The organism is Maridesulfovibrio sp., assembly GCF_963676065.1.
In the GTDB taxonomy this organism is placed as follows: Bacteria; Desulfobacterota; Desulfovibrionia; order Desulfovibrionales; family Desulfovibrionaceae; genus Maridesulfovibrio.
On the sequence record NZ_OY780933.1, the window covers coordinates 3,349,069 to 3,406,739 of the forward strand.

The following is a 57,671-nucleotide window of genomic DNA, read 5'->3' on the forward strand; positions in this document are numbered from 1 at the left end:
GCCCGCGAAGCGTATGATGCGAGTATCAACCTCATGAGTCTCTATCTTAGTGAATTTGATCTCGGCATCCGCACTCTGCTGGACCTCATTACAGCAAGAGAAGGCCAGACCAGTGCCGCGGTGCGCGAAGTAAACGCACGCTTTGCAAGAATCAGAGCTGCGCTGAATATTTTTCTAGAACAGGGACGCCTCCCCGAAGTCTTGGGGCTACCCCTTGAAGAAACCCCATTTGAACCCAGCAGTGCCTTTAACTCTGCTACAGGTGAATAGTTATGGCTAAAGCACAGGAACTCACTCCATCAGCTAGATCTGAAGCGCAGAAAGTATCTCCATCTACAGTCTATAGCGTTCAGGGCTCCCCTAACGATTATGATTACGTTCTCAAAGGCGCAGACTTAGTTCTTGTAAATAAAGAGACCCACGAAGAACAGGTTTTTCTCTTTGTCGGTAACATCATGAGCTTGGACGGCCAGGTAGACATGAAGTTCAGCGATGGAGAAAACTTGGAATCCAAGGATATCTTCAACCGCTCGGAAATGCTGGACATGGACAAGCTGGATGAAGAAGCTCCAGAGTGGAAAGCCAATTCAGAGGACTCCACCCCTTCAGACGAGGAAGAAGGCAACTCCGATGAAAGCAATCTGGCCGGGGAACAGCAGGACCCTATCCAGACGGCGCAGGCTGCGCTTATGACCGACCCAACTGATGATATTCTCAAAAGCCAGCAGCGCATGTTCGACGACATTCAAAAATTTTCCAAGCAGGAGAGCCTCTCCAGTGACGTAAGCGGACAAGCCGGTGAAAAGCTTCAATCTGAGGATATTGATCAACCAGATGAGAAGGATGACCCAAATAAGGATGATCCAAATAAGGAAGACCCAAATAAGGATGATCCAACAGATCCAACCAACCACGCTTCTGACGCAAACAACAACAGCGGCAATATAACTATCGAGCTTTCGCAGGACTCCGAGTCCGGTATTCGGAAAGATCCAAGCGATAACACTTCTGATTTCGTTAAAGACGGAATTACCAACCACACAAATTTTAAACTCGTAGGAACCGCCGACCCGGACACCAAGCTGGACATTTACATGAACGGCGAAAAAATCGGCGAAGCGACAGCGAATGAAGATGGCGATTATTCTATAGATATAAGCAATGCAGATTCGGGAGAATCGAAAGGCCTTGGATCAGTCGTGCACGAATTTTACGCCCAATTGGCGGACAGCACCTCTGAAAATCCCGCAAAATCCAGCACTGTAAAAGTGGAAGTTGATACCACTGATCCGACTTTGGGAGAATCCGGTGTAACTTATAATTCCGAAGAAAACGGTAAATATTACACCAACGATGATCGTCCTCTGCTTGAAGGAACCGGTGAAAAAGATACCATCCTTCACATAAGCTACTCAAACAAAGACGGCTCGGTTAGCGGGACACTGGAACAAGTCACGGTAAACAGCAGCGGCAACTGGAGTATCCGCATCCCTGAAAATGCGGACGGGAAAGGCCTTGCTGACGGCGAGTATACCTTCACTATTACCGGGGAAGATGATGCCGGTAACGCACTCACCGCAAACGCTGAAATTCAGAACGTTGTAATCAAAACCAGTTTTGAAACCAGTGCTGAAATTACTCTTGATGACACCACGAACAGCAGAGGCATCGGTGTTGACCCTAATAATGAAGACACCATCACCAATTCCGATACGCTCGATTTGACCATTAAACATATCAGCACTGAAGCCAGAGAAGTGACAGTCATGCTGGTGCTGGATGGCGGAAAGACACAAGAATTGGGCGATGCTGTATTTGATGAAGACAGCGGAACATGGAAATATACAGTAGACAGCGATATAATACCGGACAACGCTGACTACAAGTTCATGGTCAAAGCCACGGATATGGCCGGCAACACGAACACCCCCGGTTCCGACCTTGTTGTCACAATTGACCGCGAAGCGCCGGACAACGGCCTGACGATTGACCTTGATTCTGCCAGTGACTCTGAAGACAGCAACCACGCCCTCAGCAGAGTCGGCGATGATCCTAAAGCGGACAACTACACCCACGGCACAGAGGAAGGACATTCCGAAGGTAAAGGGATGTTAATCTTAAATGGAGAGCATGCCGGTAATCAGGGGCTCGTAAATCTTTATCGAGTTGACGCGGACGGCGATTACATAGACGAAAACGGCAGCAAAACCGATACCCCTGTCCCCGTCAACGCTACCCCTATTGAAGCAGACCCTGACGGCGACTGGACATATTCTTATGATGCCAACAGCATCGGCACCAACGGCGCAGAGACAATCTACTTCCGCGCTGAGATAACTGATGCTGCCGGAAACATCGAACACGCCGAGCTGACCGTCACCGTGGATAACGAGGCACCCGTTGAATCCACTATTTATGTGGAGAATGCCCTTGAAACTAAAGAAACAGCAGAAGGTTTTTCTACTTCCGTAACTGGTAAAGATGTTACAGTCAGCGGAATTATCACCGAGGGCAAGAATGATGTCATTGTCACTATTTATGACAAGGACGGGAACGAAATCGCCAACAGCGCGGAAAATCCCGACCTTATCAAGGTGGATGCCTCCGGCGACAATTTTAAATGGTCGTATGTAAAACATGACGTGGAGCACGAGCACAACTATTCCTACTATGCGACTGTAGAAGACGCAGCCGGGAATGTCACCAAATCTGATCTCATGACCTTTACCTCGGATCAGGGTACCGGCAAGCCGGATATAACGCTGGATGCATCTACCGATACCTCTACCAAAGGTGATAATATTACCGATTTTATCACAGAGGACGACAACGGTACTAAGGTAGAAAACCACAAAATCAATCTGAAAGTCAGCGCGGATGACGATGCGAAACTTGAGATTTATCAGGTTGTCGAGCAGGACTCCGGCTATAGCAATATAGTACTGATTGATGCAGAACATCACATCTACGGCATAAAGATTGAAACCGGCGGTGATGTGGTAAACGGTGATGTTGTTACCTTTAACGCCGAGAATTACGACGACACTGCCACCGAACTGAAATTCGTTACCGTTGCTACGGACGAAGCCGGAAACACCGCTACTTCTGACGTCTATACCATGGTCCTCGATGATTCGGACCCGGTCGATACTAACGGAATAACCGTCACAGCTGTGATGTCTGAAGACGGGGGAACCACTGTAGACTGTGCGGATGACGCATATTCCAGCGCTAAGGCTCTCGAACTGAGCGGTTCATTCACCGACCTCATCGATACCGATATTGATATCGCGTCACCGGTTGTGCGGGTATACGACGGAGGATCTGAAATCGGCACCGCAACTGTAGAAATCAGTGCCGACGGTGAATACACTTGGTCTTTTAAGCTGGGTGATGAGGGCAGCGAAGATACCTACATTGAAGCAAAAGATTATTCCTTTAAAATTGAAATCGAAGATGCCGCCGGAAATATCACAACGGTTCCTGCTGATGCAACCGAAACAATGGACGTTCACATTGACCGTAGCCCCCCTGAGATAATTGCCGACCTCGGCGAAAATCAGGATACCGGACGCAGCGAAGAATATACCGGAGACTGGATTACCAGTGTAACCAATGACCTGAGTGTTGAAGTCACCTCGAACGAAGGCGCGACCATCACCGTAAAAATCAACGATAATACGGAAATTGAACACGTAGTTACTGATGCGGAAGCCAAAGCGGGTAAAATTACTTTCAACATCCCGGACGCCCAGATTAATCACGGCAGCAATAACGTTGTAATCACTGCCACTGATCTGGCCGGCAACAGCACAACAGTTGAAAAAGAACTGGTCATCGACACGGAAGTTGATACCAGCAGCATCAGATTGGCATCAGGATCAAATTCAGGTTTTTCCACTGATAACGCGACTGACGACCATACTCCGACTTTTGAAGGGCTGACCGAAAAATCAGCCTTGGTAAAGCTTACCGTCCACAGTACGGACGGTGACGGTAACGAAATTACCTACTACAGCACCAGCAAACAGGCTCTTGCTGACGGCAGTTGGAACATAGACGTACCGCAGGATCACAACCTCCCGGACGGAACTTACACGGTAACAGCTGAATTTACCGATATTACCGGCAACAGCACATCAGTCGATCTTGAGCCAAGCCTGATTATTTCCTCCGCTCCGGATGCTCCGGAAGTGTCCATGACTTCAGACACTACCGCTTATTTTTATGATGGTATAGACACTGCTAACGACTGGGTCACCAGAGATGCAGCCCCAGACTTTACTGTAAAAAAATCAGTAGGAACAACACTTGATGTAACAGTCACAAAAGCAGGTGATCCGGACTTTACGTATAATCCTGCATACACGGGCAATACCTCCGACACAGCCGAAGCGATCGTCACACAACTTGGTGATCTGGCTGACGGTGAATATACATTCACCTTCATCACCGCGGACCAGTACGGAAATGCAACTGAAGTTGTCAAAACAGTAGTCATTGATAATCACTACGACCACAATGAATTTACCATGGAAATGGCCCCCGAGTCCGACACGGGTACGTCAGACATCGATATTAATGACATAATTCTCACTAACGACGAAACTCCTGAACTCTCCGGAATTGCTGAAAAGAACAGTAAGGCCCGTATGATGGTTATGAGTTTCGACTCAAAAGCTGCACTTGAATCATATTCTGATAATTTTAATTTCGCGAATATGACAGATGAGTCGCTGCGGACTTTCATAGCTGCCAATGAAGCCCAGTTAGGCAAAGAGGTAATTGTTAACCCCGACGGAACATGGATAGCCAATCCCGAGCTTACCGCAGACGGTTATTATAAGGTAATAGTTATTTCCGAAGATCAGGCCGGTAACGTTGAAGCGGAATCCATGGATATCCAGTTGGATACAACCCTGCCTGATCCGCCTAAAATTGATATTACCGATGACGATCATAACCCTTATGCCGAAGATGCGAACGGAAATGTAACTACTCCGATTACGGACCTTTCACCGCGTATTGCAGGTAGTTATACACTAGAAGAAAACGTAAAGACGACAATAACGATATCCAATGAAAAAGGCGACTATACACGCACACTGGATGCCAGAGCCATAGACACGGATAACGACGGAACGTGGGAATATCATTACGATAGAGACGGTAATGACACCTACCTTCATGGTGGCAATTATACCGCAACCATAACCAGTGTCGACGAAGCCGGAAACGAAAGCTCCGACACGATCAAATTTACTATAGACCAGAGCACATACAAGACTCCCACGATAGGACTGGCCGAGGAAGATGATACCGGCGTAAAAGGTGACGGCAGAACAAGCCTGCAAGTCCTTGCGGAAATTCAGGACGATGCTCCCGACAACCCGACCCCGGAGGATGCCCCCAAACTGACTCTTACAGGACACGCTATCGCTTATCATGAAGTAGCAATATACAGGGATGGCGATAGCGAAGCGTTCGCTACCGTAAAAGCGGAAGAAGACGGAGCGTGGAGCTATACTTTAGAAAGCAACCCCACTGACAGTGACACTCATGAATACTACGTTGTCGTTGACGGAACTAAATCAGATGTTTTTAAACTGACCGTAGACAACTCAACTCCGCCACCGGAAGTCACACTGACCAATGATACAGGAATCAATGGCGACTGGATCACATCAGATTCAACAATCGAAGGTAAAGTCGAACCAGGTAGTACCGTTGAATTAACAGCTACAAAAGTATACGAACTGACAGACGGGCATTACATAGACGATGCCGGAAATCAGGTTGATTACACTGGAGAAGTAACCACCATTGGCGGCAAGGACTACTATGTAGGAGTCAGCCAAAGCTATTTTGTAAAGGCTGAAAACATAAAAAGCGACGGTTCCTACAAAACAGCAGAATTAAAAACTCTGCTGAGCGACGGCCAGTACCAGATAAGCGTAACCGGAAAGGATATCGCAGGAAACATCACGACCAACGTAATTGATGATAAAGTTCTTCATCTGGACACTACAACAGTCAAACCGGATGTAGACTTATCCTCAATCAGCGATACTTCTTTTGCCAAAGGCGAAATTATTATTCCTGGCGCTGACGATAAAAATATAGATGTTTATGATGATCTGCCGGGTGATGATGCGTCTAAAGAACTCTTCAAAAGTGATAAATTAACCAACGACAGCACCCCCACACTGCAGGGTAACGCTGAAGCCAACGCATTAATCAGTATTGCTATCGACGGAACATCTGATGTTTATACGACACATGCCGACAGTACAGGAGCATGGTCTTACACTTTGGACACCCCACTTTCAGATGGAAGTCATTCAATAACCGTTACTGCAACAGATACTGCCGGCAACTTCAAGAGCAGTGATGAGCGATCTATCGATGTAGACAGCGGACTCTCTAAAAATGCAGAAATATCGGTTGTTCAGGAAAGTTCACCGGGGCACGGAGGAGAAGGCAACATATTCTACACGCGGGATGATACCCCGGAACTCAAACTCAGTGGTGAGGCAGGAGCAGCATATGTGCTGTACTACAACGAGTCCGGCGATCCGGATAATCCCACATACGTAAGGATCGATGCCAACTATCTGGGATCAGACGGAACAACTACCATAGTACCATCTACGCAATCATTGAATGACGGCGAACATTATTACAAGCTGGTCACCGTTGATGAAGCGGGGAACTCTAATACTACCGATTACACAGTGGTAGTAGACAGCGTCCCCCCTGACCCGGCAGAGGGAATATCTTTTACCTATCACAATGAAACAGAGACAGGTCATCCGCTTGAAACAAAGTCTGCAGAAATTGTTGATGAAAAAGATTCTGAAGGCAATTTAAGCAAAAGAATTTTCACCGTTCATACCAATAATGACACAACGGATCTGGTTGTGGATACTGGGGATGGAACAACACATGTCAGACTTGTTGATGCAAGCGGTAAGACAATTGCCGAAAATGATGTTAGTGCGAACGGTGAATGCCGTCTTGACCTGACGAACAGTGAGATCACTAACATCACCGATGGTGAATATAATTATTCGCTGGAATTTTATGACCATGTAGGCAACAAAAGCACAACTGAAGTTGATCTTCGGTTTATTGTTGATACTGAGGCCCCCACAACGACAATAAAGATTGATTCTGCTTCTGACCGGGGAACCAATACCGAAGCCTATATACTGACCAGCGGTGATTCATTCACGTTCAAGGGAACCCTGACCGAAGACAGAATTGCTGACCATAGTGACGCCAACATAGACTATACAGATCTCGCCTATTTAATCACCGTTGAACACGGCGGTGACACATGGACGTATGATTCCACTGCTGACAACTCGGAGAATCATCACTTTGCCAATGTCTATGTCGGTGAAACCGGTGAATACCACTTTGACGTTGTGGATAACGGGCATCCGCTTGAAAACGGTGACTATTCCGTGACCATACAGGCAGTTGATCTGGCCGGAAATATAACAGATACAAACGATCCCACCGCACAGCACGTTGATTTCACAGTTGATAACACTACATTGCACACAACCGACCTGCAAATGACGGAGCGCATTTTTGAAAACCCTGACGGTACAACGGAAAACTATGTAACTCTTAACCAGTCAGATTATATAGGTGTAGGGGATTCTGAAACTGCTAACACCACCTTCGGCTACGAAGTTATTAAACATGATATCGATACAGGACATTCTGTACTTTCCTCCACGGGTGACATTGCCGATGGCGATGACATTCAAATCTCATTGAGGAACGATAATCATGAATTTGAATATGCTGAGGTAAAAGTCACCGGTGCGGCAGGCAATGAATCGCATTCCCAATACATTGACCTCGACCACACCGACCTGAATTACAGTGAAAATCTCGGTTCAGACGATCATGTTGATAAAGTGTCACTGTCATTATCAGATAATGACGGGCATCATCTTATTGATGCAACTTTTACGGAAGGAGAAAATGGGGAAGCGACTCTACATTATGACTCTAATCATGATGGTTCTCTTGATGCTACATTGACAACCGACACGACCAAATCACAGTCATACGACGGTGGAAGTGTCCAACTAAGTCATAGTGAAGACGGCTGGGCAATTAGCTTCAGTCAGAATCTCACGGCAAACAACTACGACCTGAATATCTCGAGTACTGACACTGACACCCCTGCTAATAATCATAGCAATGATATAAACTTCAGCCTCCAAGATCTTACGCAAGATGTAGCCGGAGACGAAATATTTACCAATACGGATACCGATACCCAGCAAGATTTTAACGGCGCCCATGACGGAAACGGCGGTGATACGCCTGATACAACCTCCGACACGAGCGTTGTAGTGAATACCGAAATCCATCAGGATCACATTGTATTTAACATTGCATAACAGTTTAAATAAAATAGCTTTACAAGGAATTAATATAGATGTCTGCTGATAGCGGCCCACCGTGGCCGGGTTTTGTTGATGCGCTCTCTACCGTGCTTATGATGATGGTGTTCTTCACTCTGCTCATGGTACTGGTTACCGGAACGCTCTCATACATTGTTGCGCTTAAGGAAGTAAACCCCGGAGCCGCCACATCCACCGAACAGGTGGAGACCAGGGTCGCAGCGGCGCAGGATCTTTCTTTTATGGAAAAACCTTCTTCCATGGACAAACTGGCCCAAACAATGACCCAGAGCGCAGTACTGGGCAAAGAAGACCTTGTCACCACTCCCCCGCCGAAGCGTTTTGACATCAAAGAATTTGAACGTGAAAAAGAGATGCTCCAGAAACGGGTAGCCCTTGCGGAAAGCGCTGCATGGAATGCTCATGTGGAACTTCAAAAATTAAAAGAAGAAAAACAAAAAGAAATAACCAAAAACGATTCAAATCTGGAAGCGAAACTTCAGGCCGCCCTTGAAAAAATTAAAAGGCTTGAAGCCGCCGGAGCAGAGGAAAAAACAGTACAAACCGAAGAAGAATACACTCCTCCTCCGTTTGTGACCAAGCTTGTTAAAGGAATGAGTAACAAGCACCGGGTAATAATACTTTACAATAAACTGACCAGCACTCTCGAAGAAAAAACTGAATCTGAACTGCTGGCATGGATTAGGAATAATGAATCTCTGATCATGCAGAAAGGCTTAACCCTGACCGCGACCCTGAACCATGAAGGAGTTTCTTCCAGCATGGCAAACTCGGTTTCATTCAAGCGACTTTATGGGCTGATCAAGTATATAAACACCACTGCGCGCATTCCCAAAAGCAAAATCAAATTTCGTGCATTAAATGACGGTGTGCCCGGAACTAATCAGGTTGTTGTCAGCATTGCAGACAACTTCAAAAAAACGACTAATAATTCGGATTTAAATATTTCCGTTACAAATTAAGGGGGCAGACTTGAATACAGCAAAAAAAACGCCTGTCACCCCGAAGGAACCTGAAAATAAGGTAAAAACAGACACCATCGAGACTCAAACAACTCGCGAGCAGGATAATAACGATTCCAAGAACAATAACTTTGATCCTGATGAAAACATAGGACTTTTCAATCCCGGAGAAGATGAAAAGGGAGCCTCGATAACCTCCTGTTTAAAAAAAATTGCAGACAAATACGGGATAGTTGTGACCGGCAGCTCCCTGCAACTTGGCAGTTCATCTCCCATAAGTGAATACTTGCGCCTTCAGGCGGATAACATGGGAATGGAATCGACCATCAAACCTCTTCCCTATAAGATAGATGAAGATATGCTGCCGCTCATCGTGCAATACACAGACGGCAGTTTTGCACTGCTGGAAGAAAAAGTGGGAAGAAGGCTGACCCTTTGGAACGGAAAGCAGGAAATCATCCGCAATAGAAAATCTGAATTTTCCGAATTCAAAGATTGGTCCTGCTGTCTTAAGCCTATCTTTGAGACAGATAGGATTCCTTTTTTAAGTTTACACTGGTTCTTGGGACAAATAGGCAAAATGTGGCCCATGTATTCACAAGTGATTATGGCCACCGTACTCATCCATTGCTTCACGCTTGTCATACCGCTGTTGATGGGTATTTTTTATGACCGAATTCTGCCCAACCTTGCAGAAAATTCACTGCGGGTTCTTGTTACCGGAGCAATTCTCGTGTTGGCCTTTGACTATATTCTCAAAAACGTGCGGACCTCCCTTGTGGAAAAAGCGGCCCTGCGCGTAGAACAGGATGCAGAGCCACAATTATTATCACTTTTTCTGGATACAACATATTCGAGATTACCTGTTTCAGCCGGGCACATGACTCACGCTGTACAGGAATTTTCACGCATTAAATCTCTCTTCACTACCCAGCTTGTGGTCGGATCAATTGATTTTTTCTTTTTATTTTTCTTCCTGTTCATCATCTACCTGAACAGCGGAATGCTTTTTATTGTTCCGGCTGTCACCTCATTTCTTGTGCTTATTGTGGCTATAGTCTACGGATTTTATATTGATGCCAACGTATCCGCCCAGAGTAAATTGCAATCGCGCAAGACATCGTTTTTAAATGAAATTTTTAATGGTGTTGAGTCTATTAAAATTACCAATGCAGCAAGACTCTTTGTTTCACGCTGGGCTTCGGAGATCGAAAAATCAGGAGAAATGGCCTCTCAGTACCGTCTGGCCCAATCCCGCTGCTCCATGACAACCGGATTTCTGGGACAGCTTAATTCTGCAGGTCTGTTAATTGTTGCGTTTTTCCTGATCAAAAGCGGGCACATGAGCAGCGGCGGACTACTCGCAACCATGGTTCTTTCCGGTCGCTGTATCGCTGTCTCCGCCAGCGTATCTAATTTGATAACATCCTATCTTTTCGCGCGTCGCTCGTATAAGGACCTGCGTCAAATTCTGACACTGGACAAAGAAAGCACCGAAACGCGCCAATTCAAAATACAGCAACTTGGTGGCGGGGTCCGTTTCGACAGTGTCTCCTTCCGTTATCAGCCAGCATCCCCCTACGCTCTAGAAAATGTATCCTTTGAAACCAAACCGGGGGAAAAAGTCGGTATAATCGGCCCCATGGGCAGCGGTAAAAGCACCCTGCTCAAACTGCTATCCGGTTTAGCCGACCCAAATGAAGGGCTGATTATGCTTGACGGGCATAATATGGCCCACCTGAATATTGAAAAAGTGCGTGAATTTGTGGGCGTTGTTCCACAATCTCCGGTACTCTTTCATGGCACACTTGAACTGAACCTGCTTATGGGCTCACGTACCGCCACCCAAAAATCACTGAAACAGGCTCTTACCATTTCCGGCATTGATAAATTCATTTCCATGCATCCACTGGGGCTGAAAATGCCAATCCTAGAGGGAGGTAAAAACCTTTCCAGAGGCCAGCGGCAGGCCATCGCAGTCGCACGTGCCTTGATAAGCTCTCCGCCGCTGCTGCTCCTTGACGAGCCAACCAGCTCCATGGACTCCACGCAGGAAAGAAAGCTTATCAACCAGATTAAGGAAACCATGGCCGATAAATCCATTTTTGTAGTTACCCACAGGCCACAGATTCTTGAAGTTGTAGACCGGATAATGGTTGTGGATCAGGGACGCATTATTGCTGACGGCCCACGTGATCAGATAATCCAAAAACTTTCCAGTCCGGCACCGACTAAGTAGGGGTAACAATGGGTAAAAACTGGAAACATAATCTACTCTGGTCTTTAGAGAAAAGCCTCGGAAACTGCATAGTTCTCTTGCTCATTATTGCTTTCATGACCATATTCATTGTATGGGCTCACAACAGCATGATCGAAAAAACTGTTCGCGCTCAAGGTGTTGTCGAGACCAACCTGACTGATAAAATTGTTGGTCATTTTGAAGGTGGTGTTGTTGAAAAGATTTTCGTTAAAGAAGGCGATACTGTCCGTAAGGATCAGGAATTAATGGCTATCGCCAATACCAATATAACCGAAAAGAGAAACAAATCACTCATCAAGATGAAACGGTTGCAGGCCAAACTGGACCGCCTGATTGCTGAGAGTAAAGATGATACAGATCAATTTTCAGTCAAAGCATCCAACCCGGAACAAAAAAGCGAAATCCAATTCGCCCGCTTCCGGCGCGATGCTCTGAATGAAAAGATCAACATCCTCAAAACCCAGATCCAGCAATCTAGAGCTGCTCTCTCCGCCAGTGAAAAGCATGTAAAAAACCTGCTGGACGAGCAGAAGGTTCTCAAAGAACAATTTGATATGCTGGAACCAATGGTAAAAAAAGGCATCGGTTCCCGGCAATTGCTTCTGCAACGCAAAACCGAATTGGCAAAAATAACTACCAGTATTGCTGAAATATACAACAAAAGAGACGAATATTCCCTCGAAATACGAGAACTTGAACAACGCATCAATCAGGAGCATCTAGATTTTTATCGCGACATCCGTGAAGAAATTAATCAGGTAACCTCGGAACTGAAGTCGGTTCGTGAAGAACTGAATGCCGCTAATGAACAGATTGTCCGCAGCGTCATTCGTTCCCCGATCGACGGAACCATATATAAACTGACCGCAAATACTGTAGGCGGTATTGTCCGTTCCGGACAGGCACTGGCCGAGATTGTACCCTTGGATGCGACAATCCGTATTGAAGGAAAGGTTCAACCTCGTGACCGTACCAAAATATGGAACGGGATGATGGCTAAAATTCGTCCGTCATCCTACGAATTTTCCGAAAAAACCATGCTCAAAGCCAAGATTGTCAACATCTCGGCCAAAACCTATTTTGATGACCTCACCCGCACATGGTACTACAGGGTTATTTTCAATACGGTAAGGGAAGACGCAGGCAAAGTGAAAGAATTCCTGCCGGGCATGATAGTTGAAGTTAATATTCTATCCGGTGAAGAAAGCATTCTTGAATACCTGCTTTCACCTATCACAAGAGGCATGCGCGGAGCCCTCTCTGAACACAGTACCCGTTAGGAAACAATAATGCCGAGTAAAACCATTAAAATATTTAAACGCATCTTCAGTATAAAAAATCTGTTAATTGTACTGCTTATCTTAACGGTGGCAGGTGGCACTTATAAGACAGTGAACTATCTCTGGAAAGAAAAAGGGAATGCTGTCCATGACGATCTGAAACAATATCAGCAGGCAGTTGTTGAGAATGAATCCGAAATGCTGTCTTCGCAATTGGTGAATTTTGTTGTGCGCGGAAAAGAACTTGCCCGCTCACGAATTTTCAGAATTGCAATGGACAGCTTGAACTCACCGGATAAGGAAGAAGTCTCCAAGGCTCTTGAGGACCTGAAAAACTTTGTAAAGGTCTGCGGTTTTTCAGCTGGATTTCTTTTTGAACCGGATGGAAACATCTATGCTTCAACTGTGGGACCGGACGAAAGTATCCGCAATGAATACAAGGAAGCAGTGCAGAACACCCTGCATAGCCGCACCCCTATATTTTCCCCTTTGCAAGGCATAAATAACGGCCTTGTGACCTACTTATTCGTTCCGGTATACGACGCATACGCCACCAGCACTTCAGAACCTCCGTCGCATATACTTATGCTTGAAGTCCCCATGACCCACATTCTGCGAGCTTTTCTGGGATCAGAAAGAACTTTTAAATACAAAAGCTCAATTCACCTTATACAACAGAAGGGAAAAACCAGCGAAGAGATCGTTTTCAGCTACCCGGAAAGCCTGAAGCTGCAATCCATGAAAGTTTCTTTAGACGGGGTCAGTGAGGTCGATTTCGGAGTAAGAACCGCACTTTCAATGACCAATCAGGTCTACTCTTCCGCAGAATTCATACCCGTTGTAAACTGGTGGGTAATGATCGAAACTGACGTGGCTGTGCCCAATAGGATTTTCACTGTTTACCGACACGAGACTATCCTTTTCGGAATTATTTCCCTTGCCGCGATAATTTTCTTTATCCTGACAATAAGATTCATTGCATCTACACGAAAATACCATCGTAAAAGTTCCAGACTGGAAGAAAAAATACCTGCTCTGCAAAAGGAACTGCAACTTCTGCGAATAGTAAATAACGCCCTGCCGGAACCAATAAGCCTGAAAAAAAGTGATAGCGGAACCTTCCTGCATGTAAATAAATCATTTGCGGATTTTACCGGACTGGGAAAAAGCGAAACCCTGAATCTGACCGACAATCAGGTTTTCGACCATAAGGAAGCGGAAGCACTTTCCCACGGCGATCAGATGGTCAATATGTCCAACAGCTCCTATAGCGAAGAAATGACTCTGACCCGAGGCATCTATACCTCGACCATGCAGGTAACCTTCCTCCCCTGCTCAATTGAGAAAGACGGAGACTCAATACTCACGGTATTCCGCGATGTCACTACGGAAAAAAACGCAGCCCAGAAGAGTATTGAAGTCCGCCAGCAGGTTATCAATGCGCTTATCAGGGCAGTTGAAAGTGTTCCATTTCTTGATGGTCATACATCGCTGATGCGTAAGCTGGCCCTTGAAATTGCAGAAACTCTTTTATTAAGTGATGCCGACTGCGCCACGGTAGAAGCGGCTGCCATTCTTTCACAGGTGGGCAAGACCTTTGTTCCTAAAGAAATAATGGAAAAAGAAGGTAAACTTACTCCCGAAGAAATCAAAGAAACCCAAAGATATATCGAACATACATGTAAAATTTTGGAAGGAGTTGAATTCGACCTTCCCATCATCCCAACCATATGGCAAATGCAGGAAACACTCGACGGTACCGGCTACCCCAACGGCCTCGAAGGCAAAAAGATATCCACTCTGGCCAGAATCCTCGGTGTAACCAACACCTTCAGCGCACTGGTTCAGAAACGTTCATACAGAAAAGCAAAAACTGCTCGACAAGCCGTTGAAATACTGCAAAGCATGGCCGACAAAAAATACGACAGTACGGTAATTGAAGCTCTCGGTGCGGTAATTGAAACTCAGGCCGGAAAAATAATTCTGCAGGAAAGTCATGTTGAAATTTAACAACAAATCCTGAATCTGAATTGAAAACCAATCTTTATCTTTGTTTTTAATTAACACCGACAATCCTATTTCATAATTAACACTTGCTTATAGCATTCTGTTTTCATTAAATTATAAAATGGAAACATACCAAAAAGCAATTCTCACCCCATGAGGACCAAATGAACTCTAATTTATTTCGAGATCTTACACTCATAATTATCCTATTCTCCTATCTCATATTCACTCCGCTGAATGCTCATGCTGTACCGGAGTCCATCGCCCTGCCTGCAGATAGTGCACAACAATTAACGAATCTGGGCAGCTCTCAAACTGAAACACTTAGTAACCTGCTGCAATATAAAACCGAGCTGAAAGAACAAATTCGGAGCGTTAAGAAGCAACTCAACAAATCAACCCAGCCCATAGACAAGGAAACACTTTCCGCTACTCTAGCCGACCTAAATCTACAGCTCCAGAACGTCCGCCAGAATTTCATTAAGGTAGCCACCGGACTCGATCTTTCTATTTTCAATGAAACCGGAAAACAGAACTTCGCCTGGCAGGAAGAAGTGGAAACTCTTGTACGGCCCCTGCTTCAAGAACTTAAAGAAATGACCAAGCGCCCCCGGCAGATTGAAAGGCTGAAAAGCAGGGTCGCATATTTTGAAAGTAGACTTCCCAGAGCTGAAGAAGCAGTTCAAAGCATCACGAATCTAATAAATGCAACTAAATCTGCTGACCTTAAAGAGGAACTGCAAAACCTGAAAGGAGAATTTGAAAAACACCAGACTAACATTGATAATCAGCTTGATGTTGCCCGCTTTGAGCTGAATGAACTTACCAAGGATAAACAATCCTTCTATGAATCAACCAAAAAAGTCATGGCTGTATTCTTCAAAAGCAGGGGGAAAAACATCCTCGTAGCCATGCTGGCCTTCGCCGGGGTATTCATTTTTTTCCGTTTTGTGGACCGAATATTCAAAAAAAGCTATCCGGTTTTCAAAGCAAAAGAACGGCCCTTCTACATTCGTCTGCTGGAAGTTCTTTTACTGATATTCACCGTTATTTCAGCAACATCAGCTTCACTTTTCACCCTTTATATCTCCGGTGACTGGTTCCTGCTCAGCATTGCAATCATATTTATTTTCGGAGCGCTGTGGACAGCCCGCGAAGGATTCACCCGTTATTATGAACAGGTAAAACTGATCCTCAACCTCGGCTCCGTACGTGAAAATGAACTGATGATATATAAAGGAATTCCGTGGCAGGTGGAAAGGCTTGCCCTCTTCGCAAAACTTAAAAATACAGCTTTAAGTCCCAGCCGGATCAGGGTGCCCATAGGCGAACTGGAAAATGTTATTTCACGTCCGGTAGGAAAAAATGAACCATGGTTCCCCTGTATGATTGATGACTGGGTAATCCTTTCAGACGGAGTTCGGGGAAAGGTGGTAAGCCAGTCCCCGGATATGGTCGAAGTGATCCAGCGTGGTGGAGCTTACATCACCTATCAAACCTCCGACTTTCTGGGACTAAATCCCAAGAACCTGTCCCGCAACTTCCGCCTGAAATCCGTATTCGGTATTGACTATGCGCATCAGGCCGACTGCACATCCACCATTCTTAAACAGGCAAAAGATTTTGTTTCGGCCAAATTGGAAGAAGACGACTATTCCAAATACGTTCTCAACCTGAACGTTGAATTTGAATCTGCTGGAGCATCATCACTCAACATTGTCATAATCGCCGATTTTCATAGGGATATCGCCGCACTATACGGACGATTACAAAGGGCTCTGCAACGATACAGTGTAGAAGCCTGCACTCACTTCGGATGGAATATTCCCTTTGACCAATTGGTTGTTCACAAGGCTGAATAACAACAACGGGGTGCCGTTTGCAGATGGCACCCCGTTTCTTATTTGCTTTTCTGAAAATTAATCTTTAAAGACCAACTTATGCCCAGCATCCAAAATATACGCTGTATACTTGTCGATGATGAAACTCCGGCTCTTGATGAGCTTAGTTTTTTACTCTCCGATTATAACGATATCGATATCGTAGGCACTGCCACATCCGCGACCAAAGGAATCGAGCTGATTACTGAAAAACAACCTGACCTTGTTTTTCTGGATATACAGATGCCCGGCAAAAACGGGTTCCATGTGCTACATGAGATTATGCAACTCCCCGAACCACCGCTTGTTATCTTTGCCACCGCATATGACGAATACGCATTGCAGGCCTTTGAAGAAAATGCCGTGGACTACATCCTCAAGCCTCTTTCCCGTGAGAGACTGAGAAAAAGCATCCAACGGATTCGCTGCTTGGCTTATGAGAATTGCACGGAAAAAGTAGAGTTACCGGATATGACTGCTCTACTTCACACCATGGGCATAGGCACAAAAGTGTTGCGCATCTCAGTGGAAGCAAGCGGACGTATAATGCTTATTGATCCCTCCGATGTAATCCTCTGCCGGGTGGAAGACCGCAAGATCATGATCTACACGAGGGAGGCTATTTTTCCCTGCTATGGTGATAAAACTCTGGACAAGCTTGAAGAACGCTTGCAGGGACAACCTTTTTTCCGCACCAATCGAAAAGAAATGGTCAACCTGAACCATGTGAGGGATTTCGCACCATGGTTTAACGGTAAATATGTGGTAACAATGAAGCATATTGAAGATCAGGAAATCATTATCAGCAAAGGTCGGGTTAAAGATTTCCGTCAACATTTAGGATTAGTTTGATGCCTGCAGAAAGACCGGGCCTTAAACCTTTTAGATAAAATATTTACAAAATTATTATGAATCCCGAAACATTAGTTATTACTTTAGCCGAACGTTTCGGCCTTATTGTTGCCGGAGCTTTTCTACTGCTGACCATTACTCCGGTCCATAAAATCGGTCTCCGCCAAAGCTCTCCCAAAGTCGATACAGCCATGCAGATTCTTATCTTCGGAGTGTGCGGCATATTAGGAACTTACGGCGGCAACTTCGTTTTTCAATCCGTTGCGAACCTGCGCGCCATGGCTGTTATCACCGGAGGACTTTTCGGTGGACCTCTTGTCGGACTCGGAGCAGGACTTATCGCCGGAGGACACCGCATCCTAATTGATCTCGGCGGATTCAGCGCCATCCCCTGCGGAACGGCAACCATGCTTGAAGGATTTGCCGCCGGAATCATATCCCTGCACCTGACAAACAAAATGGACTGGCGAGCCGCGGCAGGTCTGGCTTTCATCGGCGAGATAATCCATATGATCATGGTTCTCTATTTTTCCCACCCATATGAAGAAGCACTGCAGCTGGTAAAGCTGATTGCCATGCCTATGATCGTGCTAAATACCTTCGGAGCGGCACTTTTTGCACAGGTCATCAACATTGTCTTCCGCCACGGGACCAAGCAGGATTCTGTAAAAGCGCAGCACATTCTGGATATTGCAAATCTTACAGTCAGTCACTTACGATCAGGCCTGAACCTTGATTCGGCGCAGGCAACCGCTAAAATCATACAGGCCTACTTAAATGCCGCAGCTGTTGCTATTACTGATAACGTCAATGTGCTGGCCCACATCGGTGCCGGAGCCGACCATCACCTGCCCGGCAAGGAAATCCGCACGGAATCGACACTGAAAGTCTTGATCGAAGGCGAACCGCTATTCCTTGAAAATAACAAAAGAATCGGCTGTACCCATAAAGGATGCCCTTTCACTTCAGCGGCTGTAGTCCCCCTGCATAAAAACGGACAGGTTGTCGGAACACTTAAATTGTACGGCACCCGCAAAAACCAGCTTAACCAGCTTTCCTTTGAAATGGCTAAAGGACTGGCAAATCTCTGCTCCACCCAATTGGAATTAGAAGAAATCCAGATAAAGGAACAGATGCTGACCCATGCGGAAATACGCCGTCTACAGGCCCAGATTAATCCCCATTTCCTGTTCAATTCACTGAACACGGTGACATCATTCTGCCGCACCAATCCGGATCGTGCGCGGGAGCTGCTTCTGGAACTTTCTAAATACATGCGCAAAAATCTGGACAGTAGCCGGGGCTATGTACCTTTGCACGAAGAACTGGCTCAGTTGAACAGCTATCTCGCTATCGAGCAGGCCCGCTTCGGGGACCGGATCAAGGTCAACATCAATGTGGAAGAAGTGTGCATGGATTGGCCCATCCCGCCGCTGATTATTCAGCCACTGGTGGAAAACAGCGTAAAACACGGTCTCATGGGACGTGAAGAAGGCGGCACCGTGACCATTAATATTCATTGCGACAATGATGAAATGGATGTCTCCATCGAAGACGACGGCATCGGCATGACTCCGGAACAAATTGAAGCTATATACACCAGAAAAAAAATCGACTCCCGAGAAAAAGGAATCGGTGTTCGCAATTGCATCCAGCGGCTGGAGCAGATTTACGGTCCGCAATACAAGATGCTGATTACCAGCAGGCACGAGAAAGGAACCGAGATTTCTTTCCGGGTTCCCAAACTACGCACTGGAGTCCAGATGCGCGAGTTTGCGGGAAGCTCTATGTAGACGATAAATTTATACATATCCGACAAAAATCAAAGGGCCTGAAGTATAACTTCAGGCCCTTTTTAGTGAGCAAAATTTTGAAAAAACCTTTTATAATTAATCTTTTTTTAAACATATAAAAAAGAGATAAGCCAACCCGACAACCGGTACCAAACCGATCAACACCAGCTTGGGATTCCGCCCCAAGGCATTCAGTCTACGCACAAAAAGTGCGATGCAGGGCAGCAAAGTTCCTACTATAAACAGCCCGCTCAGAGTATTAATCACTTTTATCGCCAACGGATGAACAACAGCGTACCCCAAGAAAAGCAACACACAAATAATTACGCAATGATAAGCCGCAAAACAAGCAAACTCAGAGTAGTTTGCCTCTCCCTTAAAATCATTAAATCTCTTCAATATTTCTATGTAATGCTTCATTTATAAACTACCTCCTCCCACGACAATAACGACGTGTAACTGGGCAACTTGTCGGATCAATTGCTTTTCGTGTCAAGGATTTTCAAACTAACCGATTAAATTTATAGACCGAATACCTCCTCTCAAGAGCAATGAAAAATATGAAAAATTCAACATTCGCGAGCCCCTTTTTTTAACCGCAATTTTTTGAAAACACCCCTTGACGGAATACTGACGAATAACATACCTATCGGGCAGGTATAAAAACCTATCGAGTGGGGAGGTATTAATACCAACCCAGTTGATGGGGAATGAGGCGCGCCGGAACGGTCCATACGTATTTCCATTACACGGCTTTCCATGGGGGAAGTAACAGCCGGGAATAACTACGGAAAACCGACCGGAGCAACAAAGGTCGGAGTATCAAGCTCCAAGGCCAATTGCATTGAGAGGGGATCCATATCATGGCAAACGGAAAGAAACTATTGCGATTGTCCGGTATCCTGATTGTCCTGGCCGGGGTGCTCGGCTTCCATATGGAAGCGATGAGCATGGTCGGAACCCCACAGGAGAATGGCAACAAGCGTCCTGATCTGATTATGATCGACACTATTGCCGCTCAGGAAAAACTGGAACTGCCTGCTGTTGTGTTTCTCCACGATACACACACCAAGGCGATGGCTGAGCAGAACAAGGATTGTACTGCATGCCACGAAAAAACCGACGGGAAAGTAACCTACAAGTTCAAAAGACTTGAAAACGGTACCCCCGAACAACTCAAACAAATTTACCACAATGGTTGTATCAGCTGTCATGCTGCCGACGCCAAGGCCGGTCGTAAAACCGGACCTCAGGTCGGAGAATGCCGCAGCTGTCACATTGCCGATCCTGAAATCAAGGCTGAGCGCGCTCCCGCCGGCATGGAGAACGTTCTCCACTACCGCCACTGGGATTCCAAACTCATCGCCAAAGATGAAGGTCAGGACACTAATTGTGGAAGCTGTCACCACGTATACAACGATTTCGAAAAGAAACTTGAATACGTAAAAGGACAGGAAGAAAACTGTAGCGTATGTCACACAGCAAAGCCTGAGGGTAATGTCAAACTGACTACCTCCGAAGCCTACCACGGTCAGTGTGTAAGCTGTCACCTTGAGATGAAAGCTGCTAAAGCCGAGAAGACCGGTCCTGTCGACTGTGCTGGTTGCCACGGCAAAATGCATGAAGCGGACATCAAAGAAGACAACGCTGCGGTACTCAAAAAGCTGGGTGGAAAACTGCCCCGCCTCCCCAGAAAACAGCCCGACGCTGTTCTGCTGACCGCCCCTGTACAGGAAAATGCTGCTGCAAAAGCAAGCATGGCTGCCGTAGCTTTCAACCACAAGGCCCACGAAGGTTACACTGATTCCTGCAGCTCCTGCCACCATGCTACCATGAATAAGGCATGCTCCTCATGTCACACCGTTCGTGGTTCTAAAGAGGGTGGATTTGTCACTCTTGATCAGGCAATGCATAAAGCTGACAGCACCAGATCATGTGTTGGTTGTCATGCTGTTAAGCAGAAAGATCCGAAATGCGCAGGCTGTCACGAGCTTATGCCCCAGAACGCAATCAAATCCGAAGAAACCTGTAAGGTCTGTCACAACGGACCTGCTTCAACCTCCGGCGAGCCTGTCAAAATGGATGCCTCCGCCAAGGCTGCCATTGCGTCAAAGCTGATTATGGAACGCCCCGAGTCTCCGGCCCTGATTGCGGAAAAGGACATTCCCGAATTCGTGACCATCAACGTCCTTGAAAACGAATACAAAGCCAGCAAACTCCCCCACCGCAAGATCATCATGACCTTGGTTAACGGCATGAAGGGTGATGCAATGGCTAATGCTTTCCACAGCACACCTCTTACCGTGTGCGGAAGCTGTCATCACAACAGCCCAGCAAGCGCTACTCCTCCGAGCTGCGCCAGCTGTCACGGTGGTAAAGTTCAAGACGGACGTCCGGCCCTCAAGGGTGCTTATCACGTTCAGTGCATGACCTGTCATGACGCTATGAACCTCGAGAAGCCTGCTTCAACTGACTGCACCGCATGTCACGCGAAGAAATAGTAACGGATAGCCTGAAGGAGAACAGATAAATGTTACGCAGAACATTCCTCGGAATGCTGGGCGCAGCCTGTGTGGGAGCAAGTCTCCCCGCAGGGGCTGAGGCCGCAGGCCATGAGTTCAAAGGTTATCCCGGAAGCAAGGGTGTACTCTTTGACGCTACCCGCTGCATCGGCTGCCGCAAATGTGAAGCAGCCTGCAACAAGGTCAATAAACTTCCCGTACCGGAGAAGAAATTCGACGACCTGTCCGTGCTGGACACCAAACGCAGAACTGACGCCAAGACCTTTACCGTGGTCAATAAGTACGGCGGACCGAAACACCCCGTGTTCCGTAAGTCCCAGTGCAACCACTGTCTTGAGCCTGCCTGCGCGTCCGCATGCTTTGTAAAAGCATTCAAAAAACTGCCCAACGGCGCAGTTGTTTATGATGAATCGGTATGTGTCGGCTGCCGCTACTGCATGGTAGCCTGCCCCTTTGAAATACCGACCTACGAATATGACGAACCCCTGACCCCAAGAGTCATGAAGTGTACTATGTGCGCCCCCCGCTTAGCCGAAGGCAAACTGCCCGGCTGTGTTGAAGGCTGCCCCAAAGAAGCACTTGTCTTCGGTGAAAGGGATAAGCTGATAAAAATCGCCCGCGAGCGCATCCGCCGCAACCCCGACCGTTACGTTGACCATCTTTACGGTGAACACGAAATGGGCGGAACAAGCTGGATGTATCTTTCCGGCGTTCCTTTCAAGGAAATCGGCATGCGCGAAGACCTCGGCACCAAATCCGCACCTGAACTCACTGCCGGTGCATTGGCAGCAGTTCCCATGGTCGCAGGACTCTGGCCCGTACTTCTCGGAGGCATATACGCTGTAAGCAAACGCAACAGCAAAATTGCCGATGAAGAGCGCAAAGACGCAGTGGACAACGCAATTGCAAAAGCAAGCGCGGAAGCTGAAAAAACCCTTTCCGACGCTCTTGAAAAGGCTGATGTTGCCAACAAACGCAAGATCGAAGTCGAGGTCAAGAAAGCTGTGGAAGAAGCACTTGCTCCTAAAGAAGAGCAGGACGAAAACAGCGAGAAGGAGGAATCCTAATGTCCACTCCCGAAAACAACGGACCTAAATCGGTCTTCAATACCTTCAATCTGGTTGCCGGAACCATCCTTATAGTTGGACTGATTCTGACTGTAATCAGATTCACTCAGGGTATCGGTCCCGTGACCAACCTTGATGACAACAACCCGTGGGGAATCTGGATCGGATTCGACCTGCTCTGCGGTGTTGCCCTTGCAGCCGGCGGATACACAACTTCCGCTGCCTGCTATATCTTCGGACTTAAGCGTTTTCACTCTGCTGTACGTCCGGCAATCCTGACCGCTTTCCTCGGATACGCGCTGGTTGTATTTGCATTGCTGTACGACCTTGGTCGTCCGTGGAGGCTCCCGTTCCCCATCTTCGTTTCTCAGGGAACAACCTCCCTGCTCTTCGAAGTTGGTCTGTGCGTTATGCTTTACCTGACAGTGCTCTTCATTGAGTTCACTCCGGCCATGTTTGAATGGCTGGGCTGGAAGAAAATCAGAAACGTAGTTATGAAAGTAACCCTCGTTCTGACTATCTTAGGCGTAGTGCTCTCCACTCTCCACCAGTCATCTCTCGGCGCGCTGTACACCATTGCACCGTCGAAGCTGCATCCGCTGTGGTACTCACCGTATATGCCGCTGTACTTCTTCGTTTCAAGTATCGCCGCCGGTATGTCCATGGTTATTTTTGAGGGCACCCTGTCCCACAAAAAACTGCATCGCATGATGGATGAAGAATACTTGAAGCATCACGATGGTGTTATTCTAGGCTTCGGTAAAGCAGCATCTCTGGTTCTCTTCGGCTACTTTTTCATCAAAATGATGGGCGTGGCCTATGACAACAACTGGCACTACCTGACAACAGGATACGGCCTGCTGTTCATAACTGAAATGCTCGGCTTTGTGGCACTTCCCTGCTTCCTTTACGCAGTAGGTGTACGTGACAAAAACATCGGCCTGATCAAGAAAGCGGCGATAATCACCGTTCTCGGAATTGTATTCAACAGGTTCAACGTTTCAATGATCGCGTTCAACTATCAGCTGCCCGCAGCCGAAAGGTACTTCCCGAGCATGAGTGAAATCGGAGTTTCCGTATTCATCGTCACTCTCGGCGTTGTGATTTTCCGTTTCATCACCACCCGGATGCCCATCTTTTTCGAGCATCCCGACTATAAGGGCGACCACTAGGCCGCCCCGAAAGGAGACAAAAAAATGGAAGCACATAACCTCCAGGAATACTACACATTCACTAAAGGTATTATGTACCTTTTCATGGGTGGAGCATTGGTCGGTGCGACCCTGTTCTGGCAGTTCCTCATGGGCGGAAAAGCCTACCGTGACGAAAACAAAAAAGACTACGGCGACCACCATTAAGCGCTAGACGAGGAGAAACAAAATGTATGAACTTCTGACCGGGCCTATGTGCTGGCTGGTTTTCGCAATCAGCTTCGGCGGCCTGCTGGTGCGCGTAGTGCTCTACTTCAAGGGCCTCAGCCAGCAGCTCGACCGTGTAGCATATAAAGCCCATATGTCTTACGGACTTAAAGGTGCATTCAATTCAATAATCAGCTGGCTTAACCCCGTTGGCGCCCGCGGCTGGCGGACTAAACCCGGCTTTACCTTTATATTCTTTGCATTCCACATCGGACTGCTTGCAACCCCCATTTTCCTCGCTGCTCATAACGTGATGCTGCAGGAAAATCTGGGATTCAGCCTGCCGCAGATGCCCGCTTTTATGGCGGACCTGCTCTCCTGGACCGTGATAGTGGCCTGTCTTGCCATCATCCTGCGCCGCATCGCGCTCCCGGAAGTCAGAATCCTCACCACAGCTTATGATTACCTGCTGCTGGTGATCACTGTAGCTCCCTTCGTAACCGGCCTTATCGCCCGTTACCACATGGGTGACTACCAGTTCTGGCTGCTGGCCCATATCATTACCGGCCAAATCTGGCTGCTGTGCCTGCCTTTCACCAAACTCAGCCACTGCGTGCTCTTCTTCTGTTCCCGTGCACAGCTCGGAATGGACTACGGCATCAAACGCGGCGGCATGAAGGGCTCCACATTCTCCTGGTAACAGGAAGAAATATAGCCAACAGGAGAAAGAAAATGCCTCAAGGTAAGCTTTGTAACAGACAGCCGATCACAACTGATGAGCAGCTCAAGCTGACTCTCTCAGATAAGAGCGGCAAGCAATATTATGCTGAAATGGAACAACTGGATGTGGATACCAACGCTTTGTGGGCCACCATCCAGAAAACCCTGAAATCAAGAACCAAAACATGGCTCGAAATATGTGCCCACTGCGGCATGTGCGCAGACAGCTGCTTCCTTTATCAGGTTAACGACTGTGTGCCCGAGCAGGTTCCTTCTTATAAAATTCAGTCCACTCTCGGCGAAATGGTCAAGAGAAAAGGAAATGTGGATAACGAGTTCATGCGTCACTGCATGAAGGTGGCGTGGTCCCAGTGCACCTGCTGCAACCGCTGCGGTATGTACTGTCCCCACGGTATCGACATGGGTGTTATGTTCTCTTATCTGCGCGGTCTGCTCTACTCTCAGGGTTTCGTTCCCTGGGAACTGAAAATCGGTTCCGGTATGCACCGTGTCTACCGGGCACAGATGGACGTGACCACCGAAGACTGGGTTGAAACATGTGAATGGATGGCCGAAGAGACCGAGGAAGAATGGCCGGGTCTGACCATCCCCGTGGACAAACAGGATGCTGACATCATGTATACCTGTAATGCTCGCGAACCCAAGCACTACCCTGAAGATGTCGCTGAAGCGGCTATCCTCTTCCATGTGGCAGGCGAAAACTGGACCGTACCTTCCGAAGGTTGGGAACAGACATCACTGTCCATGTTCGCAGGCGACTGGGAATGCTGCAAAGATAACGTAAACAACGTTTACGACGCCATCGAGCGCCTTAATCCTAAACGTGTTATCGGCACAGAGTGCGGACACGCACACCGCGCAACCGTTATCGAAGGGCCCTACTGGGCCGGACGTGAAGACGGGCTGCCTCCCAAACCATACATCCATTACGTGGAATGGCTGGCTGAGGCATTGCGTGAGGGCAAGCTCAAAATCGACCCTGCCAAGAAAATCAAGGAACCCGTAACTCTGCAGGATTCCTGCAACTACGTGCGAAACCAAGGCCTCAAGAATGTAACAAGGGAAATTCTCAGCTATATCGTTGAGCCCGGTTACTTTGTTGAAATGGCACCCAATAAGGAACACAACTACTGCTGTGGCGGTGGTGGCGGATTCAACGGAATCGGTCGCTATCGTAACGAACGTAACGTGGCCCTGCGCAAGAAAATGGACCAGATTCTAGCTACTGGCTGTAAGCTGGTTATCGCACCTTGCCATAACTGCTGGGACGCCATCCGTGACCTTGAAGAGGAATATGAAATCGGCATCCGCTGGTCTTTCCTCAAGCCTCTGATCATTGGTATGCTCGATGTACCTGAAGGCATGCGAGTCGAATGGTAGTAACACCCGTCTCTCCGACAGGTGATCTGATATTGTCCGCAACGAACGAGGTGTCACATGTTTAAGAAAATCCTTTTGGCGACTACCGGCTCCCCCGCGAGCTTTGGTGCCGCCCGCGTAGCTTTCGACATGGCGAAACGCTACGGTTCCGAAGTAACCATCTTCCATGTTGTGGGAGTGCCTACCAAGGCATTCTCGCATGTTGTCAACGATGTGCGTACCGGTGAAGAAGTAGAGATTGATGAAGAATATCTCGCCTGGGTCGAAGAAGAACTCAAGACCACCTTCGCAAAACAGTTTGAAGGTGCCGACAACGCAAAAATCGTACTGACAACAGGTGTACCCGCTCGCGAAGTTCTTCGCGAAGCCCGCAAGGCAGACAGTGATCTCATCGTTATGGCCGCAAGCTCCGGTGAGAACACTTCCTTCCACAAAGGCTACCCCGGAAGTACCTTGCAAAAAGTGGCGAAAGCCGCTCGCTGCCCGGTCCTTTCCGTACACCGCGAATCCGCATCATACTGGGGCGGGTTCTCCAATATCCTTTTTGGTACCGACTTCTCCAAGCAGGCTGAGAGCGCATTTAAATTCGCTCTCTCCACAGCCCGCGAACTCGACTGCGACCTGACTATCTTCCATGCCCTGGACATCAGCGGCAAGGTTCTGGACCAGAATGAAATCGAGGAAAAACTGATTACCGCCCGCAAGCGCATCAGAGATACCTATGTCCCGCTTATGGGCGATTTCAAGAACTATGACATCGAAGTATGGGAAGGAACTCCCTACGTAGAAATCGTTAAGCTCGCCCGTGAAAAAAGCATGGACCTTATTTGCCTTGCTCACCACACAAATGAGCTTGATCCGGAAAGAGCACGTATCGGTTCCACTGTCGAACAGGTCATCTTAAGGGCAAACTGCCCGGTGGTCAGCGTCAGCAAGCCCGATAAAGTTTAGGCCGTAAGCACAACTGAATCGAATATATCGTATTCCCGGCAGCCGAACCATTCACACTGCCGGGAATCACGAAGGGGAAGATTCAACAGGAGGAGTTATTATGTCTAAGAAGATCTTAATTATAGATGATGATCAGGATATCCGTTCATACTTGGGAGATCTTTTCGGTGACAACGGTTATGAAACCGTTATGGCCGATGACGGGGCTGTTGCAATGGAGGTTGTAACAGCAGAAAAACCCGATCTGATCACCCTTGACCTTGAGATGCCGGGCGAGTGGGGCCCGCGCTTTTACCGTAAGCTCTCCCAGAGCGATGAATTCAAAAGAATTCCGGTAATCGTAATCAGCGGACTTCAGGCAAACAAGTACGCAATTCCCAAGGCTGTAGCCACCCTGACAAAGCCCTTCGACGCAGAAGAGCTGGTCAGAATTGTTAAAGAAACAATAGGCTAACGGGAATCCATTTTGAGGCCGGTCAGCAGCGTGTGCTGGCCGGCCGTTTTTTTTAACTTGAAAGAGTGCGGAACTACGGTGTAGGCTTCTCCCCCAACAGAAGGTTTATAACCTGCTGCAATACCTAAAAAGGTGACAAGCATGCCCAAAAAAATAATGGTCGTGGATGACGATCCGTATATTGTAGACTACCTTGTAAATGTTTTCGAGGATCACGGATACCTCACCTGCCGCGCTTTTGACGGAACGTCAGCCTATGATGTTGCAATGGCTGAGAAACCCGACCTGATCACTCTTGATCTTGAAATGCCCAATGAATGGGGGCCCCGGTTTTACCGCAGACTGACTCTGGAAGAGCAATTTACCGAAATACCGGTAATTGTTATCAGTGGACTGCCGGGAATACATATGGCCATCAAACGCGCGGTCGCAACTATCAAAAAGCCTTTTGACCCTACTGAGGTCATTGAGATTGTGCGAAAAGCATTGGGAGAAAATAGCGGCGAGGACTGATTCAGGTCCTGACCTTATTTTCAAGAAAGTCCGTTTTTCAATCTTTCGCGAGGTGCTTCGATGAGTAATAAAAAGCTGCTGCTGGTTGATGATGAAGAAGGTATCCGCCGTTTTCTGGGACTAACCCTGATGGACCTCGGCTATGAAGTGGAAACCGCTGAAAATGGAAAAGCTGCACTTGAGGTCATCGATCAATTAAATCCGGCGATTATTCTCACAGATATAAAAATGCCCCGCATGGACGGCATCGAATTGCTGAAAGCAGTAAAAGCCGACCATCCACACATCGAGGTAATTATGCTCACCGGGCATGGCGACCTCGATCTCGCTATCGAATCACTTAAATCCGAAGCCGCGGATTTCATCACAAAACCCATCGACAATCAGGTTCTGGAAATATCTCTGGGCAGAGTCATGGAAAAAATCCAGCTTAAAGCTCAGCTTCGCGAATACACTGAAAATCTTGAACGTCTCGTTGAAGAAAAAACCCAGCGCATAATTGAACTGGAACGTCAAAATGCAGCCTGTCAGGTTGTGGAAGGACTTAGCGAAGCACTTTCCAGCGCGGCCAACGAAGTTGAAACCGGCAGCGGCCTTTTCAACGAACTGCCCTGCCTTGTCTCCATACATAACCGCTATCTGGAAATAGTAGCCGCCAACGAACTCCTCAAGGAACGCTTGGGTGATGTCGTAGGCTACAACAGCTTTGATATATATTCTGATCGTGAATCAGCGGGGAATGCCTGTCCGGTGCAACGGACCTTCAAGACAGGAAAGGGCCAACGCAGCAAGGAAACTTTCGTAAGTAAAGACGGCACCGAAATTCCGGTTACCGTGTACACGGCTCCCATCCCGAACAAAGACGGAGACATTGAACTTGTACTCGATATTTCCGTTGATATGACCGAGCTCAAACGCCTCAATGACGAGCTGCTTGAAACACAATACAAATTTCAGCGTCTTTTTGACGAAGCGCCCTGCTATATTTCAGTCCAGAATCGGGATTACACAATAGCAGAAGTCAACAAACGTTTTCAGGAAGACTTTGACACCATACTCGGCGCACCCTGCTTCAATTCATACAAGCATCGCGAGCATCCATGTGAAGAATGCCCGGTGCAACGCTCCTTCAAAGACGGCCAGACCCATCAGATGGAAACCGTGGTTACGACCAAAAACGGTGAGCAGAAGAATATGCTGGTCTGGTCTGCCCCTATCCGCAACGCTTACGGCGAAATCAAACAGGTCATGGAACTGTCTACCGACATCACCGAAATCAGACGCCTTCAGGATCATCTTACCTCTCTCGGTTTCATGCTCGGTTCCATGTCCCACGGAGTTAAGGGCATGCTTACTGCTCTGGACGGCGGTATTTACCGGCTTGAATCAGGCCTGCGCAAGAACGATCAGGAACGCGTCGGCGAAGCAGCGGTGGTTCTTAAAAATATTGTGGGTAAAGTTAAGAAAATGGTGCTGGACATCCTTTATTACGCAAAATCACGCGAGATCGAGGTTGAACAAATTCCCGCAGGCCCGTTCCTGCGTGATACAGCATCGCTGGTTGCTTCCAAAGCCGCTGCCGCAAATGTCAAATTCAACCTCGATATTCCTGAAGAAATGGGCAGCATTGAAGTGGACAGCAGTTCAATGTCCGCCGCAATTGTCAATTTCCTTGAAAACGGGGTAGATGCTTGCGAACGGAAAATTCCCGGTCATGAATACTTCATCAACGTTTCAGCCCGGGATCTCGGCGACAGCATTGAACTGACTATCACTGACAATGGTGCAGGAATGGACCGCGAAACCCGGGAAAAAATATTCACCCTCTTCTTTTCGTCTAAGGGTAAACGCGGAACCGGAATCGGCCTGTTCATATCCAATCAGACCATCGAACAACATGGTGGACGCATCAGCGTTGACTCAGAACAGGGACAGGGAACCACCTTTACAATTACCCTGCCTCGTAAAGCTGAATTGAAAAAATAAGCTCCAATTTTACAGCGTGTGCGAGCATAGTATTATTGCGCTTTCAATCCGGACTGTATCCTGTTATAAAAATCATTAAACATCTAATAATCCAATAATATTAAGCCAATATATTTAAAATGAAACTTACCACACGCTCAAGATACGGCGCGAGACTACTACTCGATATCGCCCTGCACTCAGAAAACGGACCGGTGCCCAGCAAAGATTCCGCCCGCCGTGAAAACATCTCCCTAAAATATTTGGAAAAAATACTAAAAATATTAAAACATTCCGGATACATAATTGGAAAACGCGGCCCCAATGGCGGTAATGTGCTGACCATGGCCCCGGAAAAAATTACTCTCGGCAAACTCACTGAAGCTCTTGAAGGGGAAGATAAGATTCTGGACTGTGATGGCGATGTGACTACCTGCCCGAGAGCTGCTGTCTGTCTGCGCCGATCCATCTGGGATGACGCCAATCAGGCCATGTACAAAATGCTCGACTCATACACCCTTGCCGACCTGATCAAAGACGCTAATTTATGTCCCATGGACAGGCCTGAATAATTTTCAAAATTCAGGGAGCGTAATTTGTTCAATAAATACCGTCATACCCTGATCATGAAAATGATCTTCTCAGGTGGCATCACCCTGCTCCTGAGCATTATCCTCTGGACCAGCTTCAATGTAGTCTTTTTCAAGAAAAATGTTACGGGTAATATCCAGTCCGATATTGCCATGCTTTCCGATACCGTACTGCTCAGTCTGCATCATGCAATGATGCTCGATTCCAAAGAATTCATACAAAATGACATCAATAATATCACCAGACAGGGCGATATCAAATCCATCAGGATTATCAATAAAAAAGGGCAGATAATCTACTCCAACGACCCTGACGAAATCGGCAATCTTATCGATGTCAAGAGCCCGCCCTGCTGGAATTGCCATAAGCAGGATAATCCACCCGACACAATGAGCCTGGAACAGCGAACCCGCTTTAAAACAGTAAACGGGAAAAAGTTCATGGGCATCATGACTCCTATTCCTAATTCAAAAGGGTGCGCTCCCGGACCCTGCCACGTTCACTCTGTTAATGAAAAGCTGCTCGGGCTGCTGGATCTTGAAATTTCAACAGAGAAAAAAAATTCCATACTGGCGACATTTGAAAAAGCTAATTTCGGCATAGCGATGATAGTTTTTATCGCCACATTCGGGGCGCTTTTCATCTTTGCTTATAACTTCATTTTCAAACCCATCAGCAGGCTGATAACCGCCACCCGGGAATTCGGTTCGGAGCAGGATTTTGTTGAGATTCAGCTTGACCAGACTGATGAAATCGGAACGCTCGCCGAAGCCTTTAATATGATGGGCAAGCAGGTGCAGGAAAAGCATCGCGATCTGCTGGAACAGAAAGAAGAATACCGCGACCTTTTCGACAATGTCCCTTGCCTTGTTTGTGTTGTTGATCTTAATTTTCGCGTCATCCGGCACAACAAAGCGTATGAAAAGCATTTCGGACTTCCCCGCGGCAGGCAGTGCTATCAGGTAAACAAGAATCGTGACTGCAAATGCGAGCAATGTCCGGTGGAAAGAACCTTTGATGATCTCACCCCGCACATGAGTGAAGAATCCGGCCTTTCCAAGACCGGCAAACCCATACACTGGATCGTCTATACATCTCCCATCAAAGACCGGGAAGGCAACATTGTAGCCGCAATGGAAATGATGCTTGATATTACCCGGCGTAAGGAACTGGAAGAAAGTCTCGCCGCTTCCGAACAACGCTATCATGCTATTTTTGATTCAATTCCGGAAGCCGTGTTCGTGCTCGATGCGGAGAATTTAAACATACTTAATTGTAATGATCCGGTGGAAGAAATATATGGCTACACCCGTAAAATGATTCTTGGAAATTCCTTCCTGACACTTTTCCGGGAAGAGGAACAAGCAGATTATGAACATCTGCTTAAGGTTAAGACGGAAATAGGTCCCTGTTCACAATTCACGAAAAGCGGAAAATCCATTTACGTAATCCTGCGAATCTCTCCAGCTGATTTTGACGGCAACCGGACCCTGATCATAACCTGCAGCGATGTGACCAAAAAACTTGAAGCTGAACAGCAACTGATTCAAGCCAGCAAGATGAGCACTCTAGGAGAAATGGCTTCCGGGGTGGCTCACGAATTGAACCAACCGCTTGCTATTCTCAAGACAATCAGCAACCTGCTTTTACGCAAAGCTTCCCGAGGCCAGCAGGTGGAGCCTAAAATATTGCACGAGATGGCCGAAGGCGTTGACACACACGTAAACCGGGCCAGCAAAATCATCGATCACATGCGTGAATTCGGCCGTAAGTCGGACATGAAAACCATGCCGGTACAAGTAAATGATGTACTGCGGCGTGGGTTCGATTTCTTTAGCAGACAGTTGACCCTGCGCAACATCTATGTGGAATGGAACCTGAACAGTCACCTGCCCATAATTATGGCCGATTCCAACCGTCTGGAACAGGTGGTCATTAACCTGCTGATAAATGCCCGTGACGCCATAGAAGAACGCTGGAAAGATGCTGTTCCCCTTGCCGAAGACAAAAAGATATACATTTCCACGGACTTCACAGAAAAAATAATCAGCATTGAGATTTGCGACACAGGGCCGGGGATTCCCGGACACATACAGACCAGACTTTTCGAGCCCTTTTTTACCACCAAAGACGTCGGCAAAGGGACAGGACTGGGGCTGTCCATCTCTTATGGGATAATAAAGGACTATAACGGAACCATCGTCGCATCCACCAAACCGGATCAGGGAGCCTGTTTTACCATCACTTTCCCGCGCGGGGATAAAACAGAGGACGACTAAAATGCGCAATCATGACGGGAGCACAAATCAACTTTTGATAAATGTGTGGATATATTGTGTTCTTGCAATGACTTACTCAGTCTTATAGCCATATCACTTTTAAGATTCCAAGCTTCTGCAGGAGTTTCAGCCCACGCGGCAATCCAACAGACAATACTTTCCTTTTCCATCCGCATTACCCAGAATTGCGGATCTTCGCTGGAAGTAGCGTATTCACTTTGTGAAGATACCTCTATAGCAATATCACGAACAAGCTCCATATCTGAGTCAAAAGCGACGCAAAACTCAAGATATGACCACAGCCGGGAATCATCCAGATTTAAATTTGTAAATTCTTTTGTCAGCATTCGACTGTTAGGGATAACATAACGTTTCCAGTCCCAAGTCTTAATCTTAGTATGGGTTATAGAAATATCTTCAACCGTTCCGTATTGCTTATCAATAATGAGAGTATCCCCTACTCTGATCTGGCTGGAAAAACTAATTACTATACCGCATATCAGATTTTCAACAAAAGGCTTTGCCGCAATACCTACAATAACAGTAGTTGTTGCCACAATCACAGACAGCATAGTGCTTGGTACATTACCGATAAAAGGCATAGTCACAGCAAAAGCCCAAATAATAGCAACGAAATATAAAAAGGCCCTTTGTATCACAGTAAAACGTGACCTGACGCCTTTAATTATTTTCCTCTCCTGATGCTTTGTTTCTTTTGCTGTAAAAATCTCTGTCGGCATAGGTGAGAGTGTTTCCGGATCTGTTATTACAAGGCCTTTAATACGGGAAACACGACCTTCCTTATAAGAAGAGACCCTTATATTCACCCAAAAATACAAAATAAAAGCGACAATAGTCACACCTATAATATAAACAAACAACTCAACATCTTGGAATATAAATAATTCTTGAAAATCCATGATAGTTTCCCGCAATTGAATCAGGACATGACCCTTATCCTGAAAATTTACATTTAATATCAACAAAACATATAAATTTAATACGCCCAAAAAAGCTGCGCAAGCATTAAGATAATGCCCTGAAATTGTCTACAACTACAATTACTAAATCCAATTAAGCAAATTACGGAAAATTAAATTTCAGAAAAACAGTATACTTGATTTTAATTTTGCACCTGATTAGAATTTATTATCAGTGTACTACCGTACATATAAAACATGCAAACATAGGTAGCCAATGCCCGTTTATAAAAAAATACTCTCACTCTTATTTATACCTATTATTTATATTTCGCTGAATATTCCGTGTGCTACACAGTCTTTCGCAGCAGAAGAAATCAATTACAGATATATTACCAACCGCATAAACAGCTTTAATGAATTTGAATCTGAAGGAAGAATCAACTTCATTCAACAACAGAATTTTCTTGAAAACTCGCAAGAAGACTTAACGGCATGGCAGCAGAAATTTCAGCAGCTGTCTATTTCCGAAAAATATTCTCAGACTTCACCAGTTCAACGAAAGAGGGTCAAGCTTCAGCTGGACAACTTAGGGCGAGATATACAAAGGCTGGCAAACGACCTCAAACAAGCCAAAGAAAACTGTAAATCGCGTCTGGAAATTTTGAATTCCTACATGAAAGCATGGAGTCCCGCTCCCAAGGATGTGCCGGATGAAATAAAATCAATGCATTCGCAAGGAATTATTAAACTTAGAGAACTCAAAAACAATTCTCAGAAACAACTGCTTAAGATTGATTACTCACTAAAACTTGTCACAAGGCTGCAGGAGCGCCTTAATGCTTTGGAGCAAGGAGAGAAGAACAACCTGTTTCAATTATGGTTTTCATGGGTAACAGACAGCTCCGACCCGATATTTACCCCTGTATATTGGAACCAGATTCTGCCGGGGAAATCATGGCTGAACATAAAGATCTCTGAACTTGAAATAGAAATAGAACTTTTCAGCAGACGCATGATTTCATTCTCGCTTCTTGTATTGGGCATTTTCATCACCTGTATTTTTCTGATTCGAGTGATGGACAAAAGCGATTATTTTCAAAACCGATCCAGAATTGAAAGGATTAAATCTCTGCGTCTACTGTCCGCATCCTGTTTTTTCTTCGCAGTCTACGCCTCACTTAAATGGATATACCCGGAATCAATGGATGCAGCTGCAATTCCGGCTTTCGGTGCGTTTTATTGGGCGGTTCTAAAACTATCCAAATTAATTTGCCGACAAAAAAACAAGCTCATAAGCGGAGAAGCGAGGGCTTCTTTACTTTTCGTCATAAGCGCCCTTCTCTTGGCGCAACAAGTGCCGGCAAGAACTACTTCATTTTTATTTTTACTGATACTCCTCCTGCTTTGGAGCTATGCGGTAATTGACGCTTGGAAAAAAGACCGTCTACATGGAGTTTCACTGGTCGCAAAGCGGAACAGCCTATTTTCACCCTTCTTCCTTATTGCAATGTTTGGCTACGGACGCTTGGCCTGCGTGCTTTTCATTCTCTGGTCGTTAACACTATTCATCAGAGGATTCGGGACAGCATGGGCGCAGATCCTTTTTATAAGAACCGAAATGAGTGTGGAATTAAAAAAAGGTTTAGTGCGCAGCCTCGCCGTTCCTGCCGGATGGGCTATCGGATTCGGAATTGCCGCCTTCTGGATGATGGACTTTTTCGGCTACAGTGCGGTGTCCGGCATTATGGATATACACTTCACTCATGGTGAATATTCAATATCTTTTGGAAGCATTATATGGCTGGCAATTTTCTTCTTTATGACGAGACAGTGCGTATCCGCCTTCAAGGTATCCATTGAATATGTAGGAAGCAACTGGCCAAAGGCAAAAAAAGGGGCTGTTCCGTCCATACAAACTTTATTCTCCTATGCGGTATGGTTTCTATTTTCACTGATAACGTTAAACATACTTGGTTTAAGCCTTACAAGCATTACAGTTATTGCCGGTGGTTTGAGTGTCGGCATAGGATTCGGCCTGCAAAACATTGTTAACAATTTTATTGGCGGATTAATTCTTTTGTTTGGACGATCAATTCAACAAGGTGATGTTATTGAACTGAACAACCTATGGTGTACAGTAAAAAAAATTAACATCAGAACAACTCAGGTAGAAACTTTTGAAAATGCCGTAATCATAATACCTAATGCGGACTTAATAGCATCGCAAGTTACTAACTGGACCAAGAACAATGCAATAATCAGGCGCGACATACTTGTTGGTGTTGCTTATGGGTCGGACATAATCAAAGTACGTGATATACTATTTAAGATAGCCGAAGAACATCCTCATGTTTTAAACTATCCAAAGCCATATGTTCATTTCAATAATTTCGGCAGCAGCAGTTTGGATTTTATACTACGAGTATGGATTGATGACATTGACGTTACACTGGTCACACTATCAGAAATCAGATTCTCAATAAATGAAATTTTCCGGGCTGAAGCCATTGAAATAGCATTCCCGCAATTAGATTTGCATTTAAAAAACGCCATTGATGAACGTATAGCATCTGATAGTTAATGGCATTTTGATTTTGACGACAACAAGACAAAAAGATACAATATGCCTAACTTAACAGGATGTTCTCATAAAAATTGGGCAGTTAATATCATTGTCTATATGCTCATACGTCAGCATCGGGCACAAAAAAATCAATTACCAAAGCCCTCATCCCCTAAAAGATTATAACACATATTTATTTTATTGCTATGACAACTACGAGCTCGAATCAGCAGGAAAATACCCACCCATTGTCTTCCATAGAAAATTTTTCATTTGAAGAATTTATTGAAACTACAAATGACCTTTTCACGCAGGTAGATCCTGACGGTTTTTTTCTATACGTCAGCTCTTCATCGATAAAATACTACGGCCTAAAACCGGAAGAATGCATAGGATTGTATGCATTTAATTTTATTCACCCTGAGGATAAGGAAAAGAGTACTTCTGCATTTAATGATTGGTTAAAAAAATCAGATAAAAGCTTTTCTCACATAAACAGGCTAATGCACAAAGATGGCAGTTACCATTACATGTTATGGACAATAACTGCCGTTAAAGACTCTGAGAACAATATAAAATTATTTAATAGCATAGCAAGAGACATCACATCTCAAAAAGAAGCAGAGATTGAACTCATTGAAACTCAAAGTAAGCTAAAAGAGCTGGTAGAGCATCAAACAGAACAGCTTAATCTTGCAGCTGAGATATTCAAGCATTCCTCAGAAGGTGTTACAATAACAGATAGTAAAAATACTATTATATATGTAAACCAAGCTTTTACTACTATTACAGGCTATTCACAAGAAGAAGCAATAGGACAAAGCCCCAGCCTTCTAAAATCTGACAGACATGATTCGTCTTTTTATGGATTGATCTGGTCAGCCATTAAAAATACCGGTTCGTGGGAAGGCGAGATATGGAACCGCCGCAAAAACGGAGAATTGTTTCCGGAATGGCTTTCAATAAGCACCATTACCTCCACTACTGGCGAAATAAAACATTATATCGCAGTTTTTCGTGATATATCTGAAGCCAAGGCAAAACAAAAACAGATCCAACATCAGGCATACCATGACGCACTAACCGGCCTGCCTAACCGGGAGTTACTTATAGACCGCCTCCGCAAGGCTATAATTTCTTCAAAAAACAATAACAAATATCTTGCCTTGCTGTTTATCGACATAGATAATTTTAAAAACATCAATGATTCATTCGGCTATGTCGTTGGAGATAACCTTTTAAAAAAAGTAGCCGCTAGAATTAAAGGTTTCATCAACAAAATAGATACCGTAGCTCGCCCCGGCGGAGATGAGTTTGTGATTATGCTTAAAGAGGTAAAAGAAAAGCATGATGTTGTGATCATGGCAAATAGCATCATCAAGCTATTTTCTCGCGCCTTTACTATTAAATCACAACCAGTAACCCTTACTCCGTCCATTGGAATCGCAGTCTACCCGGATGACGGTGACACAGCTCACGAATTAGTCCGAAACGCAGACACAGCTATGTTCAAAGCAAAGCAAGAAGGACGAAACAGCTATCATCTATTCACTGCGGGACTGACAGCTCTGGCTCGAAAACGAATTTCACTTGAAAATGAGCTCAGAAAAACGGTGTGGGAAAAAAACTTGACTGTTTTTTACCAGCCGAAAGTAAGCTTGCTCACTGATAAGATCATAGGAATGGAGGCTCTGGTAAGATGGATAAAACCGGACGGACGTATTATTTCTCCAGCGGAGTTTATTCCATTGGCAGAAGAGACAGGTCTCATCATTCCGATAGGAGAACAGGTACTTGAAACGGCCTGCCTAGACACCATAGCCTTAAATAAACGCTTCAACACGAACCTTAAAGTTTCTGTTAATTTATCCTTGAGACAATTCAAACAAAAGAATCTTCTGCAAACAATTTTGGATATAATCACTAAAACTTCGATAGATCCAAGTTGCCTCGATCTTGAGATAACTGAATCTACAGTCATGGACGATATTGAACAGACAAAAAAGACTTTAGACAAATTAGCAGACAGTGGAATTACATTATCAATTGATGATTTTGGGACAGGATATTCTTCCATGGCGCATCTTAAAAATTTACCGATGCACGTACTAAAGATAGACCAATCTTTTGTTTCCGGTCTTCCACACAACACATCAGACAAAAAAATTGTAAAAGCTATAATATCACTTGCTAAAAGCTTTGATCTTTCTACCGTTGCAGAAGGCATTGAGACTTATGAGCAATGCACCTACATGAAAGAACTTGGATGTGACATTATGCAAGGGTTCTATTACAGCCCCCCTGTACCAATCGATAAATTTTCGACCCTGCTTTCAGATTCATTATAAAGCAGACTAGAAGTATTCCATCTACTTTGAACAAACATTGCAACCTGCATTGTAAACTAAAAAAAGCTCACTAATGATGTTAGCTCAGTGCTTTGCAGGTCAACCTGTTCTGCGCCTCTTTAAGAATATCTGAATAGTCAACCGTCATTCCAGGCTTATACTTATCAGTAATACACAAATATTCCGCATCTTTTTTTTCAACTACACCATAGCAGCACAAATATTTACTTGCATGATGAATCAAACAAATTATGGTCGTCGGGTGTTCTCCTCTGGGTTGCATGAGGCAGGAATGGGTCTTTTCTGACGGGCAGAGCATATTTATAACTTCATCACTAATTTGAGTGATATGGGCTTCACCGCCAAGGGATTCAAGCGCCCTGAGAACTGGAGTCATCAAATCATAAAATTTCGGAACACGCACGGCAAACACCTCGATAATATTTTGATAATCAGTACATAACAAAGATTGCTCCAATAGACTAATCGTTTTTGAAAAATAATCCATCTCTCATTTATAGATATTATAAATATCGCAATCTCCATTAAATTACCTGTTCCTATTGATTCCGCCCTACCATTGACAGTCTTCGCAGCCCTATTAGGAGAAGGTCCCATTAAAAAGATAGACACAACAGGTGTAAAACATTTCTCAGAGAGCATAAGCATAGCAAAGAGTGATAGAATCGCTTTCCTCCCTTATATAACCTAATATCTCACAGCCGAGCGGGCGCATTAAGAATCAGAGCACAAAGGAACCTAATGGTTACAACTGTCGATAATGCATGATCGTTGGACGAGAAAAATCGGTGCCAATACGAAGGTAATACCCTAACCACAACAAAAACATACTAACAAATCAAAGAAACGCCTGCTTTGAGATAAAGCGTTTCGTCCCGATTCATTTTCAAGTTTTATTGACGCAAGAAAGGTATGCGCGTAGATTATAAGGTGGATTTTTATAACTTAATGCTGTCGTAAAAAAGTATCCGTTGCCGACACAACAGTCCTGTAATAACTCTTTAAAATAGGAGTGAAAAATGGCTAAATTAATTATTCAAATCTTGTTGATCAGCATTATGACCGTGATGACCGCCGGTTGCGGCACTATATACAAGGCTGCAATGGATGAGAGAAGCCTTGGCCAGCAAACCGCAGACGCATCCATCTCGGCCTCTATCATGAAGGCTTATCTTGATGACGATGATGTTTCAGTGCTGGGAATTGAACCCTACACATTCTCAGGTAACGTATTCCTCGTCGGTGAATATGAAAATTCGACCCAAAGAAACAAAGCCGTTTCAATCGCGCAGAATGTTGAGGGTGTAACGGACGTAACAACATACTTTTTGCCGAAAAAAGACGACCCCAGCTGCGGGACATCCGACAATCTGGGCATTCTCGCCAACGTCAAAAAAGATCTGATCGGAGACAGCGACATATGGTCAACCAATGTTGAAGTTAAGGTCGTTCAGTGCAGGGTTGTATTGCTCGGTTTGGTTGGGTCCAGTGACGAGGTAAGCAAATCAATCGCCCATGCCGAGGCAGTTGATGGGGTTCGCTCAGTGAAATCATACCTACGCGTATCAAAAAATCCGCATTAACTTTACGACGAACAAATTATCAATTAAAATATTATATTTATTGGTTTTTTTTCGCAGAATGCCCTCCCCCTACGGAACAATTTTCACAGGGGGAGGCTTTTTGACTCCCGTAACCGCATCTCGGATTGTTCGCCACTTCCATCAGACAATTCAAGTCCATCCCTCGCATTGTGACATAGCATTCAACAAGATGATCTTACCTATGGAACTCCCCTATGGCATAGAACAAAAAACCGATAATACTTTCAAATAAGTTTAAAATGATCTATAGGTTAATTAAATAAACCTTACTCGAGGACGAAAGGAGATGTAATGAATCTTAAATCCATCAAAACAAAAATTGTGCTGAGTTCCGCGTTCTGCATCGCGATCCTTGCTGTTTCAATTATTTCCTTACAAATTTGGGAACAAAACAGTTCGAGTAAATTTGTCGGAACCAAAGTTGATAATTTAATTGAAAAATCAACAGCTGAAGGCTTGTTGGGAATTGCCAAAGGTGAAGCTGGTGTTATCCGCGCCAAACTGGAAAAGAATATTGATACCGCAAGAACCATTGCCAGCGCATTCAAATCCATCCGTTCCGACGATGCAACCAGACACAGCATCGACATCCGCAAGGTTTTTAATGATATACTGCTCACAACACTTAAAGATAATCCCGAGTTTTTAGGAACATACAGTGCTTGGCAACCCAACGGCATAGACGAAAACGACATAGCGTACCAAGGTAAAACAGAAGAAGGTTATGACGAATCCGGACGTTTTATAACCTACTGGAATAGAGATAAAAAGGGCGACATAGCACGGCAGGCCCTTGTGGGTTACGAGGATGACAGCCGTCACCCCAATGGAGTCATCAAAGGCGGATGGTTTCTAACCCCTAGAAAAACCGGCAAGGAAAATATTCAGGACCCATTTCCTTATATAGTTCAAGGCAAACAGGAATGGCTGACAACAATGTCTGTTCCCATCAAAGTTAATAATAAATTTCTAGGCATTGGCGGCACAGACCTACGCTTGGACTTTGTACAGAAGCTTGCCGAGGATGTAGCTAAGGGACTTTATGACGGTAAAGCGATTGTACAGGTGATCAGTTACATGGGCATCATTGTTGCCGACAGTTCAAATAGCAAAAACGTCGGTAAGCCTATAGGGCAGACCAAGAATAAATATGCAGAAAAAATAAGCCAAAAAGTAAAAGCCGCAGATACATACATAAATCTGGGTAAAGAAGACGGAACTGTGTTAGCCCTGTCTCCAATTGCTCTCGGGAACACCGGAACTCCATGGGCTGTACTCATAGAAGTGCCTAGGGATGTTGTTTTTGCCGGGGCCAATCAACTTGATATAGATATGGCCGAGAATGCCCGGAGCAGCTTTCAAACAGTGATTTTTACCGGTGTCGGGATTACTACCTTGGCCTGCATACTCCTTTGGTTTATCGCAGGAGCAATCGTCACACCGATCAAGAAATCCGTGGACTTCGCAGAAAATGTTGCCAATGGAGACTTTGACCAGAATCTGGACATTAATCAGGCAGATGAAATTGGAGTTCTGGCTGACGCTTTAAAGAAAATGGTTGAAAACCTTAAACAAATGATCCTTGAAGCTGAAGATAAGAGTAAATCGGCAGCAGAAGAAGCCGCACGCGCCAATGTAGCTGTCGAAGAAGCAACAGCAGCCAAAGAACAGGCCGACAGAGCTGAAAAGGAAGGAAAACTTCAGGCTGCGCGGGATCTGGAAGAGGTGGTCAGTATTGTAACATCCGCTTCGGAACAGCTTGCCGCGCAAATCGAACAATCAACGACCAGCACCAAAGACCAATATGACCAGATAAGCGAAGCCGCAACAGCCATGGAAGAAATGAATGCAACAGTTCTTGAAGTTGCTCAAAATGCTTCCAGATCAGCTGAAACAGCGGATATGACTAAAGAAAAAGCGCAAACAGGTTCAAATATAGTAAGTCAAGTACTAAGCAGCATGGAAGATGTACAGAACGTGGCTGAAAAGCTCAAAGAAGATGTCACCGCGCTCGGTAAGGATGCGGAGGGAATCGGTCAGGTAATGGAAGTTATCTCGGATATCGCCGATCAGACCAACCTTCTGGCTCTGAATGCAGCGATTGAAGCGGCCAGAGCAGGGGAAGCAGGAAGAGGCTTCGCCGTTGTCGCAGATGAGGTCCGTAAGTTAGCTGAAAAGACCATGACTGCTACTCAGGAAGTCGGAACAGCCATCAATAATATTCAAAAGGGAACCCGCGACAACATCGACCATGTCGAGACTGCTGTTGAAAAGATTAACGAAACAACAGAGCTTTCAGGCCAATCAGGCGAGGCACTGAGCGCAATCGTATCATTCGTGGATGAAACATCAGAACAGGTTCAAAGCATTGCCACTGCTTCCGAAGAGCAATCGGCAACAAGTGAAGAGATCAACAGATCACTAGGTCAGGTTGCCAAATTATCTTCCGAAACAACACAGGCTATGCAGGAATCAGCAAAAGCTGTTGATGAAATGGCAAAACAAGCGCAGGTCTTGCAAAACCTTATCAATCAGATGAAAAACTAGAGCAATTACATGCAGTCCTGATTTAGTATTAAAACTGAACAGGTCATAAAGCTTAACTGAAAACAGCCAATCTCAACCAAGATTGGCTGTTTTTTTATTCTGGCCTGCCCAAAAACAAGGGATTGATGACAGCCGCAACACTTTGACGACAGCGCTAACTATAGATTAATATTTTAAGATGATAGTTCACTTAAAGCCTATACGGAACTTACTGCAGGATGTATGATGAATTAGGAGATTACTAATGGGCTATGCTTTGCAAAAATTTAGGTTTGCCAACTGGCCTCAGCACGCGCGCTGGCTGGTGCTAAGTATCGCGGTGGGAATTGTTGCCGGTGTCGGGGCTGTTTTTTTTGATCATCTTCTGGATAAGGCTCTTGAAATTTTCATAAAACTGCCAATCTGTTTTTTTGAACCGAACGTTGGGAATCCGCTTGAAGTTAACGTTGCAAAAACAGGATTTTCCCTCTGGATCATCCCCATCGCAACAATAGGCGGGCTTTTGTCCGGTCTGCTTGTTTTCAATGTCGCGCCTGAGACTGAAGGACACGGTACGGATGCCATGATCGATTCTTTCCACCATCAAGGGGGATTCACCCGCAAGCGCACACCTTTCATTAAAATTATAGCTTCGGCCCTGACCATCGGCAGTGGAGGCTCGGCAGGTAAGGAAGGACCTATCGCGCAGATAGGATCAGGCTTCGGTTCCCTGCTGGCAACATGGCTTGACCTGAAGCCTAAAGAAAGACGCATTCTCCTTCTTGCCGGCGCCGCAGGTGGCATCGGAGCGATTTTCCAAGCCCCGCTAGGCGCTGCGCTATTTGTACCCGGCGTTCTCTACAGAGAAACTGAATATGAATACGAGGCGATTCTGCCTTGCATCATATCTGCAATAATGGCTCATGCTGTTTTTTCAGAAATTTATGGCAGACACGCCCTCTTTCAGCCCGGTAAGGTAGCATTTAATATGCCTATGGAGCTTATTCCATATACCATTTTCGGAATAGTTTGCGCCTTGGTAGGGTTCATATATATAAAGTTCTTTTATGGAATGCGGGACCATTTTTTCTTAAAACTGCCCATCCCGCAAATGTTCCACCCCGCCATAGGTGGATTCATGCTCGGTTGCATTGCTTTTTTCTATCCTCAGATTATCGATGGCGGATATGTTTGGATTCAACTGGCTCTAGAGGGGAAAATTCTCTGGAGCACAATGTTGGTACTGATTTTCGTCAAAATTGTCGCAACCTCCTGCACTATCAGTTCAGGTGGAAGCGGCGGTGTTTTCGGGCCGTCTGTCTTCATTGGGGCCATGCTTGGAGGTGCTTTTGGCGGCATAGGACACATGATCGTTCCGGACTGGATAGTCAATCCAAATTCCTTTGTGCTGGTCGGCATGGGTGGGTTCTTTGCCAGTGTCGCGAAAGTCCCCATCGCTTCAATCATTATGGCTTGTGAAATGAGCTCCAGCTATACTTTATTGGTGCCGCTTATGCTCGTTTCAACCATATCCTATTTAATTCTCGGCAAAACGAGCCTGTATGAAAAACAATCAAGCAGCCGGCTTGACTCCCCTGCCCATATCAATGAATTTGCAAGAGGAGTGCTTTCCATGCTGCGTGTCCGTGACGCCCTGAATAATGAACATGTAAGCACTCTGGAAGAGAATCTACCTATCGGTACAGTAGTTAAAATTGTAACTCAATCACCTGAGTCATATTTTCCGGTTGTCAACGCAGATGGCGATCTTACAGGAATCTTGACCATCAATGACATCAGAGAACTGATGTTTGAAGATTCCGAATCCAACGTACTTGTTGCCAAAGATGTGGCGACCACAAACGTCGTTACGGTAGTTAAAGATGACACCTTGCAAGTTGCACTGGAAAAGATGATTGCCTTGAATGTTAATGAATTACCAGTTGTTTCCCGTGACGAGCCTAAAAAACTAGTGAGCCTTCTTTCCAAGCAGGATCTTATAACCTGCTACTACAACCGGGAAGATTAAACACAGATAAGGAAGTACGGAGGACTGTCGTGAAGAAAATTTTGGGGCTATTTAGCTTAATAATATTAATTGCTGCACGATCAGCTTTTGCACAAGAGACTCTGCAGGTTATCCTGCTTGTAGATCGCCCTCTTACGGCAGATACGTACATTTATAGGGTTCTCGACCTCGCACTAAAAAACCAGATCATACCGTATAGCCTGGAAATACAGGTAGTAAATGCATCTGAACCACGAAGAGTAAGAATAGTAAATTCGTCACCCAAAAATTACATTATCGCCCTTGGAAATCGAAAAGAACAGGAAGAAAAACTACTGCCGATCTATGTACCTATTCAACTAGGATTGGGACTCGGGCAAAGGATAATGCTCACTCGTGCTGAGGTAAAAGAAAAACTCAAAAAGGTAAAAAATATCGAAGATCTTACTCAGTTTGTTTTTGCACAAGGACTGGGCTGGTCAGATGTTAAAATCTTACGAGATGCAGGGTTTAAGGTCCAAACTCCTGCAAAACCGGCAAATATACCCAAAATGATAATGTATAAAAGAGTGGACTTATATCCTCGCGGATTGTTTGAAATAGACCTTGAATATGAACGATATGCAGCGGAACATCCGGGGTTGGTTATTGATGACAATATAGTCCTCACATACCCTCAAGCTTCTTTCTTCTATGTCAGAAAAAACAACCACAAACTGCATGATGCTATTAAAGATGGAATGGAAAAGGCATACAAATCTGGTCAGTTACAGAACCTGATCATGACTGACCCAGTATTTAGCAAGGCTCTTAAGGAAATTAATTTGGGTGAACGAGTAAGGATCAACATCCCTGCCCAAAATATAAGCAAAAAATCATCGGAAGCTTTAAAAAAACATCCATTCATCTTTAATAAGAAAAAAGGAAAAACTATCAATAAATAGTTCATGCACAGTATAAGTTTGTCTGCCATCTGTTACTACAATACAAATTTATCTGTAAAAAGTTCAACTAGCATTCTGGATTTGCCTGATGAAATCAATGTAGCATTCATAATTGCAGAAGAGATTGAAGACAACAGCTGCACAAAAATCCATGAATTACTTCAACGGTGTTTACGAAAACATAAAGACGCTATCTATGTTTTTATACCGACAAATGTACCATCATCACCTTTGTTGGTTGAACAACTGGAAAAGGTAGGATTTTCATTTTCAGGAATTATGCCACACATCCATGATGGACACGATAGAATAACCCTGCAATGGATAAACAAAACAATCGATCTTGAGGCTATTAAAGTGTACGGAGATAATGGCAGAAAAATTTTCGACTACGTTAAATCAGAATTAAAACGAGTAAAAGACTGTAATTACAAAAGCCCCATTTCTTCTGTATAGCCTCTACTTTTCAGATCCCCTAAGAATGGATGGACTACCATCATCGCAGTTAATTAGATTTTTTTAAGCGACTGAAGATAACAATATATTATGCTTTCTCACAAATTCGGGAATTAAAACCATAAAAGATCCAAAGCAGATCCAAGAACCGTTCTACTTTTATATATTTATTTGCAAACATCATTAGCGGCTGTTACAAATCAGTTCATATAACAGACCACAGTTAAATACAGTATATTCTTTAACGATACGGTCAGAATATCTTTGCTTTTCCAAAAGCTTCAATCAAGATTTGGAATAATCCAGCAAAGGAAAGGTTGATATGCGCTCACATAGACTCCTGACTATTATCAAACCCAAAACCATACAGCATTACCTTGCGTACATGGTTGCCGGGCTGGTTCTGATCCAACTGTTCATTACATGGTTTCTCATCTCCGACCTGACTTCCAATCTACTCAAAGAACAAATAGGGCTGCGCGCTCTCCAAACAGCGCAATCCATAGCCCATATGCCAATAATCCGTAAGGAACTCCTGCGCAACGACCCTAAAGGAAAAATTCAGGTCCTTGCAGAAAACATCCGCCTAAAAACCGGTGCCACCTTCATCGTGATCGGCGATGTTAATAACAAACGTTTTTCTCATCCGGTTGCGGAAAGGATCGGACAGACCTTTGTCGGAGGAGATACCGGCCCGGTCATCAAAGAAGGCCGATCCTACGTCTCGGAGGCAGTCGGCACTCTTGGCCGGTCCATACGCTCGTTTGTACCCATTTTCTCCGGGGACGGCGCTATTATAGGATTTGTTTCGGTAGGCTACCTTTCGACCAGCGTAAAGAAAAGCATTGCCGATCACATGAACCGACCGCTTATCTTCATAATATTTATGGCCCTGTTCGGATTCATAATAACGGCCTGCATCACCCGCCACCTAAAAAAAATCACTCTCAACCTTGAACCGGCTGAAATTACCAACCTCTACCTAGAAAGGGGAGCGGTACTGGAAACCATCAGGGAAGGCGTCATCGCCACAGACCACAAGGGGGAAATCCGCCTGGCCAATAATGCGGCACTGAAATATACCTGCTTCTACTCCGCGGAACTCGTCGGGAAACATATTGACGATGTGATCCCCTGCGCCGGCCTCAAGCATGCCCTTACCACAGGAGAAAGCGAATTCGACCAAGAACGCATCGTCAACGGACAGGAACTGATCTTCAACATTGTCCCCGTTCTCAATGACGGGACCATTAAGGGGCTGGTGGCCAGTTTCCGGCGTAAGGATGAACTGGACCGCATTTCCCATGAGCTATCCAGCATTCAGGAATATTCCGAACTACTACGTGGCCAGACCCACGAATACTCGAACAAACTCCATACCATAGCCGGACTGATCCAGATCGAAGCTTATCAGGAAGCACTGGATTTAGTAGCCCATGAATCATCCGGCTACGAAGACATCATCAGGTTCCTGAACAAAGCCGTACCTCATCCGGTAATAACGGCCATTGTTCTTGGTAAATATAATCGGGCCAAGGAATTGAAGATAAACTTCCAAGTTGACCCCGAAAGCACAATGGTAGATGTTCCTGATTGGATTAAGCAGGAGAAAATAGTTACTATTGTCGGTAACTTACTGGACAATGCATTTGAAGCAGTGCTGGAACAGAATAAAGAGAATCGCAACGTCTTCCTTTCCTTTACCGACCTTGGAAACGACATCGTATTTGAAGTGGAAGACTCCGGTCCCGGAATTCCTCCGGACCAAATCGAGAAAATCTTCGAAAAAGGAATATCTTCCAAAGGAAGCACGCGCCGTGGTCTGGGACTTTACCTGGTCCACCAGCGTCTTGATGAACTTGGCGGGTTAATTACCGTTTCGGCAGCCAACTCAGGTGGAACAATCTTTTCAGTTATAATCCCAAAAGTCAGGTGTATAATAGTATGAGCGAAGTCAAAGTTGTTATCGTCGAGGATGATGGCCGAATTGCAGACCTCCACCGCCGCTTTACAGAAAGAGTGCCCGGATTCAGCGTAGTAGCCATAGCTCAAAGTCTTGAAGACGCCAAAACCATAATTGAATTATACAAGCCGGATCTGATCCTGCTCGATCTCTATTTTCCCGAAGGTACCAGTCTGGATCTGTTACGTGAAATACGTGCCCAAGGCATGGAAACCGATGTAATCCTGATCACCGCAGCCAAAGAAATGGGACCGCTTAAGGAAGCTCTGCGTGGAGGGGTCTTTGACTACATCATCAAGCCGGTCATTCTTGACCGCTTCGTAACCTGCCTTGAAAAATTCGGTGAATATTTTCGACGCCTGCATTCAGAAGATGCCATCGAGCAAAAAGATGTGGACAATATCCGCAATCTCAACCCGGCCTCGTCCATGTCGGAATCAAGCCCTGAGAACCTGCCGAAAGGCATTGATCGGCTGACATTAAAAAAGATCAAGGCCGTATTCGGAAAGAAAAACATTAATTGGCAGGAAGGAATCAGTGCCGAAGAAATGGGTGAAATCATAGGGGCCAGCAGATCCACGGCCCGACGTTATCTGGAATACCTGGTTTCCATCGGCAGAATCTATCCTGATGTGGTGTACGGAACAGTCGGACGACCGGAACGCAAATATTTCAGTACCAATGCAGTGGGCTCATAACGGAATGCCTCCGGCCCCCCTGCTGGAGCATTAACCACTATGAAAATGATTTAAGAATCCCAAACTTTTTAGCTGCCTTCTGCGCTTCGAAGCACTGATCTTCCTGAATAAATCTCATCTATCCCCTGCAAATCCGACCTAATTTGTTCACATTTTCTCATTCGTGAACAATATGCACAATATCAGCATAAAGCACAAAAAACACATTAAGCAGATAATAACACCCCCTGCTTTTTTTCATATAGATTCTACTCACTGTAATAATTGGGAAGCAGCTGTATGACTAAATTTTGAAAATCTGCCTAAGCAGAGGAGGGTTTATGAGACGTTTATTCGCAGTGATTTGTGCACTAGTACTTATTGCGGGCATGTCGGTTCCCGCATTTGCCGGAAAAGTAGTTCTCAAACTCGGGCATATTGCCGAATCCGTGCATCCGTATGGACAGGGTGCCGAAAAATTTGCCGAGCTCGTAAAGGAAAAATCCGGAGGCGAAATCATCGTCAAGGTTTTCCCCTCCTCCCAGCTGGGCGGACAGAAAGACCTGATTGAAGGGCTCATCTTCGGAACCGTTGATATGGCTCTGGTTGGTACAGCCGTTCTCGGCCAGTTCCAGCCTCAGATTTCAATCTTCGATATGCCTTTCCTCTTCCAGGACCGTGAACATGCTTACAAATCCCTCGATACCGTAGGTATGGACCTCGGCAAAGCGCTTGAACCGAAAGGCATCAAACTCCTAGGATATATGGAAAACGGTATCCGCCACCTGACAAACAACGTCCGCGAAGTCAAGACTCCAGCCGATATGAAAGGACTCAAAATCAGGGTCATGACCAACAAAATCTACATTGAAATGATGAAATCCCTCGGAGCGTCCCCCACTCCCATGGCTTTTGGTGAACTCTATTCCGCCATGCAGCAGGGAACCGTTGACGGGCAGGAAAACCCCAGCGCCCACATCTGGACCAAACGCTTTTTCGAAGTACAAAAATTCGCATCCAAGACCGCCCACTCCTACGCTCCGGAACCGCTCGTAATGTCCATGATCAGCTGGTACAGACTTAACCCTGCCCAGCAGAAGATCATCAAGGAAGCAGCCAAAGAGGCTGTCGACTGGCAGCGCAAGTTCTCCACACAAAAGGACGAGGAATACTGGGATCTTATCGAAGGAACCGGAATAATAAAGATCACCGAAGTTGACCGTGAAAAATTCGCGGAAGCCACTAAGCCCGTATATGAAAAATTCGCCGAAGTCGTAGGACAGGATAATATTGATAAAATTAACGCCCTGAAAAAATAGCCGTTTCATCCGGAGCCGTGGAATTCCCCGGCTCCGGATTATCTGGGAGGATTCCTGATGGATAAACTATTCGAAAAACTTCGTGCGGTCCTGTACTGGATATCCGTAACCTCAATGACCGTAATGCTCGGCCTGATCTTTTTTCAGGTTGTTACCAGATATTTTTTTGGACATACTTTTGAGTGGTCCGAAGAACTTGCGAGATTTCTTTTTGTCTGGGTCGTATTCCTTGGTTCAGCCCTGATCATGGGCGAAAGCGGACACCTTGCGGTACAGATCCTTCCCAGCAAGTTGAAAGATACTGCTGCCGGACTGGTGCTGGAAACCGTCATCAATCTTTGTAGCTATGCATTCACCATGCTCCTGTTGATACAGGGTGCCAAGATGACCTCGGTTATGACTTTTCAGATCGCTCCGGGGCTAGGTATATCTATGAGCGTGGTCTACTCCATAATCCCGGTCAGTGCCTTTCTGATGATTCTCTACCTTGTCAAGGACACTGTACGGATATTCAAACAGATCAAGGAACGTTGCGGATCGTCCGTAGGTGCTGAACAGAAAGTTGAAGTCGGGAGATAATCATGGAAATAGTATTACTCAGTTCATTTCTGGGCCTGACTTTTCTGGGAGTTCCAGTCGCCTACGCGCTGGGTCTTTCCGTATCAATAATTCTCTACTATTATATGCACATACCGCAGGTCATGATTACTCAAGTCATGTACTCCGGCATTGATTCCTTTTCATTTATGGCTGTGCCTTTCTTCATGCTGGCCGGTTCATTCATGTCCGCTGGCGGGGTAACTTCCAGGCTGGTCAATTTCGCGCAGGCTCTGGTTGGATCGTTCACCGGAGGGCTGGCTCAGGTTGTAGCGGTTTCCGGCATGTTCTTTGCCGCTATTTCCGGGTCATCGGCAGCTACCACTGCAGCCATCGGTTCCACTATGGTTGATGAAATGGAAAAGAAAGGATACCGACGCGCACTAGCCACCGGCATTGTCGCTGCAGGTGGAACAGTCGGCATCGTAATTCCCCCGTCCATCACTTTGGTGGTCTACGGAGTAATAGCCGGGGCATCCATAGGCGACTTGTTTATGGGTGGAATGGTACCGGGATTACTAATGGGCCTGACCATGTGTCTGGTCAGCTATGCCATTGCCAAAAAGGAAGGGATTCCCGCAGAAGGATCTTTCTCATTTATCCATCTATTAAAATCATTTAAGGACTCATTCTGGGCCTTAATGACTCCGGTTATTATCATTGGTGGAATTTATGGTGGCATATTCACTCCCACCGAAGCTGCCGCCGTTGCAGCCGTGTATGGTATTTTCGTCGGTTTCTTCATCTACAAGGAACTGACTCTCAAGGATTTTCCGCGCATCATCTTTCAAGCCGTCATGGGAACAACAATGATCATGTTCATTGTCGGCGCCGCCAAAGTCTTTGGCTGGATGCTTACCAACCTTGAAATACCGCACCATATCGGAGAATACATCGTGTCCCTCACCGATTCTCCGGCAATGTTCCTGATCATGATGAACGTGCTCTTGCTCTTCATCGGTACTTTGATTAACGCCTCGGCTGCGGTGGTCATTCTGACCCCCATCTTCCTTCCCGTCGCAGTAAAGCTGGGAATCGATCCGCTTTTCTTCGGCGTGTTAATGGTCATCAACCTTGCGATCGGATGCATCACGCCTCCCGTAGGTTTGGACCTGTTTGTAGCCAGTGCCATCACCAAAGTTCCACTGGAAAAAGTTATGAGGGCATCATTCCCCTATCTGATAGCCTTACTGGCCGCTCTGCTACTGATGACCTTCTGCCCACCGATTATCACTTTCCTGCCCAATCTACTGCACTAACAAGAAGAACAAAAACGCAATTCTGAATTCTGAATCCCTCGTAACCGTTGACGGTTGCGAGGGATTCAGCTTATTATCTTAATTAAATCTGAAATAGACGGGAACACCCACCCCTTTTCCAAATTCTATACTTATCAAGTATAGAATAATCTGGTCTTCAGGGAATGTATTATTAGAGAGGGCAAAATCGGTTGAAGGCTGATCCACCAATGAAAAATGCTGAAGCGACTCATTCTTTAATTTTTAAATTACAAACCATCGCCATTGCTTCAAAAAAACATAATCGGTTACAATACTCACTCGCAACGAATTTAACTAACATCTTAATTTCTATATTTGACTAATAAATTTCAACGCCAATCTGAAAAAGAACAGTAGAATAGAGCGAATACGATGAATCAATTTTCGGAACTTATACAAGAAAATGAAAAATGGCTTATGGAACGAATTATTTCATATGCTAAGCTCCACAACTTTACTAAATATACTTCCACACTCTTGGACGCTTGGCGCTTATCAATCTCAGGACTATCAAGTGCTCTGTGTCTTGCCAGCCAGACAAACGGAATAGAAGAACCCCAATTTGACCCAGATGAAGATTATAAATCAGATCCCATGACCCATTTTGGACGGCTTGAGGCCCAAAGACACAGAGAGAGAGGAATTAGTATCTCAATGTTTCTAGGGCTCCTTAAGTATTATCGCGATGCTTATGTTGACTTAATTTTAGAAAAGGGAAGTGAACAGTATACTGAGCCGTGGATTAGATTTACTATCCACAGCTTCGACAGAATTGAAATTTCATTATGCCTTGAATGGGTAAGTACTGAAAATCCAGAACATATAACTGAGATTGAAAAAGCAAACCGTAGACTATCTAATGAAAAGAACAAATATTTAACTATTTTTGAAAGCACTCCCAGACCTGTTTTTATTGTAGATAAAGATGGCTTATTAGATACAATAAACCTTGCTGCATCTAAATTGCTTGGCTTGAGCAACACAGCAGGCAAAATGTACTACTCTGGAGGGCATAGCACTCTAGACCGTAAAGCAGAAGGACTTTGTACTCCTATTGTGGACTACCTACCCTGGCTAGAGAATGAAATAAACAACTTTTCTAATACTGATAGCCGTTCACATAGGATCGAATTAGATACACATCATTTTGGTGATCACAGGTACTTCAATGTATTCTTCGCCCGTATGCAAGATGTTTCTGATAAATATTCTGGAATAATTATAATTCTTGATGATATTACAAAAAGGAAAATGCTTGAAGATCAATTAAACTATTTGGCAACAACAGATGCCCTTACTGGTGCACATAACCGTCATCGTTTTTTGGAACGAGGTAAAGAGGAAGTAACACGATCGGAACGATATAAAAGACCTATTTCTCTGTTAATGCTTGATATTGACTACTTTAAAAACATTAATGATACATTTGGACATGCTGTTGGAGATGATGTTTTACGGGCTCTTTCTGCTAAGTGTCAAAGCATGCTTAGGCAAACAGATATTTTTGGTAGAATTGGAGGCGAAGAATTTGCCGCAGTTTTACCAGAAACAACACTTGATGAAGCAAAACAGGTTGCAGAAAAAATACGGGTGGCTTTGTCCCAAATTAAAGTTAACAGCTCAGAAGGACAGGTTTCATTTACAGTTTCTATCGGAGTGGTTGAGCGGAAGGATAAGCAAGAGTTGTCTAACATTTTGTACTACGCAGACATAGCTATGTATGAAGCCAAAAATATGGGAAGAAACAGAGTAGTATCCAAGAGACCAGAGTGATCCTATATAATCATTTATTTACATACAGTTAACGTAAAATGCACTCCTTCATGGTTGTCTTTAGCAGAAATAGCTACCTTTAGCTGAGCCTAATATACGGGAGAGCTACAACATAAATTACCTTTAAAAAAATATTACACTTACTACAAGAAAAAGGGTTTATGGACTAAATCCATAAACCCTTTTTTCGAGGCAAAACTATTTTTTGTAATCAGCTTTGCGCGTTTTTAAACACACATCTGCAATTTACATTAATAATTATGATTAGAGAGTTACTTCAAACCCTGATCAGTTTTTATCTTACTTCTGGACCGAATGATTGCAACAAACACTGCTAGCATAAGAATTACTACCAAGCTGGAATCAGATGTTCTTCCTACAGTACAGCCAGAATTATTATCAGAAGAAGCTCCGGGGGTTAATGAAGAAGAGGCTCCCACACCAAATACGGAAAGATGGTTTACCGTAAATGTGATCGTTCCAGCCACAGGATCAATCAGCTTAATATCACTTACTGGCACCAGAATAAGATTATCAAGGGTCTCGAAATCGCTCAAGTTAGAACTATGATAGACTCTATAGACTCCATTTTCGATATCTTCAACTGAAACTTGGGAACTGTCATAAGGTATAGTTATTAACAGTTCTTTAAGGGCTCCGGCATTAGGATCAACAGGACCGCTGCAATCGGTAATATCGAGGCTTATTTCCGCTAATGAGCTAAAAGACCCTTTAGTCCTTGCAATAACATCTGACGAAGCTGTCTCACTTAACTTATAAACATTAACTTCGAGAAATGCCTTTGCTGAAGAGCCGCAACTCTCATTCAAACCAGACGTATCAATTCCGCCGGAAGGAAGAACTACCTCAATTCCAGTCATACCTGTAGACGCAGAATCCTTAGCTTCGATTGCTCCGCCGGACTTTACATCAACAGATCCGATGGCATGAATTGTGTTTGTAGCTTTGTCACCGATCTGTTTACTGGAAAGCCAAGTATTCATTAACACAATGGCGCTGCTACTATTTTCAGAAATATTCAACAATATTCCTGTCTTAAGAACATGACTACCACCAGAATCAGTACATACTACGTTAAAACTTTTTTCATCATTATCTGTAACGCTCACAGACAATTTTTTTAGTGACCCAACTTCATAAGCACTGATAGTGTAATCTGACTTTTTAATGGCAGAGCTATCTATCGCCGAGACCGTGAATATAACTTCTCCAGAATCTTTGACTTCAGGCGTGTTTCCGACTTTAAGCTTGAGAACGTCCTTGACCCGACTCTTTAAAGTAATTGCCTCTGGCACATCCTTCACAACAAGGAGTTGAGACTCAAACCCTTCCGCAATAACACTGATGGAGTCACTCTGAGATTTATACCCGAAAGATGCCTTAACGTGGCCATCTTCTCCGGGAGTCAAGGACACTTCAGGGCTATGGCTTCCGTCTTTATAATCTGTAGAAACACGCACAACTGAAGGCAATTTTCCTGAATCTGGAAGTATATCTATATCGATGCTTAATTCCGCAGGGGTCAGTGTTATTTTATCCCCTCCCTTTACTTTATCTGCTACAAAAGTTTTAGGCAGGGAATTCTTGTCTAGAATTACAAATTCAATATTTTTGATGCTTGCGGGAATTTTAGGAAGTGTAAATTGCCCAGATGCATCGGTTGTAACAGATACAGGCTTTCCATCTACCTGATAATACATAGATGAAATTATCGCATCAGGGACAGGAGTAGTTCCATCCATACGCACAACTGTTATTGCTGAAGAAGGAACTACATCGGAAAGAGTTTTAACTTGCCCATTTGTTCCATACTGTACAGTATCGTCATCAAACTTAACATAGGCACGGTAGTTATACTCTGAACCAGCACTAAGTCCCGTAACTTTTACTGTCGCTGTAGCTGTACCTGCTGTACTCTTCGCAACATTATCACTTAAGCTTGGAGAAGCTTCTGTACCAAGGCAAATTCCCAATTCTGAGATTGTCCGGCTTTCCGCATTTGTAACTTCAACATTGAAGGATACACTTGTCTTAGCAGGTTCTTTAGATTTTACTTCAATCTTAACAGGTTTGATTTTATCAAGAGCAAGTGCAGAACTGTAATATGTACTTCCTTCAGCGGTGCAATATGTACGCACATAAAGCCGAGAGGCCGTTGTAAACTGATCAGTTAAATCAACGGTATCTTCCTTCAGCTCAGACTGGATAGTTTTTTTGGCATCCGAAATAGTAGGTTCAGTTGACTCGCTCCAGCAGACCCCCCATTCAGTAATAGATGAATCTGAACGTGAAGCTTTCACTTTCATTGTGCCAGCAATGTTCTCTATATACGCCCCTGAATCATATAAGGAGGAAGCAACAAAAACAGGAAGCCCAGGAGAAGCAATTCCGTCAAAAAGGTCGCTAACAAACTTAGATTCAGCACCACTCGTTCCTGGATTGAGTATCCGCACAAGTGCTCCGTTTATACCAACCATTGCGTAAATATTTCCGTCCATCGCAAGCTGTAAAGCAGCAAACATAGGAATTGATTCTGACTCGGGCAGGCCAACAAGAGTTAATGGTTTAAGAGATTCCAGACTTAACCCCAAAGCAATCCAATCAAGATCACCACAGATCGGTGCAAGCAAATCAATCCGTGAGGGGATGCAGCGGGATAACGTGAACCTCAATAATGAAGCCGCTGATGAAGTGCTCCAGTTCCTGACCCAAAAACCGAGAAGACATATGCGGTATAGGAAAGGTAGTAATACTATTTTTTTCAAAAACAAATATTTTTATACTGTTATGATACTTTTTTTATGTATATTTTTATGGCATACAAAATAACAATATTACATTTTAAGTTTTACACAAATATTAAGCATCATGCTTACACAAGACATGAACATTAGCTGACGCCTATCCATGGTGTACAATTCAGCAGATCGACTCAGGACTGTTCCAGATATGCACATTGATTAACAAACACCAGCTAATTATCAGCATGTCCGATGCAAAACCATTAAACAGATAGAAAATACACATAATCTCTGAATTTTAAAACGGAAGCATAAGTTATGAAAGGACGGTTTCATAATCGTATTTGTAAAGAGCGTAAGTTCTGGAAAACAGTATGTTGTTTTCAAGAGGAGGCATAATAATATGTATCCTGATAGAAAATTTGAACCGTCAGGCTCTGCGTTAAAAGAATCATGGGAGAAATTCATTCTCACCGGGAATCTGGATAGTTTCAGGGGCAGAACAGAAATATCCCAGTCATGGACGAGGTGCTACAGGGCAAGAGTAGATCCTTACAGTAAAGGCTGCACCCATATCCTGAATAATAAAAAGGTTGAAGAGT

39 protein-coding genes (2 of these 39 only partly in view) are annotated in these 57,671 nt (G+C 45.0%); 35 read left to right on the forward strand and 4 right to left on the reverse strand.

Annotated elements, in window-relative coordinates; genetic code table 11:
• From ACKU35_RS15100 to ACKU35_RS15140, 9 genes are all read left to right on the forward strand, one after another.
• Window positions 1-270 carry the end of a TolC family protein gene (locus ACKU35_RS15100; protein ID WP_319760421.1) on the forward strand. It extends 1,278 nt beyond the left edge of the window, so 270 of the gene's 1,548 nt are visible here — the last part of the coding sequence; its start codon lies off the left edge, out of view; the stop codon is at window positions 268-270.
• Window positions 271-272: 2 nt separating this feature from the next.
• A complete protein-coding gene (locus ACKU35_RS15105) occupies window positions 273-8,426 on the forward strand; it encodes an Ig-like domain-containing protein (protein WP_319760424.1) in 8,154 nt (2,717 codons plus the stop codon).
• 38 nt (window positions 8,427-8,464) lie between these two features.
• Complete coding sequence (locus ACKU35_RS15110; RefSeq protein WP_319760426.1) at window positions 8,465-9,412, forward strand: hypothetical protein; 948 nt, start codon at window positions 8,465-8,467, stop codon at window positions 9,410-9,412.
• Between the two features lie 10 nt (window positions 9,413-9,422).
• The gene (locus ACKU35_RS15115; protein ID WP_319760428.1) at window positions 9,423-11,651 is read left to right on the forward strand and encodes an ATP-binding cassette domain-containing protein; all 2,229 of its coding nucleotides are present in this window, start codon (window positions 9,423-9,425) and stop codon (window positions 11,649-11,651) included.
• A gap of 8 nt (window positions 11,652-11,659) precedes the next feature.
• Window positions 11,660-12,952 carry an HlyD family type I secretion periplasmic adaptor subunit gene (locus ACKU35_RS15120; RefSeq protein WP_319760430.1) on the forward strand — a complete coding sequence of 431 codons (1,293 nt, stop codon included), beginning with the start codon at window positions 11,660-11,662 and terminating at the stop codon, window positions 12,950-12,952.
• A 9-nt stretch (window positions 12,953-12,961) separates the two neighbouring features.
• Window positions 12,962-14,962: an HD domain-containing phosphohydrolase gene (locus ACKU35_RS15125; protein WP_319760433.1), complete on the forward strand. Its 2,001-nt coding sequence runs from the start codon at window positions 12,962-12,964 to the stop codon at window positions 14,960-14,962.
• 161 nt (window positions 14,963-15,123) lie between these two features.
• The gene (locus ACKU35_RS15130) at window positions 15,124-16,821 is read left to right on the forward strand and encodes a hypothetical protein (protein ID WP_319760435.1); all 1,698 of its coding nucleotides are present in this window, start codon (window positions 15,124-15,126) and stop codon (window positions 16,819-16,821) included.
• Window positions 16,822-16,899: 78 nt separating this feature from the next.
• Entirely contained in the window at window positions 16,900-17,691 is a 792-nt protein-coding gene (locus tag ACKU35_RS15135) for a LytTR family DNA-binding domain-containing protein (RefSeq protein WP_319760437.1), read from the forward strand.
• Between the two features lie 56 nt (window positions 17,692-17,747).
• Complete coding sequence (locus ACKU35_RS15140) at window positions 17,748-19,484, forward strand: LytS/YhcK type 5TM receptor domain-containing protein (protein ID WP_319760439.1); 1,737 nt, start codon at window positions 17,748-17,750, stop codon at window positions 19,482-19,484.
• Between the two features lie 96 nt (window positions 19,485-19,580).
• On the opposite strand, the gene ACKU35_RS15145 is transcribed toward ACKU35_RS15140, so the two are convergent.
• Entirely contained in the window at window positions 19,581-19,904 is a 324-nt protein-coding gene (locus tag ACKU35_RS15145; protein WP_319760441.1) for a DUF805 domain-containing protein, read from the reverse strand.
• A 443-nt stretch (window positions 19,905-20,347) separates the two neighbouring features.
• Between ACKU35_RS15145 and hmcA the strand changes: the two genes are divergently transcribed.
• The 12 genes from hmcA (at window position 20,348) to ACKU35_RS15205 (ending at window position 33,305) form a co-directional block, all read left to right on the forward strand.
• Window positions 20,348-21,985: a sulfate respiration complex hexadecaheme cytochrome HmcA gene (gene hmcA / locus ACKU35_RS15150; protein ID WP_319760443.1), complete on the forward strand. Its 1,638-nt coding sequence runs from the start codon at window positions 20,348-20,350 to the stop codon at window positions 21,983-21,985.
• 29 nt (window positions 21,986-22,014) lie between these two features.
• Window positions 22,015-23,073, forward strand: coding sequence for a sulfate respiration complex iron-sulfur protein HmcB (gene hmcB / locus ACKU35_RS15155; protein ID WP_319760445.1), 1,059 nt, complete (start codon window positions 22,015-22,017; stop codon window positions 23,071-23,073).
• Window positions 23,073-24,245: a sulfate respiration complex protein HmcC gene (gene hmcC / locus ACKU35_RS15160; RefSeq protein ID WP_319760447.1), complete on the forward strand. Its 1,173-nt coding sequence runs from the start codon at window positions 23,073-23,075 to the stop codon at window positions 24,243-24,245. Before hmcB ends, hmcC begins: the two co-directional genes overlap by 1 nt.
• Window positions 24,246-24,269: 24 nt before the next feature.
• Complete coding sequence (gene hmcD / locus ACKU35_RS15165; protein WP_319760449.1) at window positions 24,270-24,431, forward strand: sulfate respiration complex protein HmcD; 162 nt, start codon at window positions 24,270-24,272, stop codon at window positions 24,429-24,431.
• 22 nt (window positions 24,432-24,453) lie between these two features.
• Window positions 24,454-25,131, forward strand: coding sequence for a sulfate respiration complex protein HmcE (hmcE, locus tag ACKU35_RS15170; protein WP_319760451.1), 678 nt, complete (start codon window positions 24,454-24,456; stop codon window positions 25,129-25,131).
• A 32-nt stretch (window positions 25,132-25,163) separates the two neighbouring features.
• Window positions 25,164-26,552, forward strand: a complete 1,389-nt coding sequence (gene hmcF / locus ACKU35_RS15175; protein WP_319760453.1) for a sulfate respiration complex iron-sulfur protein HmcF — start codon at window positions 25,164-25,166, stop codon at window positions 26,550-26,552.
• A gap of 57 nt (window positions 26,553-26,609) precedes the next feature.
• Entirely contained in the window at window positions 26,610-27,503 is an 894-nt protein-coding gene (locus ACKU35_RS15180) for a universal stress protein (protein ID WP_319760455.1), read from the forward strand.
• A gap of 100 nt (window positions 27,504-27,603) precedes the next feature.
• Complete coding sequence (gene divK / locus ACKU35_RS15185; protein ID WP_319760457.1) at window positions 27,604-27,957, forward strand: DVU0259 family response regulator domain-containing protein; 354 nt, start codon at window positions 27,604-27,606, stop codon at window positions 27,955-27,957.
• 141 nt (window positions 27,958-28,098) lie between these two features.
• Entirely contained in the window at window positions 28,099-28,470 is a 372-nt protein-coding gene (gene divK, locus ACKU35_RS15190) for a DVU0259 family response regulator domain-containing protein (RefSeq protein WP_319760459.1), read from the forward strand.
• A gap of 60 nt (window positions 28,471-28,530) precedes the next feature.
• Complete coding sequence (locus ACKU35_RS15195; protein WP_319760461.1) at window positions 28,531-30,456, forward strand: response regulator; 1,926 nt, start codon at window positions 28,531-28,533, stop codon at window positions 30,454-30,456.
• 119 nt (window positions 30,457-30,575) lie between these two features.
• On the forward strand, window positions 30,576-31,007 hold the full coding sequence (locus tag ACKU35_RS15200; RefSeq protein ID WP_319760463.1) for an Rrf2 family transcriptional regulator: 432 nt from the start codon (window positions 30,576-30,578) through the stop codon (window positions 31,005-31,007).
• A 24-nt stretch (window positions 31,008-31,031) separates the two neighbouring features.
• Complete coding sequence (locus tag ACKU35_RS15205; protein ID WP_319760465.1) at window positions 31,032-33,305, forward strand: PAS domain S-box protein; 2,274 nt, start codon at window positions 31,032-31,034, stop codon at window positions 33,303-33,305.
• Here the strand turns inward: ACKU35_RS15205 and ACKU35_RS15210 are convergent.
• Complete coding sequence (locus ACKU35_RS15210) at window positions 33,302-34,225, reverse strand: mechanosensitive ion channel domain-containing protein (RefSeq protein WP_319760466.1); 924 nt, start codon at window positions 34,223-34,225, stop codon at window positions 33,302-33,304. The genes ACKU35_RS15205 and ACKU35_RS15210 overlap by 4 nt on opposite strands.
• A 277-nt stretch (window positions 34,226-34,502) precedes the next feature.
• Between ACKU35_RS15210 and ACKU35_RS15215 the strand changes: the two genes are divergently transcribed.
• Entirely contained in the window at window positions 34,503-36,809 is a 2,307-nt protein-coding gene (locus ACKU35_RS15215; RefSeq protein ID WP_319760468.1) for a mechanosensitive ion channel domain-containing protein, read from the forward strand.
• Window positions 36,810-37,039: 230 nt separating this feature from the next.
• Entirely contained in the window at window positions 37,040-39,139 is a 2,100-nt protein-coding gene (locus ACKU35_RS15220; RefSeq protein WP_319760470.1) for an EAL domain-containing protein, read from the forward strand.
• Window positions 39,140-39,218: 79 nt separating this feature from the next.
• On the opposite strand, the gene ACKU35_RS15225 is transcribed toward ACKU35_RS15220, so the two are convergent.
• Entirely contained in the window at window positions 39,219-39,647 is a 429-nt protein-coding gene (locus tag ACKU35_RS15225; protein ID WP_319760472.1) for a hypothetical protein, read from the reverse strand.
• A 532-nt stretch (window positions 39,648-40,179) separates the two neighbouring features.
• On the opposite strand from ACKU35_RS15225, the gene ACKU35_RS15230 reads away from it, so the two are divergent.
• The 11 genes from ACKU35_RS15230 to ACKU35_RS15280 all read left to right on the forward strand — a co-directional run bounded on the left by ACKU35_RS15230 (window position 40,180) and on the right by ACKU35_RS15280 (window position 54,307).
• Window positions 40,180-40,743, forward strand: a complete 564-nt coding sequence (locus ACKU35_RS15230; protein WP_319760474.1) for a BON domain-containing protein — start codon at window positions 40,180-40,182, stop codon at window positions 40,741-40,743.
• A 312-nt stretch (window positions 40,744-41,055) separates the two neighbouring features.
• Complete coding sequence (locus tag ACKU35_RS15235; protein ID WP_319760475.1) at window positions 41,056-43,311, forward strand: methyl-accepting chemotaxis protein; 2,256 nt, start codon at window positions 41,056-41,058, stop codon at window positions 43,309-43,311.
• 244 nt (window positions 43,312-43,555) lie between these two features.
• Window positions 43,556-45,319, forward strand: coding sequence for a chloride channel protein (locus ACKU35_RS15240; protein ID WP_319760477.1), 1,764 nt, complete (start codon window positions 43,556-43,558; stop codon window positions 45,317-45,319).
• 29 nt (window positions 45,320-45,348) lie between these two features.
• Window positions 45,349-46,242, forward strand: coding sequence for a hypothetical protein (locus ACKU35_RS15245; protein WP_319760479.1), 894 nt, complete (start codon window positions 45,349-45,351; stop codon window positions 46,240-46,242).
• A gap of 81 nt (window positions 46,243-46,323) precedes the next feature.
• Window positions 46,324-46,698, forward strand: a complete 375-nt coding sequence (locus tag ACKU35_RS15250; RefSeq protein ID WP_319760481.1) for a hypothetical protein — start codon at window positions 46,324-46,326, stop codon at window positions 46,696-46,698.
• Window positions 46,699-47,020: 322 nt separating this feature from the next.
• Window positions 47,021-48,646 carry a sensor histidine kinase gene (locus ACKU35_RS15255; protein WP_319760483.1) on the forward strand — a complete coding sequence of 542 codons (1,626 nt, stop codon included), beginning with the start codon at window positions 47,021-47,023 and terminating at the stop codon, window positions 48,644-48,646.
• Window positions 48,643-49,359 (forward strand): response regulator, encoded by a 717-nt coding sequence (locus tag ACKU35_RS15260; RefSeq protein WP_319760485.1) that lies wholly within the window; start codon window positions 48,643-48,645, stop codon window positions 49,357-49,359. Before ACKU35_RS15255 ends, ACKU35_RS15260 begins: the two co-directional genes overlap by 4 nt.
• 320 nt (window positions 49,360-49,679) lie before the next feature.
• Complete coding sequence (locus ACKU35_RS15265) at window positions 49,680-50,657, forward strand: DctP family TRAP transporter solute-binding subunit (RefSeq protein ID WP_319760488.1); 978 nt, start codon at window positions 49,680-49,682, stop codon at window positions 50,655-50,657.
• A 57-nt stretch (window positions 50,658-50,714) separates the two neighbouring features.
• Window positions 50,715-51,236, forward strand: a complete 522-nt coding sequence (locus tag ACKU35_RS15270) for a TRAP transporter small permease (RefSeq protein WP_319760490.1) — start codon at window positions 50,715-50,717, stop codon at window positions 51,234-51,236.
• A gap of 2 nt (window positions 51,237-51,238) precedes the next feature.
• Window positions 51,239-52,513 (forward strand): TRAP transporter large permease, encoded by a 1,275-nt coding sequence (locus ACKU35_RS15275; RefSeq protein ID WP_319760492.1) that lies wholly within the window; start codon window positions 51,239-51,241, stop codon window positions 52,511-52,513.
• Window positions 52,514-52,906: 393 nt separating this feature from the next.
• The gene (locus ACKU35_RS15280) at window positions 52,907-54,307 is read left to right on the forward strand and encodes a diguanylate cyclase (protein ID WP_319760494.1); all 1,401 of its coding nucleotides are present in this window, start codon (window positions 52,907-52,909) and stop codon (window positions 54,305-54,307) included.
• A gap of 272 nt (window positions 54,308-54,579) precedes the next feature.
• On the opposite strand, the gene ACKU35_RS15285 is transcribed toward ACKU35_RS15280, so the two are convergent.
• Window positions 54,580-56,958 (reverse strand): hypothetical protein, encoded by a 2,379-nt coding sequence (locus ACKU35_RS15285; RefSeq protein ID WP_319760496.1) that lies wholly within the window; start codon window positions 56,956-56,958, stop codon window positions 54,580-54,582.
• Window positions 56,959-57,472: 514 nt separating this feature from the next.
• On the opposite strand from ACKU35_RS15285, the gene ACKU35_RS15290 reads away from it, so the two are divergent.
• Window positions 57,473-57,671 carry the start of a sigma-54-dependent Fis family transcriptional regulator gene (locus ACKU35_RS15290; protein WP_319760498.1) on the forward strand. The gene runs 1,823 nt beyond the window's last position, so only the first 199 of its 2,022 coding nucleotides appear in the window; it begins with the start codon at window positions 57,473-57,475; its stop codon lies off the right edge, out of view.

What these genes read in the sequence shown, in the direction of transcription:
- ACKU35_RS15235 (WP_319760475.1), top strand. Translation starts at nt 41,056, where the DNA reads ATGAATCTTAAATCCATCAAAACAAAAATTGTGCTGAGTTCCGCGTTC.
- ACKU35_RS15240 (WP_319760477.1), top strand. Translation starts at nt 43,556, where the DNA reads ATGGGCTATGCTTTGCAAAAATTTAGGTTTGCCAACTGGCCTCAGCAC.
- ACKU35_RS15195 (WP_319760461.1), top strand. Translation starts at nt 28,531, where the DNA reads ATGAGTAATAAAAAGCTGCTGCTGGTTGATGATGAAGAAGGTATCCGC.
- ACKU35_RS15180 (WP_319760455.1), top strand. Translation starts at nt 26,610, where the DNA reads ATGTTTAAGAAAATCCTTTTGGCGACTACCGGCTCCCCCGCGAGCTTT.
- hmcF (WP_319760453.1), top strand. Translation starts at nt 25,164, where the DNA reads ATGCCTCAAGGTAAGCTTTGTAACAGACAGCCGATCACAACTGATGAG.
- hmcA (WP_319760443.1), top strand. Translation starts at nt 20,348, where the DNA reads ATGGCAAACGGAAAGAAACTATTGCGATTGTCCGGTATCCTGATTGTC.
- hmcC (WP_319760447.1), top strand. Translation starts at nt 23,073, where the DNA reads ATGTCCACTCCCGAAAACAACGGACCTAAATCGGTCTTCAATACCTTC.
- ACKU35_RS15140 (WP_319760439.1), top strand. Translation starts at nt 17,748, where the DNA reads ATGAATCCCGAAACATTAGTTATTACTTTAGCCGAACGTTTCGGCCTT.
- divK (WP_319760459.1), top strand. Translation starts at nt 28,099, where the DNA reads ATGCCCAAAAAAATAATGGTCGTGGATGACGATCCGTATATTGTAGAC.
- ACKU35_RS15275 (WP_319760492.1), top strand. Translation starts at nt 51,239, where the DNA reads ATGGAAATAGTATTACTCAGTTCATTTCTGGGCCTGACTTTTCTGGGA.
- ACKU35_RS15210 (WP_319760466.1), bottom strand. Translation starts at nt 34,225, where the DNA reads ATGGATTTTCAAGAATTATTTATATTCCAAGATGTTGAGTTGTTTGTT.
- ACKU35_RS15265 (WP_319760488.1), top strand. Translation starts at nt 49,680, where the DNA reads ATGAGACGTTTATTCGCAGTGATTTGTGCACTAGTACTTATTGCGGGC.
- ACKU35_RS15130 (WP_319760435.1), top strand. Translation starts at nt 15,124, where the DNA reads ATGAACTCTAATTTATTTCGAGATCTTACACTCATAATTATCCTATTC.
- divK (WP_319760457.1), top strand. Translation starts at nt 27,604, where the DNA reads ATGTCTAAGAAGATCTTAATTATAGATGATGATCAGGATATCCGTTCA.
- ACKU35_RS15110 (WP_319760426.1), top strand. Translation starts at nt 8,465, where the DNA reads ATGTCTGCTGATAGCGGCCCACCGTGGCCGGGTTTTGTTGATGCGCTC.
- ACKU35_RS15200 (WP_319760463.1), top strand. Translation starts at nt 30,576, where the DNA reads ATGAAACTTACCACACGCTCAAGATACGGCGCGAGACTACTACTCGAT.
- ACKU35_RS15280 (WP_319760494.1), top strand. Translation starts at nt 52,907, where the DNA reads ATGAATCAATTTTCGGAACTTATACAAGAAAATGAAAAATGGCTTATG.
- ACKU35_RS15120 (WP_319760430.1), top strand. Translation starts at nt 11,660, where the DNA reads ATGGGTAAAAACTGGAAACATAATCTACTCTGGTCTTTAGAGAAAAGC.
- ACKU35_RS15145 (WP_319760441.1), bottom strand. Translation starts at nt 19,904, where the DNA reads ATGAAGCATTACATAGAAATATTGAAGAGATTTAATGATTTTAAGGGA.
- ACKU35_RS15105 (WP_319760424.1), top strand. Translation starts at nt 273, where the DNA reads ATGGCTAAAGCACAGGAACTCACTCCATCAGCTAGATCTGAAGCGCAG.
- ACKU35_RS15135 (WP_319760437.1), top strand. Translation starts at nt 16,900, where the DNA reads ATGCCCAGCATCCAAAATATACGCTGTATACTTGTCGATGATGAAACT.
- ACKU35_RS15215 (WP_319760468.1), top strand. Translation starts at nt 34,503, where the DNA reads ATGCCCGTTTATAAAAAAATACTCTCACTCTTATTTATACCTATTATT.
- hmcD (WP_319760449.1), top strand. Translation starts at nt 24,270, where the DNA reads ATGGAAGCACATAACCTCCAGGAATACTACACATTCACTAAAGGTATT.
- ACKU35_RS15230 (WP_319760474.1), top strand. Translation starts at nt 40,180, where the DNA reads ATGGCTAAATTAATTATTCAAATCTTGTTGATCAGCATTATGACCGTG.
- ACKU35_RS15270 (WP_319760490.1), top strand. Translation starts at nt 50,715, where the DNA reads ATGGATAAACTATTCGAAAAACTTCGTGCGGTCCTGTACTGGATATCC.
- ACKU35_RS15125 (WP_319760433.1), top strand. Translation starts at nt 12,962, where the DNA reads ATGCCGAGTAAAACCATTAAAATATTTAAACGCATCTTCAGTATAAAA.
- hmcE (WP_319760451.1), top strand. Translation starts at nt 24,454, where the DNA reads ATGTATGAACTTCTGACCGGGCCTATGTGCTGGCTGGTTTTCGCAATC.
- hmcB (WP_319760445.1), top strand. Translation starts at nt 22,015, where the DNA reads ATGTTACGCAGAACATTCCTCGGAATGCTGGGCGCAGCCTGTGTGGGA.
- ACKU35_RS15260 (WP_319760485.1), top strand. Translation starts at nt 48,643, where the DNA reads ATGAGCGAAGTCAAAGTTGTTATCGTCGAGGATGATGGCCGAATTGCA.
- ACKU35_RS15225 (WP_319760472.1), bottom strand. Translation starts at nt 39,647, where the DNA reads ATGGATTATTTTTCAAAAACGATTAGTCTATTGGAGCAATCTTTGTTA.
- ACKU35_RS15255 (WP_319760483.1), top strand. Translation starts at nt 47,021, where the DNA reads ATGCGCTCACATAGACTCCTGACTATTATCAAACCCAAAACCATACAG.